This window comes from Mesorhizobium sp. M0751 (assembly GCF_040320265.1).
Taxonomy (GTDB): domain Bacteria; phylum Pseudomonadota; class Alphaproteobacteria; order Rhizobiales; family Rhizobiaceae; genus Mesorhizobium.
Map to the genome: position 1 here is coordinate 167,880 of NZ_JAMYPH010000007.1, position 54,766 is coordinate 222,645.

Sequence of the window (54,766 nt, forward strand, 5' to 3'; positions counted from 1 at the left end):
CGCACCATAGGCGCCCACGCGATCCTTCTGACCTACACGGCGATCGCGCTGTTTCCGGTGATCCTCGTGATAATGAATTCGTTCAAATCACGCGCCGGTATCTTCGGCGCGCCGCTGACGCCGCCGACGCCAGGGACCTTCGACCTGATCGGCTACACCACGGTAATCGGCCAAGGCGATTTCATCCACTATTTCCAGAACAGCCTCGTCGTCACCGTCGCCTCGCTGTTCTTCGTGCTTTTGTTCGGCGCCATGGCTGCCTTTGCGCTGTCGGAATACCGCTTCCGAGGCAATTCGCTGATGGGGCTTTACCTCGCGCTCGGCATCATGATCCCGATCCGCCTCGGCACCGTCGCCATCCTGCAGCTGATGGTGGCGAGCGGACTGGTCAACACACTGACGGCGCTGATCCTGGTCTACACGGCGCAAGGTCTGCCGCTCGCCGTCTTCATCCTGTCGGAATTCATGAAGCAGGTCTCCGACGATCTGAAGAATGCGGGCAGGATCGATGGCCTGTCCGAATACACCATCTTTTTCCGGCTGGTGCTGCCGCTTGTGCGCCCATCGATGGCGACAGTCGCGGTCTTCACCATGATCCCGATCTGGAACGATCTGTGGTTCCCGCTGATCCTGGCGCCGTCGGAGGAGACCAAGACGGTGACGCTCGGCGCGCAACTGTTCCTCGGCCAGTTCGTCACCAACTGGAACGCCATTCTGGCCGCACTTTCGCTGGCGATCATGCCGGTGCTGATCCTCTACGTCATCTTCTCGCGGCAGCTGATCCGCGGCATCACTTCGGGAGCGGTCAAGTGAGTTCGCAACAACCCCTTCGCGTTGTCGTCGCCGGGCTCGGCAATATGGGGCGCAGCCATGCGCTGGCCTATCACACCAATCCGGGGTTTCAGATCGCCGCGCTGGTCAACCGCTCGGATGTGCCGCTGCCGGAAGGGCTTTCGACCTATGCCATCCGGCGTTCCTTCGACGAGGCGCTGCGCGACGAAAAGCCCGACGTCGCCTGCATCGCCACCTATTCCGACAGCCATGCCGATTACGCGGTCAAGGCATTCGAGGCCGGCTGCCATGTCTTCGTCGAAAAGCCGCTGGCAACGACGGTCGCCGATGCGGAACGCGTCGTCGCCGCCGCCAAGGCCAACGGCAAGAAACTGGTGATCGGCTACATCCTGCGCCACCACCCGTCCTGGATCAGGCTGATCGCCGAGGCGCGGAAGCTCGGCGGCCCTTACGTGTTCCGCATGAACCTCAACCAGCAATCCTCCGGCCATACCTGGGAGACGCATAAGCAGCTGATGCAAACGACGTCGCCGATCGTCGATTGCGGCGTGCATTATCTCGATGTGATGCTGCAGATCACCGACGCCAGGCCGGTCGAGGTGCGCGGCATGGGGCTGCGGCTGAGCGACGAGATCGCGCCGTCGATGTACAATTACGGGCACCTGCAGGTGCTGTTCGACGACGGCTCGGTCGGCTGGTACGAGGCCGGCTGGGGGCCGATGATTTCGGAGACGGCTTTCTTCGTGAAAGACGTGATCTCGCCCAAGGGTTGCGTGTCGATCGTCATGAAAGATGGCGCCAGGTCCGACGACATCGACACCCACACCAAGACCTCGACCATCCGCCTGCACAGCGCTGCGACCGGCGCGGACGGTAAGTTCGCCAAGCCGGACGAGATGCTGTCAATGCAAGGCGAGCCCGGCCATCAGGACCTTTGCGACCTGGAACAGGCGTTTGTGCTGAAGGCGGTCCGCGAGGATCTGGACTTGACCCGCCACATGGACGATGCGGTGAAGTCGCTCGCCGTCTGCCTTGCAGCCGACGAGAGCGTGCGCAGCGGAAAGGCGGTGCGATTGTGAGAGGGGGATTTTCGTCAGGGATTGCGCCCTACGGCGCCCCCCTCTGGCCTGCCGGCCATCTCCCCCTCAAGGGGGGAGATTTGCGGACGCGCCTGCTTTCGCCAATAACCAACGTTGCAAGAAGAATGCGTTCGGCAAAGCTGCCAATCTCCCCCCTTGAGGGGGAGATGGCCGGCAGGCCAGAGGGGGGTGCCTTGGCGCCCACTCGTCAATTTGGAGGACTGCCGTGGGCTCGCTGAACATCGAGAACGTGAAAAAGGCCTTCGGGCCGGTCGAGGTGCTGAAGGGCATCAACCTCGAGGTGACGGATGGCGAGTTCGTCGTCTTCGTCGGTCCATCCGGCTGCGGGAAGTCAACGCTGCTCAGGGTCATTGCCGGGCTGGAGGACTCGACTTCGGGCCGCGTGGTCATCGACGGGGCGGACGTCTCCGCCACGCCGCCGGCCAAGCGCGGCATCGCCATGGTGTTCCAGACCTATGCGCTTTACCCGCATCTGACGGTGAAGAACAATATGGGTCTCGGCCTCAAGCAGGCGGGCACGCCGGCGGCGGAGATCGACCGCCGCATCGGCATCGCTTCCTCGATGCTGTCGCTGGAGCCCTATCTCGAAAGGCGGCCGGCCGAATTGTCCGGCGGCCAGCGCCAACGTGTCGCCATCGGCCGCGCCGTGGTGCGTGAGCCCAAGCTTTTTCTGTTCGACGAGCCGTTGTCGAACCTCGATGCCGCGCTGCGCGTCAACACCAGACTGGAGATCGCGCAATTGCATCGCCGGCTGAAGGCCACGATGATCTATGTCACCCACGACCAGGTCGAGGCGATGACGCTGGCCGACAAGATCGTCGTCCTCAATGCGGGCAGGATCGAGCAGATCGGCGGCCCGATGGAGCTATACAATTCGCCGGCTAACGAATTCGTGGCCGGCTTTATCGGCTCACCAAAGATGAATTTCGTCGACGGTGCCAGGCTTGGCGAAACGGCAAAGACCATCGGCGTCCGTCCCGAACATTTGACGGTGGATCCCAAATCCGGCGCCTGGAAAGGCACGGTCGTCCATGCCGAGCATCTCGGCGCGGACACCAATCTCTATCTGGACTGCGAGAAGGCCGGCTTGATCACCGTGCGCATTTTTGGCGTCTATAACGCCGAACCTGGTGCCACGCTCTATGCGACGCCGGATCCGGCGAAGACATACCGGTTTGGAGCCGATGGCAAGGTGATGAAGTAGCTTCGGGCAAAGGTTGGCGCTGCCCCTCACCCTTACCCTCTCCCCGTATAGAGACGGGGAGAGGGGGGCGTCAGCGCTGGAGCTTCGTCCTTCTCCCCGTCTCTATACGGGGAGAAGATGCCGGCAGGCAGATGAGGGGCGGCGCAAACTTGCCAAAGTCAAACGCCTACAAATCCGCCTTGAACGTCTGCTTCTGGATGCCCAGCCCTTCGATACCGAGCTCGACCACATCGCCGGGCTTCAGGAACACCGGCGGCTTCATGCCGAGGCCGACGCCGGGCGGCGTGCCGGTCGAGATAATGTCGCCGGGGTGCAGCGACATGAACTGGCTGAGATAGGAGACGAGATAAGTGACGCCGAAGACCATGGTCTTGGTCGAGCCGTTCTGCATCGTCTTGCCGTTGACCGTCAGCCACATCGGGATGTTCTGCGGGTCCTTGACCTCGTCCTTTGTCACCAGCCACGGACCGATCGGCCCGAACGTGTCGCAGGACTTGCCCTTGGTCCACTGGCCCTGGCGCTCGGCTTGGAAGGCGCGCTCGGAGACGTCATGCGCGACGCAGTAACCGGCGACATAGTCCAGCGCCTCGGCCTCGGTGACATATTTAGCGGTCTTGCCGATGACCACGCCGAGCTCGACTTCCCAATCGGTCTTGACCGAGCCGCGCGGGATCAGCACGTCGTCGTTAGGCCCGACAATAGCCGAGCTTGCCTTCATGAAGATGATCGGCTCCGGCGGCACGGTGGCGCCGGTTTCGGCGGCGTGGTCGGAATAGTTGAGGCCGATGCAGATGAATTTGCCTGTGCCGGCGACGCAGGCGCCAATCCGCGGCTTGCCGGAAACCGCCGGCAGCGATTTCACATCGAGCTTCGATAATGTCTCGAGCGATGCCGGGTCAAGCGCCTTGCCGGCAATGTCGGTGACATGGGCGGAGAGGTCGCGGATCGTTCCATCGGCATCGAGCAGGCCGGGGCGTTCGCTCCCCGCCTCGCCATAGCGCAGCAGTTTCATGCAGTTTTCTCCCAGTTGCGACCAGAGGCCGTTTGCAAACTCGCTCCGCTGCGGCGAATGGCGTGGGTTTCGAGAACCGGAGCGGAGCGTACTTAAAGTACGTGAGCCTAGGCAAGCGCGGACGCCGCGCCAGGCGCCCGGCAGAATTGGATTTTCAGACTCCTAGATCGACCAGCCACCGTCGATATTATAAGCCTGCCCCGACGTATAGGTGGCGCCGGCCAGATAGACGGCGAGATCGGCGATTTCCTCGGGCGTGCCGAGGCGGCCCATCGGCTGGCGGGCGATGAAGGCGGCGCGGGCTGCCTCGTAGTCACCCTGCGCATGCATGCGGTCCTGCAGCGACGGGCTTTCGACCGTGCCCGGACAGATCGCATTGCAGCGTATGCCCTTGCCGACATAGTCGGCGGCGACCGACTTGGTCAGGCCGATGACGGCTGCCTTGGTCAGCCCGTAAACGAAGCGGTTCGGCACGCCCTTGGTCGAACTGGCCAGCGACGCCATGTTGATGATCGAGCCGTCGCCGCGCTCCAGCATGCCGGGCAGCACGGCGCGGATGGTGCGGATCATCGAGCGGACATTGAGATCATAGGCGAAGTCGAGATCGCCGTCCTTCATCTCGAGGATCGAGCCGGAATGGACGAAGCCGGCACAGTTGAACAGCACGTCGACGGCGCCGATCTCGGCAAAAGCAGCGTTCACCGCCTCGTCGTTCAGCACGTCGAGCTTGCGCGTCTTGATGCCGGGCGTCTTGCTGAGGTCGGCGAGCACCACCTCGTTGATGTCGGTGGCATGGACGACGGCGCCTGCCTTGGCGAAGGCCAGCGCGCTCGCCCGGCCGATGCCTTGCGCCGCCGCCGTGACGACAACGATTTTGCCTGTCAGATCCGCCATGCTTTTCTCCTCGCCCGTCTGTGATCGTTCGGCTTTTTACCGGCGCAAGGCCGGGGCGCAATGTGCCAGGGGAGCACTACCATCCCGCCTGTTTCGATACATTCGCCTGCCAGCAAAATGTTTTTTCTCGGTAAAGAACATTTTTTGGCCCGTCAAGCCCGGACGTCCTTCCGGGACACTCAGTCGCCGTAGGGCACCCAGACGTTCTTGACCTCGATCGCACGGCGCAGCAGGGCATCGCCGGCTGCTTCGTTTGACGCCCAGTCGAGGCTGTGGCCGTTGCCGGTCCAGACGCGTTTGAGATTGCCGATGGACTCGACCTCGGCCTTGGCGCAAGTCTCGGCATCGGCGAACACCCAGAGCCCGTCGACATCGTCATGCTTGGCCAATACGCCGGCAAGCTCGGCGCTACGGCCGGTGACGATATTGATGGCACCGGCCGGAACGTCGGAATATTCGATGACCTGGTAGAGGTCGGTGGCAAGCAGCGGGTATTTTTCGGACGGCACGGCGACCACGGTGTTGCCCACGGCGAGCGCCGGCGCCACCAGCGAGATCAGGCCGAGCAAAGGGGCATTGTCCGGCGCGACGATACCGATGACGCCGACCGGTTCGTGCAGTGCCAGCGTGACGGCGCGGGCCGGCGGCTGGTGGACGCGGCCCTCGAATTTGTCGGCCAGGCCGGCATAGAGGAACAGGCGCTCGATCGACAGTTCGACCTCGTCACGCGCCGCCTTGGCGGTCGCGCCGGTGAGCTGGATCAAACGGGCGGCAAACTCGTCGGCGCGGCCGGAAAGGTTTTCGGCCAGGTAGTAGAGCACCTGGCTGCGGTTGTAGGCGGTCGCCTCCGGCCAGGCCTTGCAGGCGCGCGCGGCCGCGACGGCGTCACGGATATCCTTGCGGTTGCCGAGCCCGGCCTCGCCGGCAAGCTTGCCCTTGGCGGTAGCGACGGCAATGGAATAATTTCCGTCCGGCCGGACCTGCTTGCCGCCGATGAACAGCTTTGCCGTGCGGTCGATGGCGTCGCCTTCCGGCTGCTCGACAGGTTGGGCCGAAGACGTTGCCGGTTTGATGATCGGGCCGAGCGGCAGTTTTGCCGAGAGATATTCGAACATGCCCTCGCGCCCGCCTTCGCGGCCAAAGCCGCTCTCGCGATAGCCGCCGAAACCGCAGGCGGCGTCGAACATATTCGTGCCGTTGACCCAGACGACGCCGGCCTTCAATTGCGGTGCAACGTGCAGCGCAAGATTGATGTTCTCGCTCCACACCGAAGCGGCCAGGCCATAGCGTGTGTTGTTGGCGAGTTCGACCGCTTCCTCTGTGTTGCGGAAGGTCATGGTGGCAAGCACCGGCCCGAACACCTCTTCCTGGGCCAGAATGTTAGCCGGCGAAACACCTGTCGCCAGCGTTGGCAGATGGTAATAGCCCGAGGCGGGCAACGCTGAGTCCGGCTGCCAGCAGATCGCGCCCTGCTTGGCGCCTTCTGCGATCAGGCCCTTGACGCGATCGAGCTGGGTCAAGTCGACCAGCGGGCCGATATCGGTGTTCTTGTCGAGCGGGCTGCCGACCCGCAGCCGGCTCATCCGCGTCTTGACCTTGGCGATGAAGGCGTCGGCGATGCCTTCCTGCACCAGAAGGCGCGAGCCGGCACAGCACACTTGGCCCTGGTTGAACCAGATGCCGTCGACCAGACCTTCGACTGCGCTGTCGAGGTCGGCATCCTCGAAAACGATAAAGGCCGACTTGCCGCCAAGCTCCAGCGACAGTTTCTTGCCCGAGCCGGCCGTGGCCTTGCGGATGATCTTGCCGACCTCGGACGAACCGGTGAAGGCGATCTTCTGGACGCCGGGATGGTTGACGATGGCCGCGCCCGCCTCCGGCCCGCCCTGGACGATGTTGACGACGCCTTTCGGCACGCCGGCGCGTCGGCAGATCTCGGCAAAGAGGATCGCGGTGAGCGGCGTGAATTCCGCGGGTTTGAGCACCACGGTGCAGCCCGCGGCGAGCGCCGGCGCGATCTTCCAGGCGAGCATCAAGAGCGGGAAGTTCCACGGGATGATCTGGCCGACGACGCCGACGCCCTTATGGCCGGGAAAATCCCTGTCCAGCGCCTGCGCCCAGCCGGCATGATGGATGAAATGGCGGATGGCCAGCGGCACGTCGATGTCGCGGCTTTCGCGGATCGGCTTGCCATTGTCGATTGTCTCAAGCACGGCGAACAGCCGTTGGTGACGTTGCATGGCGCGGCCGATGGCATAGAGCACTTTGGCTCGGCTGTAGCCGGTGCTGGCGCTCCATTTCGGCAGCGCTTTTGTGGCGGCCGAAACCGCCGCGTCGATATCGGCGGCACCAGCGTCCGACACCTTGGCCAGCAGCTTTCCCGAGGACGGTTCGCTGGTGTCGAAGGTTTTGCCTCCGCTGGCTGCCTTCCAGTCGCCGCCGATGAACAGCGCTTTGCCGAAATCCCGCGCGGCAAGCCACCCATCGGCCTCGTTGCGGGCTTCCGGCGCCGGGCCGTAATCCATGGCGTGATAGCGTTCGAGAATGTTCATGAAGCGCTCCGAATCACGCCATCGCGTGGCGATGATTGGCCGAATAGTGGCCGGTCAGATGATGCTCGAGCTGGCGTTCGATGTCGGTCAAAAGGCTCGATGCTCCGAAGCGGAACAGCTCCGGCTCCAGCCACGGCCGGCCCAGTTCTTCTTTCATCAGCACCAGCCAATCGAGCGAGGCTTTTGCCGTGGAAATGCCACCGGCCGGCTTGAAGCCGATGAGATAGCCGGTTTCCTCGAAATAGGCGCGGATGGCGCGCACCATGGCAAGGCCGACCGGCAGCGTCGCGTTGACGCTTTCCTTGCCGGTCGAGGTCTTGATGAAATCTGCACCCGCCATCATCGCCACCATCGAGGCGAGCATGACGTTGCGCAGCGTCGCGAGGTCGCCGGTGCCGAGGATCACCTTCAGATGCGCCTCGCCGCAAGCAGCGCGCATCGAGACAATCTCGTTATAGAGCTCCTGCCATTTCGCCCCGAATACCAGGCCGCGCGGGATGACGACGTCGATCTCGTCGGCGCCGTCGCGGACCGATGCTTCGATCTCCTGCAGACGTGTCGAAAGCGGGGCAAGGCCATGCGGGAAAGCCGTGGAAACGGCGGCGACATGGACGCCGCTGCCGCGCAGCGCCTCGACGGCAGTGGCGACGAAGGGATGATAGACACAGACCGCCGCCGGGCGGATCTTTTCACCGGTAATGCCGAGCCCCTCGGCAATGTCGCGGCGGAACGGGTTGACCGCCTTGGTACAGAGCCGGCGCACGCGCTCTTCCGTGTCGTTCGAGTTCAGCGTCGTCAGGTCCATGCAGGCGACGGCGCGCAGCAGCCAGGCGGCCTGGTTATCGGCCTTGATCGAGCGTCGTTTGGTCAGGCTGGCGACGCGGCGTTCCAGCGCCGAACGGTTGACGCTGCGCACCGATTCCATGAAGCCGAGATCGAGCCTCATGCCGGGATTGCGGGCAATGCCATGGACCTGCGGCACCGGCGCATTGGCGGCGGCGCGCGCCGGCAGCGGCGTGATCTTGGACGTGCCGAGATCGGTTTCGCGAATTGTGCTGCTCATCTCCTGCCCCTTGTTCAGCGACTTATGCCGAAGATAGACCGTGAAGCAGCACTTCACGAGTCCTTCAAGCGGTCATAGCGGAAAAAGGCAGTCAAGGCAGCCGATTTTTGACCGTATGATCAAAATCAGGGTCGCAAACCAGTGGACGCTGAATTGCCGCGGCTCTAGCCGACGAAGGCGCGCTCGACGACGAAGCTTGCCGGATGATGCAGCGAGCCTTCCTGGAAGCCGTGGCTTTCAGCCAGCTCCTTGACGTCCTTCAGCATATGCATCGAGCCGCAGATCATGATGCGGTCGCTCTCGGGATCGAGCTTGTCGATGCCGAGATCGGTGTAGAATTTGCCCGAGCCGATCAGCGCGGTGATGCGGCCCATGCGCTCGGAGGTCTCACGCGTCGTTGAATTGTAGAGCGTGACGCGGCCACCGGTCAGCTCGCCGATCAGCGGATCGTTCTCCAGCGCGGCAACCAACTCCTGGCCGTAGGTGAGCTCGGCATTGTCGCGGCAGGTATGGGTCAGGACCACCTGCTCGAACTTTTCATAGGTGTCGGGATCGCGCAGCAGGCTGGCGAAGGGCGCAATGCCGGTGCCGGTCGAGATCATGAACAGGCGCTTGGCCGGGGTCAGCGCGTCGACCACCAGCGTGCCGGTCGACTTCTGTCGCATGATCACGGTGTCGCCGATCTGGATCTTCTGCAGCTCCGAAGTGAGCGGGCCGTCCGGCACTTTGATCGAGAAGAATTCGAGTTCGTCGTCCCAGGCAGGACTGGCGATCGAATAGGCGCGGAACACCGGCTTCTCGGCATTTGGCAGGCCGATCATGACGAATTCGCCGGAACGGAAGCGCAGCGATTGCGGCCGGGTGATACGGAACGAAAACAGCCGGTCGGTATAATGCTTCACCGAGACGACGGTTTCGGCATAGACATTGGCCGGTATCGGGAACTGCAACGGCCGGGCGCCGGCGGTGTTGAACGCGGATGTGGTGTTCATCAAACCTAACCTTCCGGGCCAGCTCAGCGCCGGCGCCAAATCTTCACCTGCGCGCCCGAACCGGTCAGGTTCCAGCGTGCCGTTTGCACACTCCGAAGCGGTAAGCTCTTGTGTCCGGAATTTATTAGTATACAAACGATATTTGCGTCAAGACGCCGCCGTAAAACAGCTTTCCAAACTGAGCCATGTAAGCAGTTCGGGCATTTCGGGTTTCGACAATGGAACAGAATTTTTCGGCGCAAGCTCTGGATTCGGCGGGCAGTGTCGTCGCCGGCATCGATGTCGGCGGAACCTTTACCGACCTGCTTCTGATCGACGGCCGTGATGGTGGCGGGGTGCATATCGCCAAGACCCCGACCACGGCCGACAATCAGGCTTACGGCGTCGTTGCTGCGCTTGGTGCCACTGGCTTTCCGATCGACGGCATCGACCTTATCGTGCACGGTACAACCACCACAACCAACGCCGTCCTGGAGCGCCGGCTGGCAAAGACCGGCATGATCACCACGCGCGGCTTTCGCGACGTCATCGAGCTTGGCCGGCGGACACGGCCGCAACCCTATGGCATGACAGGCACCTTCGTGCCGATCATCCCGCGCAATCTGCGGCTCGAAGTGTCGGAGCGGGTCGAAGCCTCAGGCGCGGTGCGCGTCCCGCTCGACGAGGCCGAGATGCGGGCAGCGATTTCACAACTGATCGAAGCCGGCTGCGAATCCCTCGTCATCCATTTCCTGCATTCCTATGCCAATCCGGCGCACGAGCGGCGCGCCGCCGAGATCGCCGCCGAGCTTTGGCCGAACGGCTACATCACGACAGGCCACGCCCTGCTTTCGGAAGCGCGCGAATTCGAGCGCGGGGTGACCGCTTCGGTCAACGCCTCGGTGCAGCCGATCCTCGAACGCTATGTCGAAAGGCTGCGCAAGGAGCTGGCGTCAAAAGGCTACGCCCGCGACTTCCTGATCATGAACGGCAATGGCGGCATGATCTCGGCCCGCTTTGTCACACGTGAGTCGGCCAAGACCGTCATGTCGGGACCCGCCTCCGGCGTCATTGCCGCCGCCTACACCGGCAAGCGCGCCGGCTTCGAAAACCTGGTCACCTACGACATGGGCGGCACCTCGACCGATGTGGCGCTGATCCGCAACGCCGAGCCGGCGGTGTCGAACGAGATCGAGATCGAATATGCGATGCCGATCCATGTGCCGATGGTGGCGGTGCATACGGTCGGCGCCGGCGGCGGCTCGATCGCCCGCGTCGACGCGGCCGGCCTGATCCAGATCGGCCCGGAAAGCGCCGGCGCCAATCCCGGGCCAATCTGCTACGGACGCGGCGGCTTGGAGCCGACCATCACCGACGCCAATCTGGTGCTCGGCAGGCTAGCGCCGAAAAAGCTGCTGGCGGTGGAAAACCCGGTCACCGTCGAACGCGTCACAGGCATATTCGCGGACAGGATCGGCCGCGCCACCGGCCTGTCCGGCGTCGAGGCCGCGGGTGCGGTGCTGCGGCTCGGCAACGTGAAGATGGCCGGCGCCATCCGCATGGTTTCGGTATCACGCGGCCACGACCCGCGCGATTTCGCGCTGTTCGCCTTCGGCGGCGCCGGGCCGCTGCATGCGACGGCATTGGCGCGCGAGCTCGGCCTGCCGAAAGTGCTGGTGCCGGCGCGGCCGGGCATCACCAACGCGCTCGGCTGCGTCGTCGCCGATCTGCGCCATGATTTCGTTAATACGGTCAACCAGCCGGTGGCCGGTCTCGATGAAACCCAACTCCACGAGACATTGGAACGGCACCGAAACGAAGGCGAGGAGCTGATAGGCAAGGAAGCGGTGAAGCCGGAAATGATCCGCGTCACGCATTCCGCCGACATGCAGTTTGTCGGCCAGACGCATATCATCAACGTGCCGCTGCCGTCGTCTGCGGTGACGCGCCAGGTCCTGCAGCAACTGTTCGAGAAGGCCTATTTCGCCCGCTTCAAGGTCCAGCTGCCGGAGATCCGCGCCAATCTGGTCAACCTCAACACCTCGGTCACCGGCGTGCGGCCGGCGATCGATCTGTCCCGGCTGATCGACCCGGCTGGCCGCGCCAAGACGCTCGAAGAGGCGCGGCGCGAAATCCGGCCGGTCTGGTATGGCGGGCGCTGGTACGACACGCCGGTCTACAGTAGGGAAAAACTGCCGCTCGACGCGGTCATCATGGGGCCGGCGATCCTCGAACAGATGGACGCCACCACGGTGCTGGAGCCCGGCGACCGGGCGCGATCGGATGCCGACGGCAACATCATTATCGATATCGGTGAGGCCTGATATGGAAAAGCTCGACGCCATCACCCTTTCGGTCATCCAGGCGGCCCTGCAGCAGGTCTGCGACGAAATGGACCTGACGTTTTCGCGCGCCGCGTTCTCGCCTGTCATCGCCGAGGCCAATGATCGCTCCGACGGCATCTATTCGGCGATTGATGGTTCGCTGATCGCGCAAGGCAGCCAGGGCCTGCCCGTGTTCGTCGGCGTCATGCAGTATTCGACCAAAACCGTGATCGAGATGATTGCCGACGGCCGCTGCCTGCCGCCCGAGCCGGGCGATATCTACATCGTCAACGATCCCTATCTCGGCGGTACCCATCTCATGGATGTGCGCTTCGCCATGCCGGTCTATCGCGGCGGCAAAATATTCTGTTGGCTGTCGAACACCGGCCACTGGCCCGACATCGGCGGTTCGGTGCCGGGCGGCTTCTCCGCCTCGGCAACGGCGGTCGAGCAGGAAGGCTTGCGGCTGCCGCCGGTGAAACTGTTCAAGAAGGGCGTGCTCGATCGCGAAATCTACGCCGTCATCTGCTCGAACATCCGTGTCGCCGACCAGCGCATCGGCGACATCCGCGCGCAGGCGGCAGCACTGCTGATCGGCCAGGACCGGCTCAACGGCATTCTGGATCGCTACGGAGATGAAACGGTTGTCGATGCGATCGCCGAATTGCGGCGCCGCGCCGCTGAACAGATGCGCGCCAACATATCGGCCATTCCCGATGGCATTTACAGCTCCGAAGCCTTCGTCGATTCCGACGGGGTGGTGAACGAGCCGCTGACCATCGCGCTTGCTGTGGAGAAACAGGGCGACACGCTCAGCTTCGATTTCTCAGGCTCGTCAAAACCTTGCGCGGGGCCGATGAACAGCGTGCTGGCGACGACCTTGTCCTCGGTCTATCTCGCCATGCGCCACATTTTCCCGGACGTGCCGATCAGCGCCGGTGCCTTCGAGCCGCTGATCGTCAAGCGGCCGGAAGGCACCTTCCTCGACGCCAAATATCCGCGCCCTGTGTCGGGCTGCGCGGCTGAAGTCTCGCAGCGCATTGCCGAGGCGGTGTTCGCGGCGATGGTGCAGGCGTTGCCGGACAAGGTGACGGCGGCTCCGGCCGGCTCCAGCGGCAATTTCGCGCTCGGCGGCAACGATCCGGCCCGCGGCCGCGATTATGTCATGTACCAGATCTCGGGCGGCGGCTATGGCGGCAATGCCGGTCACGACGGCCTGACCAATGGCTGCTCGACCATCGGCATCTCCAAGTCGCCGCCGGTCGAAATCATGGAGCAGGCCTTCCCGGTGCTCTACCGCCACTACGCCCTGCGCGAAGGCTCGGGCGGCGCCGGCAAGCATCGCGGCGGTTTCGGGCTTGCCTATGAGGTCGAGATCCTGCGCGGCGACGCCCGCGCCTCCTTCGTCATGGACCATGGCCGCTTCGGCCCGCAAGGCGCGCTCGGCGGCAAGGACGGTGCGGTCAACACGGTGACCGTGTTCCGCGACGGCGAGGCGCATGTGCCTGCGCATCTCTCCAAAGAGCAGGACATCGCGCTCAAGGCAGGCGACCGCGTGCGCGTCGGAACGCCGGGCGGCGGCGGCTATGGCGACCCGTTGCAGCGCGATCCGGAACTGGTCGCTCGGGATGTCAGGCTGGGGTACTATACAGCCGAGCAAGCCAGGGACATGTTTGGTGAACGCACTTGATACAAAAGACAAATTCAAATGCCGTGTCTGCGGCCTCGATCAGTCTCCCGATATGCCGTGGGGCGAGAACGGCAGAGAGCCCAGTCACGACATATGTTCCTGCTGTGGAGTAGAGTTCGGCTACGAAGACGACGGCCTCGAAAACTGTTTGTCAGTTCGCCGGAATTGGGTGGAAGTTCGGCGTTGCGAGTGGTTCTCACCAAAAGACCGACCGGTCGACTGGAATATGCCGGCTCAGATCAGAGGCATTCCGCTGGCCTATAAGGGCGCAGAGGATGAGCAACTGATCCAGCTATGTTTGCAGACCGGAAAGCCGCCTCTACAAGGCTTGGCGGCGCTGAGCGCGGTGGAGAAGCCGGACCGGCAGTGAGGGTCTCACCGGGTGCCGGCATATCGCCCAGACCGCTGCGCACCCGCTATGCCCTGTGATCCAGCCTTGCGACCAGCCGGTCGCCGGCCCACTGGATGCCGCAGACCAGGACGATCAGCACGATGACCACGGCGATCATGACTGACGTCTCGAAGCGCTGGTAACCGTAGCGGATGGCGAGGTCGCCCAGCCCGCCGGCGCCGATGGCGCCGGCCATCGCCGAGGCGCCGATCAGCGTCACCAGCGTCACCGTGAAGCCGGCGACGATGCCGGGCAACGCTTCCGGCACCAGCACCTCACGGATGATCGTCCAGCGGTTGCCGCCCATGGCGCGTGCCGCTTCGACCAGCCCGTGGTCGACCTCGCGCAGCGACACTTCGGCGATCCGCGCATAGTAGGGCGTCGCCGCGATCGACAGCGGCACGATCGCAGCCCAGGTGCCGATCGAGGTGCCGACGATCAGCCGCGTCACCGGGATCAGCGCAACCAGCAGGATGATGAAGGGCACCGAGCGGAAGCCGTTGATGACGGCGCCGAGGACGCGATTCACCCACAGGTTTTCGGCGATGCCGCCGCGATCGGTGGCGACCAGCGCCAGGCCGAGCGGCAGCCCGAACACCAGCGAGATGAGGCCGGAGGCGGCCGTCATCAGGATCGTTTCCCAGATAGATCGAAGCAGGAGTTCAAATAGAACCGGCGACATGGCCAAGCACCTCCACCCGCGCGTTGCGGGCTTTCAAGAACGCGATCACCTGTGCCAGATGATCTTCATCGCTGCCCGCGACCGCGACGAACAGCGTCCCGACAGGCTGCTGCTGGACGTGATCGATGCCGCCATGCACGAGACGGAACGAGCCGGGAACTGCCGCGGCAAGATCGGACAAAAGCGGGCTTCGCGCTGCCTCACCCGCCACATCGATCCTGAGGATCGCCTCCACGCCGGCGTTCTGCGTTAGCCGGCTTGCAATCTCCGCCGGCAATTGTGGCCTGATGCCGCCGAGCAGGCTCTGCGTGGTCGCCGATTTGGGGTCGGCAAAAACGGACCACACCGGCCCTTGCTCGACGATCCGTCCGGCGTCTATCACCGCGACCCGGTCGGCGATCGAACGGATCACCTCCATCTCATGGGTGACGAGCAGGATGGTCAGGCCGAGCTGCCGGTTGATGTCTCTGAGCAAGGCGAGAATGGAGCGCGTCGTCTCCGGATCCAGCGCCGAGGTCGCTTCGTCCGACAGCAGCAGCGCCGGGCGCGCCGCAAGCGCCCGGGCAATGCCGACGCGCTGCTTCTGCCCGCCCGAAAGCGACGCCGGATAGGCTTTCGCCTTCTCCGACAGGCCGACGAGCTCCAGCAGCTCGGCAGCGCGCGCCAGGCGTTCGGCCCTGGGCCGGCCTTCGATCTTGAGCGGCAGCGCTACATTGTCTTCGACCGTCTTGGCGGACAGCAGGTTGAAATGCTGGAAGATCATGCCGATGCGCCGGCGCAGCGGCTGCAATTCGCGCTCGCCGAGCCGGCTGATGTCGCGGCCTTCGATGAAGACCTGTCCTGTATCCGGCCGCTCCAGGCCGTTCAGGCAGCGTATCAGCGTCGACTTGCCGGCGCCGCTGCGGCCGATGATGCCGAGGATCTCGCCCTGGCGCACGCTGAGCGATACGCCGTCCAGCGCCGCTGTTGCGCCAAAGCGGCGCTTCAGCTCGATGAGGCGTACGACATCGTCCGGTCCCGCGGAACGGTTGCCGACGGGATGCATGACTTCGGTGACCGAGGCGAAATGCTGGTTCATGAAAATTCCTGTTTTGGTGTCCCGCAAACGCGATCACGGTCCGCGTTGCAGCGCCGACCGCGTGATCATGCCGGGCTTCAGCGCCCAGTCGGGCTCGGCATCAATAGGCGCTGATGCCGGTTCCCTTGTAGACCCGGTCGAATTCGGCCTTCACCCTTTCGTTCTGATAGGAGGCGACCAATGTCTTTACCCAGGGCTGGTTTTCGTTGCCGGCCTTGACCGCGATGAAGTTGCGGTAGGGATTGTCGGCCACCGCCTCCTGGGCGATGCGGTTCTCCGGTGTGAGGCCGCTCTTAAGCGCCCAATCCGTGTTGACCACGGCCCCGTCGAGATCTTCCACCGAGCGCCCGACAATGCCGGCGTCAAGCTCCTTGACGACCAATTTCTTCGGGTTTTCGGCAATGTCGGTCGTCGTCGCCAGAATGCCGGTGCCTTCCCTGAGCTTGATTAGACCCTCGCTCTGCAGGACGCGCAGTGCGCGGCCCTCATTGGACGGGTCGTTCGGCACGCCAATGACCGCGCCTTCGGGCAGGTCGGCAATCTTCGTGTACTTCTTGGAATAAAGGCCGATCGGCCAGACCCCGGTATAGCCGACCGGGACGATGTGATAGCCCTGCGTCTTGATCTGGTTGTCGAGATAGGGCTTGTGCTGGAAGGCGTTGGCGTCGATTTCGCCACGCTCGAGTGCTTCATTCGGCTGGGTGTAGTCGTTGAACACCACGGTCTCGATCGTCAGCCCCCTCTCCGCCGCCTGGGCGGTGACGACGCGCCATACATCCTCGTCCTCGCCGCTCATGATGCCGACCTTGACCGCCGTCTTGTCTTCGGCGAACGACGGCGCAGCAAGGCCGACTATCGCAACCGCCGATGCGAAAAGTACAGCCAGACCGGCGCGCCGGTTTATACTTGCGGAGAGAAATGAGAGCAAAGTGTTGGTGTTCCCAGACATGATCTATCCCGTCGGTTCTGAAGTCGTTGCGGCCAGGCGGAGTGCCAAGCCTTGCCGGCATCATCGGGAATGCTGACCATCGGATCAAAGCACCGTATTTCCCGCCAAATGCAAAGCCGGGAATATTCTCTCAAAGTTTCTGGTCTGGCGAGCATAGGCCGCTGCGGCCGGGCGTGCTGGCTCGGTTATGAGGCCCGCCGTGTGTCGGAACGGCGGGCCTTTCTGCGGCTGAATTGCCCAGCACGGGCAGCAGTTTGGGATGTCGACAATGCCGGACGCGCCGCATGTCCCTTCAAAAAACGACGCGCATTGTTCACTGGATGACCTTCACGATCCTGCGTGTGCCCGGATCGACCAGGACGGTCTGGTTGTCGACGACGACGTAGCGGTATTTGACGTTGGGAACTTCATGAAGCTCGACGGTATCGGGCAGGGTCGAGCCGACATTGAGTTCCACGCCGGGAAGCTGGACGGACGCCAGGGGCTGCTTTTTCACATACTCGCGTACGATCGTCTCCTGCTGCGGTTCGATGATCACGTCCTGGGCGGCAGCGGCGCCAACACCCGCAAGCAGCAAGAACCCAGCCGCGGCTGCCGAAAGATGCATTCTCATGATCGTCTCCTTTCGTCGTGAGCCACCTCTGCGCTGCGCCGCGTCATGCTGTTCGCAGCGGGGTCGCTATAGGCCGGTAACGTCATCAGGTGGAGCTTGTTCCGCCACTCGGATCGCTTGCCGCTTCGCTCCATAAATTTGGAACAAAGTTTTTTAGCCGCAGTTTTACGCGGTGAAGGGACGCATTTTCCAAGGAGATCTCTCATGAAAGGCGTTCTGATCACCAGCATGCTAGCAATCAGCGTCAGCTGCGGGGCTGCACTTGCCCAGACGCAGCAGTCGACCGACGACCAGTCCGGCGCCAATTGCGCAGCCGGGACCGCCAATTGCCAGAACGGCGCCAAAATGGGCGAGCAGGCTCAAGGCAAGGCCGGCGCCACGACTGATCAACAAGCGCAGGGCAAACCGAAGCTGAAGACCGGCGAGCAAGCCCAAGGCAAGGCTGGCGCCACGACTGAACAGCAGGCCACGGGCAACACCAAAATGAAGACCGACGAGCAAGCCCAAGGCAAGGCCGGCGCCACGACTGACCAGCAGGCCACGGGCAACACCAAGATGAAGACCGACGAGCAAGCCCAAGGCAAGGCCGGAACCACCACTACCGAGCAGGCCCAAGGCAACACGAAAATGAAGACCGAGGAGCAGGCTCAGGGCAAGACTGGGACCACGACCACCGAGCAGACTCAGGGCAATGCCTCGACGCAGACGCAAGACCAGAGTTCGACCGCTTCCATCAGCAATGTGACCGTTGAACAGAAAACCCAGATCACGCAGGTCATCAAGGAAACGAACGTCCAACCCGTTTCCAGCGTCGATTTCGACATCTCCGTCGGTGTCGAGGTTCCGCGAAAGAAGGTCCGGCTGCATCGCCTGCCGGCGCGCATCGTCAAGATCGTTCCGGCCTACGAAGGCTATGAGTATTTCGTGCTCGCCGACGGCCGGATCGTCATCGTCGACCCGAATACCTACAAGATCGTGGTTATCCTGACCTAGTTGTGGCCAAAAGGTCTACAGTGGGTTGATTGCACCAAAAGCCCGCCGCGCAGCTCGGGCGGCGGGCTTTTCCTTAACCCGGCTCCGCGTCTGGCAAATCGCAAATCACGGTCCGTCCTGAGGGCGAGCAGTGAGCATGATCCGATCGACGGTATCGGGCAGGCACGGAGTGGACGAGCAGCTTGTTCGGACTGACGCGGTGGTCATGGCATCGATATCCGTAACCAGCACCATTCGAGCGTAGTGCCGCGGCCACAGCGGTTCTCCAAACAGGACGAAGACGCCGCCAATCATCAAGGCCAGCAACATAAGTGCCGTCACATTTGCAAATATCTCGCCGTAGCGCATGGAGGCAGCCTGTCCCGTTCGGAAAGCGATTTCAGCCTGTGATAGCGCCAACCAGGACGGCGCCGAAAGCCGGCGCTACTATCCTTGAGGCCTCGCGAATGCCGCCTTCCATTGGATATTCCGCGGAATAAGGGTGAATAACGGCACTCCCGGTGCTTTGTTCCCCGCCCGACGACAGCCGCTTCATTCATGCCGGGGCGTTTCCGTCGGCGAAAAACTGCAGGCGGTCTTCGCCCTCATTGATGCGCGGCAGCGAGATCCTTCACGTGACGTTCGTGCATTTGCAGCACCGGCAGCGTCTTCTTGGCAAACTCCTTCATCGCCGGATCGTCGCCGGAATTTGCGTAGGCGGAAAACAGCGCCACCGCTTCCTTATGTGCCTGGGTCTGCATGTCGATATATTTCGATTGGAAGCTGTCCCCGCTGGTCTCCTTGAGTTGGTCGAGCAGCGCCTGGTGCTTGGTGTCCAGCGACGGGCCGGCTGGCGCGGTGGCCGAAGTCGTCTGACCCCTGCTGAGCGCCGCCTTGAAGTCCTCGCCGGCCTTGGTGTGGTCCGTGACCATTTGCGCCGCGAAGGCCTTTACGTCGTCGGCCGTCGCCTGCGTCTGCGCAAGCCGGCTCGTTTCGATTTCGAATGTGTTGGCGATGGGCACGGTCTTGACGAACGTCGCGGTATCAACCTTGGTCATGGTTTCGGTCGTTAGAGGCGTCAGCGTCGCCGATTGGGCAAAAGCAGCCAAAGGCGCGCCGGCCATCAGGGCTGCCGCAGTGATGGATAGAAGTGGTTTCATTGGGGGTTCTCCGAGACTGACGTCGTCCCTCCGATGGCTCAACGCGGAAGCTGCGGCGAGGTTGCCTGGTCGTTGCGGCCACAGCCGCCGCGACGCCAAACAGTGGTTTGGAATAGATGCAAAAAGACAACCGGCCGGGTCCTGGAAAGTGCATCGCAACCCGCCAGACCGTACGGAATCGTACAAGCTCTTTCGCTTTGCCGCAGTCTTGCTATCGTTGGCCGGGAGAGATGGGTGGAGGCTTCCGTGGGGCAGATCAAGTCGCCGCTAGGAATCGGTATTGATACCGACGCTGCCGTTCATGCCGTCATGGCCGACTACCATTCGGGCGATATTCTCTCGACCACCGTCGTCATAGCCGATTTGCGCAGACGCTTTCCCTGCTTCCGGCAAACCGACGAGGAGCTGGTTGGCTTCATCGTTCGGGCGCTGGACGGTCGGGATATCGCGGTCAGCTTCGACCACCGCGGCGGTTAGAGCGGTTCATCGTTTCACGGAAACGCTGAAACGCTCTATGGCTTTGTTTTGACGCAATTCCGGACGGAAAACCGTTTCACTCTTTTCCTGGAATTGCTCTAGGCGGCTGATTTTGCGGTAAACTGACGAGGCCGCGGAGCCTATGCTCCACGGCCTCGTGAGGCTGTGATCACCGGGCGCTTACTTGCCGCAGTGGTTGTCGTTCACCGTCGGCGCCATCGTGCCCGGAGCCTTGCCGGTCGCATCGGGCATAGCCCCCTGCGGGCCCGGCGGGCAATTCCGGTCGGCATTCGAATTCGTCGTTGAGAAATCGCGAATGCTGTTGGTGATGGTCGAATCCGTGCCGGTGTCAGGGCCGCCATTGTCCGGGACTACGACCGTCCGCCCGCTCCCGTCGGCAGCGGCTCCGGAGGGGTCGCCGACGTTCTGGGCCATCGCTGACGTGGCCAGACCGATCGTAAGCGCCGAAGCTGCGAGAATTTTCGTGAGCATGATGCTTCTCCATTTTACGAGGGTCGTCGCGTTGCGACTACGAAAACAACCATTCGCGCGGGCGAAGGTTCCGACAAATTCCCCATGAATTCAGCATGTTCTCAGGTGTTCAAGGTGGCCGCCATGCCCTTCTCCGCGGGCACGCTTCTGTGGCCTTTTCTAACGGCACAGCCCCGCATTTTGGTCACCGCATGAGCGTACGCCTCACCGTCCCGCCGGAACAGGAATGCTCCTCGCGAGTTCATACCTTTGTACGTTCATACCTTTGTACAATGCGACGCGCTGATGCGAATGGCGGCAGCGCAAACAAGGAGAGCAGACATCATGGGCCTTGGAACCATTCTCATCATTATCTTGGTCCTTGCCTTGCTTGGCGGCTTCAGCGGCTTGGGCGGCGGACCGTTCTATGGCACCGGCTATTACGGTGGTGGCGGCCTCGGCCTGGTGCTGCTTATCGTCATTATCCTGGTCCTGCTTGGGCGCATTTGATGCATGTCGCGCAAAAGCATGCCCTCGGGCTTGACCCGAGGGTGTGCGGCGGTTTTGTGATAGCGACGTGCATAAAAAAGCACATCGCATGAGGCCAGTCGAACGCGACGGGCCTTAGTGTCACGCTCGCGACAAAAACGCCTGCCGCTTGGCAACAAGCGCCGGGCGTTTTGTCGTGAAAAGACAAGATTTCCACGATCCTTGGCCAACCGGGACCTTGGCTAAAAAGGGTGACCCGGTGCCGAACCTTCGGCACCGAGGACTCCACCATAGCAGCAGCTTAGTGTTGGCGATCGGCGGCCAGCGCTTCTTTCAGATCGGCACTGAGCACACCCTCGTTGAACAGCGACATGATACGTGCGGCCAACCGCTCGCGGACAGGACTGTCATCCGCAACACCCAACTCGCGGCAGCAGTCGTCGAGCGCTTTTTTCAGCACGGTCAGTTCGGCTGGAGTTGCTGCACCTTGCATCGACATGCCATCCTCCCTTGAAAAAGGGCGAAAGCGCGAAAGCGTCTTTCAAGCGTCCACTCGCCATGTCTTGTGGACGACTCCAATTCAATTAGCGCCGCTCTCGTCCAAACTCAATGTACGGAAATTACCAAGCAGACAGTTTGGGAACGACTGCCTTGCATCTGCATTGTTGCTGCGATCCAACCCACCCCTCATTTGGATCACTGGGCGTAGCCCACGACGCCCGAATGGAGCCCGTTGCATCCCTCGCGACGGGCTCTTTCGCGCCCGATGGTCTCAATTGTCGTTTTCGTACCAAACCGTCTTTGGTACGTTTCCAACTCTAACTTTCAGTCGGATGTTTTCGTAGGCAAGCGGCAGGAGAAACTGCCGTGCATCGATTCATTTTTTTATTTAGTAGGCTCCATACCTTCGAGTGCTTATATAAGCGTTATCGTCCGCAGGTTATACCGGGCGCGGACGGCTGGGAGATAAAAAAGCTCTTGCCCTGTTTTGGGCCCAGCTATGTCTGATCCAGCAATTTCCGATAGAACTCTATACAGAAACAAGCTGTTGCGCCGGATGAGCGCCGACGATTTCGCATCTCTCGAGCCGCACATCGAGCGCTGTTCGCTGGAGTTACGGCAATCGCTCGAAGTGTCCGGATCGCCGATCGAGGCCATTTATTTCCTCGAGGACGGCATCGGTTCGGTGGTTGCGAAAATGCCGAACGGCAGCGATGCGGAAGTTGGCCTTGTCGGCTTGGAAGGTATGACCGGCTCGGCCCTGATAATGGGCGACGACCGTACGGTCCATGATTGTTATGTGCAGCTGGCCGGAGAAGCCGCCAGGATCGACGCCGAGCCGTTCAAGGCGGCGCTGACGCAAAGCCCGACGCTGCGGCTCTTCTTGCTGCGCTACGTGCAATATCTGCATGTCCAGACTGGCTACACCGCGCTGGTCAACGCGCGATCGAAACTTGAAGACCGGCTGGCGCGCTGGCTGCTCATGTGTGACGATCGGGTGGACGGCGGCCGGCTGACGATCACTCACGAATTCCTGTCGATCATGCTTGGCGTAAGGCGCCCGGGCGTTACGGTCGCGCTCCAGCTGCTTGAGGGGCGAGGGCTCATCCGGTCCCGCCGCGGCGAAATTATCATCCGCGATCGCGATGGTCTCGTCGCACTGGCCGATGGCGGCTACGGCCTGGCCGAGGCCGAGTATACCCGCCTGGTCGAGCATATCGGCGAGCGCTGACGGCGCTTTCCTCGCCGCTTGCTGCGGCAGGTCGAGGCCCGTTGCGGCACTACACAGCGGGTCCGAAAAAATTTTCAAAGCTCCCGGACCGTCAGGGAACTTGTTTCCCGTCGGTGGGTTATCGGACGCCTCCACTTTGCGAGGCGGCACCAACCATTCGGGAGAGGATCATGGCGACCACGAAAAAGGCCGCGAAGGCGGCAAGCAAGGGCCTTGAGGATCTGTTCCTCGACGGGCTCAAAGACCTCTACTACGCCGAGAAGAAGATACTGAAAACGCTGCCCAAAATGGCCAAGGGCGCGGAGTCGGAAGAAGTGACCGCCGCCTTTGAGAAACACCGCATGGAAACCGAAGGACATGTCGACCGCCTCGAGGAGGTGTTCGAGAAATTCGGCAAGCCGGCCCGCGGCAAGACCTGTCCGGCGATCGACGGCATCATCGAAGAGGGCTCGGAAGTGCTCGAGGAGTATAACGGTGCTCCCGCGCTCGACGCCGGGCTTGTCGGTGCAGCGCAAGCTGTCGAGCATTACGAGATCGCTCGCTACGGCACTTTGATCGCGTGGGCGGAAGAACTCGGCAAGAGCGACGTTGTCGAGCTGCTCAGGGCAACCCTCAAGGAAGAGGTCGCGACCGACGAAGCGCTTTCCAAGCTCGGCGAAAGCGGTGTCAACGAACGCGCAATGCAAGAAGCCGCTTGATCTACCAGATCGCCTCCGAGCCTCGGCAATGGATTTCCGAGGCTCGGCTAGTGCGGCGAACCAGCGAATTCTGCATTGGTTCCGTCGTCGTCGGCAGGACGGGGCAGCAAGAGCTTGAAGCGGAGCCTCGGACGGACTTACTCGATCTGCTCGAACGTACATTGCCGGGGTTCCTTGTCCGGCCGCCAGCGCAACAGCTTGGTTCCGTGCCGGAACCGGTCGCCTGTCACATGGTCGAAACGAACCTCGACCACCAGTTCGGGTTTTACGGGCTCCCATTGCCCGCTGCGCTCCGTGCTCCAGCGGCTTGGTCCGCCCGGCGCCTTGCCGGTGAAACCCGGTTTGGCCCGCAGTTTTTCCAGCCGCCTGGTCAGCGCCGCCCGGTCGTCCTTGCCGATGGTCGAGGTGAAGCCGACATGGTCCAGCCTGCCTTCATTGTTGTAGAGCCCGAGCAGCAGGGATCCGACTTCGTTGCTGCCGGCGAGATAGCGAAAGCCGCCGACCACGCAATCCGCAGTGCGTAGCCGCTTGACCTTGACCATGGCGCGCTCGCCGGGCCGGTATGGCTCGGCGATCAGTTTTGCAACGACACCGTCGGTCGAGCCGTGGCCGGCGCCCTGCAGCCAGCGCTCGGCGGTGGCGGCGTCGTGCGTATATCTGGACAGGTGCAGTTCGGGCCGTGCCGCCGAAGCCACAAAGGCCTCAATCGCCTGCCTCCTGGTGGTGAGAGGCTTTTCGATGATGATCCTGCCGCCGGGTTGGGCCAGCATGTCGAACAGGACCAGCATGGCAGGCGTCTCCAGGCTCAACTTGCGGATCCTGCTTTCGGCTGGATGAAGGCGCATTTGCAGGGCCTCGAACGAGGACGATCCGTCGACCTCGATGACAATCTCGCCGTCGGCAACAAACCGTCGCGAGCTCACATCGCGCAGCACCGCGACCAGTTCGGGAAAATAGCGGCCAAGCGGCTTGCCCGATTTTGCGCGCAGATCGACGGCATCGTCGCCCTTGAACGCGAGGCAGCGAAACCCGTCCCATTTCGGTTCGTACTGCCAAAGGCCGTCGCCGCCAGGAATTGCATCGGCGGCTTTGGCTTCCATCGGACGAAGGTCGAGCGGCAACGGAAATGCGGTCATGGCTGGTCCGCGCTCCGCTGAGGCATTCGCTATCGCCGTCGGCCATTCCCCTGTGCCCCGCTTTGCCGCCTCGGCCCCTTGCGGCCGGTTTGGTCGGGTGAAGGCGACCGCGGATAGACCTCGCCGAACCCACCGATCTCCTTGGTGATGCGATAGGCCAGATAAGCGACGGCTCCGGCAAGCAGCAAGCGGACCATGACTGCAAATCCTTCGTTGGCGTGAACCCACCAACCCACAGGCCGAACGTTTTGTTCCGCCGCTGCCCATCGCGGAGGCGAATCGTCGGCGGCGCAACCAAAATCCAGGCGCATCGTTTGTTGCTTATCGACGAAAAGAATTTGCGATGAAGACGCTCTTGCCCTTGTTCGCTTTGACCATGGCGCTATTCCTGGCCAGCCGCGCTTGGCCTGACGGGTGACCGCGATGGTCCTCGTTGTTCCGGTTTGGCAGGACATCGCGGCACGACTGCTTCTGACCGCGCTCGCCGGCCTGTTGATAGGCCTCAACCGGGAGGCGCGCGGGCACGCGGCGGGGCTACGCACCACCGTGCTGGTCGGGTTGGCCGCCGCCATCGCAATGATCCAGGCCAGCATTCTGCTGGGGACCGTAGGCAAGCATCCGGATTCGTTTGCATCGATGGACGTCTTGCGCTTTCCGCTGGGCGTGCTGACCGGCGTCGGCTTTATCGGCGGTGGCGCCATTCTTCGCCGCGGCAATCTTGTCAGCGGCGTCACCACGGCGGCGACGTTGTGGGTGATGACGGCAATCGGATTGGCTTTCGGTGGTGGCCAATACGGCTTGGGCGCGGCCGGCACGGCGCTGACGCTGGCCACCTTGCTGGTCCTGAAATGGGTGGACCTTCGAATGTCGCGCGAACACCACGCCCAGTTGGCGGTGACGTGGAAGGCCGCAGCCCGACAGGAACTCGATACGATGATCGGGCCGCTTGGCTACCGGGCACGCCTCGTCGCGATAGAGAGGCGCCCGGATATCAAGGACCCCGTATTCTCGTTCGAGATCAGTTGGAGGCGGCCAGACACTGGCGCACCTCCAACGGATCTGCTGGAATCGGTGGGCGAGCATTGCGAGATCCAGAAGTTTGATCTCCTCAGCGAACCTGCCCGCTAGAGCGATTCATCGTTTCACGGAAACGCCGAACCGCTCTGTCTCTTTGTTTTGACGCAATTCCGGACGGAAAACCGTTTCACACTTTTCCTGGAATTGCTCTAGCGGCTCGCAACGATCGCGGCCTGAATTCAGGCCATCGCTTCTTCGCGGCGCTTTCGATACCTATCTGTCGAGGCAGGACTCAAGGAGCAAGCAAAAGAGCGTGGCACAGCGATCGGGAAGTGCTGATCTTCCACTTCACGGCGGGCGCGTACCGAAATGGCTCGGCGACCGCATGACGCGGCTTGGCGCGGTCATGTGCGAGGCGATCATCCACCATTACGGCCGCGATGAATTGCTGCGCCGGCTGGCGCATCCGTTCTGGTTCCAGTCCTTTGGCGCCGTGATGGGGATGGACTGGCACTCTTCCGGCATCACCACCAGCGTCGTCGGAGCGTTGAAGCGCGGCCTGTCGCCGCTTTCCGGCGAGCTCGGCATCCACGTTTGCGGCGGCCGCGGCGCGCATTCGCGCAAGACCCCGCATGAGCTTGCCCTGATCGGCGAGCGTGTCGGCCTCGACGGGCAAGGCCTCGCGACTGCCAGCCGGCTTGTCGCCAAGGTGGACAGCGCCGCGGTCCAGGACGGTTTCGATCTCTATCTGCACGGCTTTATCGTCACCGACGACGGCAAGTGGGTGGTGGTGCAGCAAGGCATGAACGGCGACAGCAAGGTGGCGCGCCGCTATCACTGGCTGTCCGAGGGCCTGAAGAGCTTTGTCGACCAGCCGCATGCTGCCATCGAGGGCGCCAACCAGGGCGAGATCGTCAACCTGACCGACCGCCGCGCCGAAGCGTCGCGCCAGGGACAACTGGAGCTTCTGCACGACCTTGGACCGGATCGCATCGTGAGGGAGCTTGCCGCTTTGGAGCGGGGTTCGGCGCCAGCGCCGGAGCCGGCACAAAAGCTGCTGCCGCATCTGGTGATGCCGGCGCACCACGATGTACGCGAAAGCGATGTCGTCATGCGCCGCCTGCACGGCAACATCGCGGCGGCGGCCGAGCGCGGCCCGACAGATTTCGCCGGGCTTCTCCTGGTGCCCAATGTCGGCGCACGCACGGTGCGGGCGCTGGCGCTGGTCGCCGAAGTCGTGCATGGCGCGCCGTGCCGGTTTTCCGATCCAGGGCGTTTCTCGCTGGCGCATGGCGGCAAGGACAGGCACCCGTTCCCCGTGCCGCTGAAGGTCTATGACGAGACCATCGGCGTACTGAAGTCGGCTGTCCAGAAGGCCAGGCTCGGCCGTGAGGAAGAGATCGGTGCGTTGCGGCGGCTGGACGACCAGTCGCGGCAGGTCGAGCGCTATGTCACCGGCCCAAGCCTGAAGGAAATCGTCGCCGGGGAGTTCGAGCAATCGCATCTGCTCGGCGGCCGCAGCGTCTTCGGTTGGGAAGGCGCACCCGAGACAGGCGCAGTCAAATCAACGAAGTGATCGGCTCAGGCCTCCAAATCAATCAAGGCGACGCCGAGTTCGGGACGGTGCCTGCGGCGCAGATGGCCAGGCGTCTCCACCAATGTGACCTCGAGCGTCGGCTGCACGATGCCGTCCAGCAGATGACCGCCCCTGGTGCTGCCGTCACTCAATCCAAGGACAGCGTGGATATGCAGGCTGGGCCTGCCGTCGTCGCCGATGGCAACATCGCCGATCGCGCTCAGCACTTCGCACTGTTCCCGGATGGGGATTTTCCGGTAGGCCTTTTCTCCAGGGTCGAACCAGCCGACGGTTGCCCTTTCGAAAGCGCCGAGCGCGGTCAGCGACGCACTGCCGACGCCATGGTCGACCGCAAATGACGTCAGCTGCGCAAACGCCTCTTCGCAGGGATCAAGCACAACGACGAACGTTCTCTGTCCGGCGCTTTCGGCAACAAGCTGTGATTTCATGATTTCGCTCCAGCCGTCAGGAATTCAAATCCACCACACCAGCCATGCCAGCAAGACGAGACCCACCAGGCCGGCGATGAAAATGATCCGGCGCGCCCGCGTCCGCAGGATGATCTCGCCCTGCCGCGCCTGCTCCGCCGAAAAGACGGGACCATGCTTGTCCCGGTCGTCGCTCACCATCGTTTCCTTCCGGGCTATTATTCGGCATTGAATGAATCTGGCGCCCGATAGGACACAATCTCGTTTGGCGGAGGAGGTTCCACGGCTGGGCACCGTCTGCATCTATTCCTTCGGCGCGGTGGCGGGCGCGGTATAGCGGCGGCGCACCGCGTCGAGGACGTGGTTGCGGCTCTCCTGCGCCGAAAGTGTGCCGTCTTTCTCCGCTTCGGCGGTTTCGCGCGCCAGTTCCTTGTCCCTGATCTGGTGGCGAAACCATTCGGAATAGTCGCCGGCGCGCAGATGGTGTTCCCAGGTCCTGTCGTCGATGCCCTCGGCGATCTGGGCGAAAATCATTAGATTGTGGGCGCGGAGGTTCATCGCATTGTCTGGGCCGCGGAAATAGAAGCTGCCCTTCTCGTCGAGCTGACCCTCGGCATATTTGCGGCTGTGGCGCTTGAGCGACTGCCGCGGTTCGATCGGCTCGACCATGCAAGGTTTCTTGCGCGCCTGCGGCCGCCAGAACAGCACGCGCTCGTCTTTTGGAGAGTTCAGGTCCTTGTCCTTTGGCGGTTCGGTGCCGGTCTCGCGACAGAACGTCTTGATGACCTTTTTCGCCTTGGGGCCGAGTGCGATGACGGCGGTGACCAGCCGTAATGCTTCGGTTGAGATCGCATCCGGATGAACCGTGATCAGGATCGTGCCTGGCAATTCCATGGCCAGCACCATTGGTGTGTCGTCGCGCCGCTTTGGCAGGAGGTGATGCGCCTCGTCGATGATCAGCCAGTGTGGTCGTGCCGTGCGGAAGCGAACACCGCCAAGGCCCGGCAGCAGGTCGGCAAAGAAGTCCGGCCGCTCGTTGACGCGCAGCGCCAGGCCGTTGACGACAAGATTGTTGTCCGGCTTCTCCAGGAGATCGAGCAGTTGCGTCTTCGTCGGCGCGTTGGAGCCGTCGCCAAGCCGGACGGCACCTTCGAGGCCGTCATAGTCGCCTTCCGGATCGAAGATGCAGAACTGGAACTTTCTCTCGACGAAGCGCTCCGTCAGTGCGGTCGCCAGGGTCGATTTGCCGATGCCGGAGCTGCCGGCGATCAGCACGGTGTCGGTTGGCGACAGATACACGTCCTTGCCGTCCTCCGAGCCAAGCGCAATGCCGTCGCGGCTCGGCACAAGCTCGCGATCGCGCTCGACCACCTTGGCGATCAGTTCCTCGACGCCTTTTCCGCGCGCGCCGCGTGTCACGAGATCCGCCGTATCCTTGACTGCCGGCAGTGCGTTGTCGACGGCGACGCTGAAGCCGCAGGCGCGCAGGAAGGCGTGGTCGTTTTCGGCGTCGCCGACACCGACGACGTTGTGCGGCGACAATCTGAGGTCCTGAAGCGCGGCTGTCAGCCCCGTCGCCTTGTTGACGCCGCTGGGCAGGATCATCACCGCGCCCTTGTTGAAGATGATTTCCAGCTCCAGCCCCAATTTCTTGATGACCTCGAGCGCGGTAGCCTGATGCGGTTCCCAGGTTGCGACGATCGAGCGTCCGACCGAAAGCGGTTTGACACCGCGTTTCCTGAGTTTGGCGATGAACTCGGGGGCGGGCGGCGGAGATATCGTCCGCTCCTCCTCGCTGGCCGGCGTGTAGATCAGCGCCCCGTTTTCCGCGACCACCTTGTCGAAGATCGCGACTTCGGGAAAGACGCGTTTGAGGTCGGGCAGCTCGCGCCCGGTGACGAGAATGAGTTTGCGGCCGCTCTTCTTGAAGCGTTCAAGCGCCGCAAGCGTCTTCTCGGCAACGACCCCTTCATGCGCCAGCGTGCCGTCGTAGTCAGTGGCCAGGGCAATGAAATACATGCCGTCAGTAGCCGCCCACGATCGGCAATATCTCGCCGGTGATGTAGCTCGAGCAGTGCGGCGAGGCGAGGAACACGTAGGCCGGCGCGATCTCTTCCGGCTGCGCCGGCCGCTTCATCGGCGTATCAGCGCCAAATTTCGAAACATCGCCGGCTTCCTTGTCCGAGGGGTTGAGCGGCGTCCAAACCGGGCCTGGCGCCACGGCGTTGACCCTTATGCCCTTCTCGACAAGATTGCCCGAGAGCGCGCGGGTGAAGGCATGAATGCCGCCCTTGGTCATGGAGTAATCGACCAGTTGCTTCGAGCCCTCGATGCCGGTCACTGAACCGGTGTTGATGATCGCCGAACCGGGTTTCATGTGCGGCACGGCCTCCTGCGCCATGTGGAAATAGCCGTAGAGGTTGGTCTTCAGCGTCGTGTCGAAATGCTCCTCGGTCAGCTCGCTGAAATCGCTGGAATGAATCTGGAAAGCGGCGTTGTTGACCAGCACGTCGATCCGCCCAAACTCCTGCACGATCTCAGCCACCGCGTTGTGGCAGTGGTCGCGTTCGCTGACGTCGGCCTTGATCAGGATGCAGCGCCGGCCTTCGGCTTCGACGGCCCTTTTGGTCTCTTCGGCGTCCTTGTCCTCCGAGAGGTAGACGATCGCCACATCGGCGCCTTCACGCGCATAGAGCACGGCAACCGCACGGCCGATGCCTGAATCGCCGCCGGTAATGACGGCCACTTTGCCATCGAGCTTTTTCGATCCGATATAGTACGGCGCATCGTAAAGCGGCGCCGGCTCGATCGCCCATTCATGCCCCGGCTTCGGCTGGTGCTGCTCGGGGAAGGGCGGCTCGGGATATTTGCGGGCACCGGCCTGCATGGCACCTTTTTGCTTGCCATTGGACTTGGACTTGTCCCTCTCGTCGATGCGGCGCTGGATGTGCCGCTGCTTGGCGGCCTCGCCGGCGATTTCCGATTTCATCTGCATGGTCATCTCCCTGGCTTGAAACCCAACAACGCGTGTCCGGCGAAAAGGTTTATGCGACCACGTCATTCCTTCAGCCCGGGCGGATCGTGCGGAGTCTAACTCACGGCACCGGCTGCAGTACCGACTCGCTGAAAAGCCTGGGAGATTGCGGCTCCCTCAGCGGCGCATTCGTTCGGCCCGCCCTGAGTCACAGATTGTTCTGCAGGCTCGCCGGCCCGTTGGCTACATCCGTCCCATTCATGTCGCGCCCCTTACCATTGAGTTGCCTGGCCTCGTCCTCAGCTGCGTCTTCAAGCTTGGCAACGAGCAGATCCTTGAGGTCGCCAACCTCTTCCTCGATGTCTTCGATGGGTACGCCGGCGTCTGCAGCCTCTTCCTTGCATTCCTTGGCGAGGATTTCCGCCTCCTTTTCAAGCTTGATCGGAGGCGGCGGCACATGAACGTTTTCGTGGATCCAGTCCTGCAAGAATTCTATCGCACTAGCACTCATGGCGCTCACCTATAGCGACAATCTGTAGTGCACATTAACGTACGTGCTGCAAATTGGATGCTTGGCAATGCCGGATTTCGAATAGCGGTACTTGACGATAGCGTGATCGCTAGGAGCTATAGTGTCTGCAGCCAAATGGGATCACTTGGCGTCGCAGAAATGCGGCTAGCCAGACAGTTGGAGCGGGATCTAATTTGAAGGCATCCCGCCCTTAGGACGTGTTGCGCCGTCGCGCCGGTGTTGCTCGATTAGGATCGCCTGACGGCCGACCATCGTCATCCGCAGCAGCCGCTCGCGTCGGCCACTCAGCGGCGCGGTCAGCGCGCATTTTGCGTTTATGCGCCATCCAGAACGGCAAGAGCTCAGCAAGAAAACTGTAGATCGTGGTCTTCATAGGCATGCTCCGGACCCAGGTTACAACTCGTGATCCCAGGCTTCCGTTCCGATAAAGAGTTCCGTTCCGACAAAGCGTTCCGTTCCGACAAATCCGTTGCCTCTACAATTGCGATTCGATCGGCAGGCATCCAACCAGCGCTGCGACGATGCGCCGATAGAGACTGGCCTCCGGTTCACGCGAATATTGCCGCATCTCGCCATCCGCCATGCGGAGCCACCGCAAGCCGCCTTTGTCCAGGACCAGCTGATAGCTCGTCTGCGGCGACTTTTCGTGCTCGAACAGCCGGCGCAACTCCATCACCAGATTGGTATCGTGGAAAAGCACGCCCATTTCCGCATTCAACGACACCGAACGCGGATCGAAATTGAAGGAGCCGACAAACCCGAGCGTATCATCGACCGTGAAGGCCTTGGTGTGGAGGCTGGCTCCCTTTGAACCGAAAACGGAGATGTTGGCCTGGCGGTCGAAGGGCTGCAATTCGAAAAGCTGGATACCTTTTTTAAGCAGCTTGCGGCGGTATTTGGCATAGGCGCCGTGCACGGCGGCGACGTCCGTCGCGGCGAGCGAGTTGGTCAGGATTGCAACCTCGGCGCCACGGTCCACCAGCTTCGACAGGATGGCCAACCCGGTGCGGCTGGGGATGAAATAGGGCGAGACAATTTCGAGGCGCTGCCTGGTCGCCGCGATAGCAGGAAGCAGCTCCTTGGTCAGCCAGTTCCTGCGCCTCTTGCCGCGCACCTTTTCCGGCGGATCGGAAATGACGCGAACGCCTTTCGTCCAGCAGACGTCGCCGTGCGCTGCAATGAACTCCGCGATCGTGCGCCAGGCACTGAGGCTGTTTAAAAGCTGGCCGTCCGCGGTCGCATCGAGATTGTCGAGGAAATCGGCGCGCGAGCCCGCCGCAGCCGGATTGAGCAGCTGGATCGGCGTTGCCGCCTCGCAATTCCAGAACGCCTCGAAGATCTGCATCGTCTGCCCTACGGCAGGACCGAGAAGCAACAGGTCGAGATCGCGGAAATTCGTCTCCGCAGCGTCGAAATAGGCATCGCCGACATTTCTTCCGCCGACGATGGCCAAGCCCTCATCGGCGATCCAGGCCTTGTTGTGCATGCGGCGGGTCATCGCAAACAGCCGGGCGACCATCTCCAGCGAGCGAAAGATGCTGCCGTTCCTCATGCCGCTCGGGTTGAACAGCCTCAGCTCGATGTTCTTGTAGCTGTTGAGCGCCAGGTAAGCAGCGTCGCTGTTGCGCGGATTGATATCGTCCAGCAGCATGCGGACGCGGACACCGCGCTCCGCCGCCTTGACGACCTCCTGCATCAGCAGCCGGCCGCTATGGTCGTCGTGCCAGAGATAGTACATCAGGTCGAGGCTGCTTGTGGCACTGCGCGCAGCAAGGATTCGCGCGGCAAACGCGTCATAATTGTCGGCGATCAGCAGCAGCCCGCTATTGCCGGCAGCGATCTTGTCCCGGGCAAACCGCGAAATGGCTGTATCCATGAAGTGCACCGACAAACATCAGCGAAGCAAACCGTCTGAAATCTGACTAACAACCCTTCAGGTTCATTCTGGTTGCAGTCGCGGCAGGCGTATCGCGTCCAGGTTCAGCCGGGCCTTGATCGGCAGATGATCGGAAGCCCGTTGCGCCAGCGGCGTCTTGTGCACCTCGATGCTGGAAATCAGGTGCGGCGGCCTGGCCAGGATGCGGTCGAGCGCAAACAGCGGAAAGCGCGACGGAAAGCTGGGCAGAACCGCATCGATCGGACCGAAATGCGGAAGCAGGGCCAGCAGCGAAGACCTGTTGCGGACGCGCCATTCGTTGAGGTCGCCAAGCAGGATTGTTGGCCGCAGAACCGGGTGCGTGGCTTCGACCAGCGCGTTGGCCTGCTGCGAGCGCGACCGCCGCAGCAAGCCAAAATGTGCGGCTATGATCCTGAGCGAAACGCCCTTCAGTTCCAAGTCCACGATGACCGCACCGCGCGGCTCGAGGCCGGGCAGCCGGAGCTGGTTCACGCTTTCGACCACACCACGACGTGCCAGGATCAGATTTCCGTGCCAGCCATGGCTGCGGCGGTTTTCCGGGACATGGGTGGGGACGAGATCGCTGTCCCGCTCGAGCGCTGCGAGATCCAGCAATCCCTGCCTGCTTCCGGTTCTTTCGTCGGCCTCCTGCAAAGCAATGATATCGGCATCGAGTTCCCTAACCACGGCTGCGACCCGCTCCGGATCGAACCTGCCGTCGGTGCCGACGCATTTATGCACATTGTAGGATGCGACCGTGGTGCACGAAATTTCATTGCCGGGCGCGGCAAACCGCGGCACTTCCCTTCGCAGCGCAGCGCCAAGCGACCTTGGAAGGGTAGGCGATCGATCCAGCATGTGATCCATTTGCTGTTGAGTCGGTGAGTAGCGGCCATTGCGATTATGGCGCGTGCGGAGGTCTGAAACAACGGCGACCTTGCAAAACCGTTCCAGCACCGGCCTCGGCGCGCCCGCCGTCTGGAACCCTGACGGGCAACAACACGTTTCGGGAGGGCAGCGCAGTCAACGGAGAAGTCGAATGCAGCCCTTAGCCGCAAATTCCGCCCCCCGGCCAGGCCCGCTCAGGATTGTCCCGTTCGATGGAGCCGTAACCGTTCGGTTCTCCGACGCCATTATTGCATCGAGCGAGCGGGCAAAGCTGCTCTACGAAGACGGTCATGATCCTGTCTTCTACATACCTTTCGAGGACATCTATTTCGACCTTCTGGAGAAGACCAACACAACGAGCCACAGCCCGCTGAAGGGCACGGCAAGCTATTGGCGTGTTCATGCGGTCGGTTCGTCGGCAGAAGACTTCATGTGGGCCTACGAGACGCCGGACACCCCGGCATTGGCGATCGCCCGCCACGGCGCGTTCGATCCCGGCAGGGCGCGGATCGAGGCCGATCCCGCGGAGGACAAGCAGCATACGCCGCACGTCACCGAATAGATCCAAATCGACGACAGGCGCGCCAGCCTTCCGTCAGCTCGAGAACTCTTCTCTGAGAATGCGCAAGCCGTCTTCGTATTTCGCTGTCGACGCCCCGATCTGCCGTGCCTGCCATAGATTGTCGGCAAGATCGGCGCGCTTGACAGGCAACGCCAACGGATTGGCAGCGGCCCTGCGAACGAAAGCGGCATCGCCCTCGTTCGGCAGCCGCGTCATGGCGTCGACGGCAGACACGATGGACGGCCCGAACCCGGCCGCCTCAAGCCGGTCGCGGTTCCAGCCGTCGCCTTTTTCGATAACGTCGTGAAGATAGGCGATGGCTTTCTGGTCGAGCGTTTCGACGGCATCGACGACCCGGCGGCAATGTTCGATATAAGGCCGCCCTGTCTTGTCCGTCTGCCCGGCATGAGCCTGTTCGGCGATTTTCGCTGCGCGATAAAGCACGCTCATTGGGTCGACCCCGTAACGAACAGCGCATGTCCTGGCGCACCAACGCGCCATCGTCAGCGCGAGTTCCGATGACCCGCTGCCTCACGCGCGAGCTGAATGCCCGCGACAGTCAGGAGACGCGTTCAAAACTGTCGAGGCTGGTTCCAAAAGCGCGCCAGGCGGGGAGTTTCCGGGCACGGGCCGGGGCACCTTCCTTTTCCGCCGACAAAGCGGCATCCGCACGGTGTGCCACAGCATCTCCAGCTTCCCGTTCCTGAGAATGCCGGTGTAGCTCACCGCCGCGGCTCCGACCCGCCCTTCGGCCGCGCAGGTGAATCCGATGACGTCTCCATGGCAGGCTCCGAACAGCGGCACGGTCATGCCGAAGAAGGCGCTGTCCTCCAGCGCCGTCCTGAAGGTTCCGCTGATCCGTCCGCCCTCTTCGCTGGTCAGTTCGACGACCGACCCGTACTGGTTCCGCCAGGTGCCCAGCCAACTCATCGCTGCTCCTCCTGATTTGCCACCATAGGGATCGCGCTGCCAGACGGCCGCCAAGCCGCGGCCGGGGTAGCGGCCTTTAATCAGCCGCGATGCCGGCCGTCGACATCTGAACGAAGCGCAGCGGCGCTTCCAGCGTCCAGGTGATGCCGTGCCTGGCGAATTCCAGGCGGCCGGTGCCGCTGAGCGCCTGCGGCGTGACCCGTTTGAGCACAACCGTTCCGAAACCGCGTCGCGCGTTTTCATCGACCAATGGTCCGTCCAGTTCCCGCCAGACAAGGCGGAAGCCATCGCTGCCGTCGGCGGCTGGCGTCACGGTCCATTCGACCTCGACCCGTCCGTCATAGTGCGACAGCGCTCCGTGCTTTACCGAATTGGTGGCCAGCTCGTGAAAGGCAATGCCGAGATATTGCACCGCGTTCGGCTGCAGCATGATCATCGGCCCGCTCATCGACAGACGGGCCTGTGTCGCGAAGGCCTTGGTCTGGGCATGGATCAATTCGCCGATAGTCGCGCCACGCCATTCGGCATCGACCAGCAGATCGTGCGATTCCGACAGTGCCATGATGCGTTCCCGGACCCGGGAAAGGAAAGCCTCCGGCGTACCCGCCAGCTTGCTGGTCTCGCGGATCATCGAGACGATCACCGAATACTGGTTTTTAACGCGATGGTTGACTTCGCGCATGAGGGTGCGGATGCGCCGTTCGCTCTCCTTGTGCGGGCTGATGTCGCGCGCGATCTTGGAGGCGCCGATGATACGCCCGATGCCGTCGCGTATCGGCGAGATGGTGAGCGAAACCGGTACCAGGGTGCCGTCCTTGCGCTGCCGGATCGTTTCGTATGAAGGAATCCGTTCGCCGGCGCGAATCCGGCTGATGATCATGGCTTCCTCATCCAGGTGGTCGGGCGGGATGAGGATCGTCACCGGGCGCCCGATCGCCTCGGCGGGCGTGTAACCGAACAGGCGTTGTGCCGCGTCGTTCCAACTGGTGATAATGCCGTTCAGGTCTTTCGACACGATCGCGTCCATCGAGGATTCGACGATGGCAGCGAGCCTTATGCCGGCGTCGTCAGCCAGCGCCTGGGTGCGCAGGTCGAGCAAGGTGTTGATGGCGCCGACGACCTCGCCGCGCACATTGCGAAGCAGGACCGGGTGCGCGCTGAACGGGATGAACTGGCCGTCCGGCCGCTCGGCGATCGCCCGGCCCCCACGAACGTCCCGCTCCTCCAGCAAGGCAACGGCCATCGGACATTCGTCGTGCGCCATCGGTCGCCCATCAAGGTGGCGAAGCTTCCATGAACCGCACCAGCGGTCCTGGCCAAGCATCGGACGATGTCCCCAGAGATCGGCAGCGGCTTCGTTGAAGAAGGTGATGTAGCCTTGTCTGTCGGTGGTGTAGACAGCCACAGGCAACGCCTGCATCAGATCGGCGGAAGAAACTTGCGGGATTCCGCCAGTCCTTAGTTCAACGACGTCCACCAGTCCCCCGCTCCGCTTGGCTTGCCGACGGATTGCTACGTCATCTAAATGCGCGCGAGTGTTTTCGGTTCCGTTCGATCTGCTTTCGGACATTCAGGCCGATTTGCGTTTCGCCGCCGCTCTCGGACTTTTGTTCGGAGCCTTGCCGCCCTCCTGCGCCAGGCTCTTGCGCAGAACATCGGCGAGATTGACGACGTTCGTCCTCGGCTCGGGTGCCGGCTTGGGCGGTTTCTTGCCCTTGCGCTTGGCTTCGATCATCGCAACCAGCGCCTGTTCATAAGTGTCTTCGAACTTCGACGGGTCGAATTTGGCCGGCTTCTTGCCGATCAGCAATTGCGCGATTTCCAGCATCTCGGGATCGACCTTGCGAGCCTTCAGCCCTTCGAACACCGCGTCCGCCGCGACCACTTCATTGTGGTTGCGCAATTCCGTCATCACCATGCCCTTGCCGAGCGGCTGGATCAGCACCTCTCGGCCTCGCTGGTACAGCACGACGCAGGAGCGGGCTGCCACTTTCTTCCTGGCCATGGCGTCCCGGATCACCGCGAAAGCCTCCGTGGAGGGCGCATCGGCCGGGACCAGATAATAGGGCTTTTCGAGGTAGCGCGCGTCGATTTCGGCGGTGGGCACGAACTCGCCGATCTCGAGCGTGTGCTGCGACACCATCTTCAGTTTCTTGATTTCGTCCGGCTCTATGCGGATGAATTCGCCCTTCTCGACCTCATAGCCCTTTACCTGGTCGGCAGCCTCGACCGTATCGCCGGTCTCCTCGTCGATATAAGCGCTCTTGACCGGGAGACCGTCCTTGCGGTTCAGGATCCTGAAATGCACTTTCTCGGCCTCGCTGACGGCGCCGATGATCTTGACGCCACAGGAAACCGATCCGACTTTCATAAAGCCCTTCCAGGCAGCTCGCGGCGTCGCCATGTCAATCACTCATTTGCCGAACGGACGGAACGGCTGCGAGCGGAAATCGTTCCGCCGTGGCAGGCTGCTCCATGGGCCGGCCCGGACGAGAACGTTCGTTTTATTTTCGTCAGGGGAATAGCGGAATGGCCAAACGCAGCGCAGGGTTGCTCATTTATCGCAAAAGCAGAGGTTCACTTCAGGTGTTGCTGGTGCATCCGGGCGGCCCATTCTGGGCGAAGAAGGATGACGGCGCATGGTCGATCCCGAAGGGCTTGGTCGACGAGAACGAGGACGAGCTGGCGGCGGCAAAACGCGAGGCCGAAGAGGAGCTCGGCGTCGCCGTCGATGGAGTTTTCGAACACCTTGGCAGCTACCGGCAGCCGGGCGGCAAGCTCGTCGTCGCCTGGTGCGTCGAGGCGGATTTCGACAGCGACGCCATAAGCAGCAACACCTTCGTCATGGAATGGCCGCCAAGGTCCGGCTCGATGAAGGAATTTGCCGAAGTCGACAGAGCGGGCTGGTTCTCCCTGCCGGAAGCCAACCTCAAGATCCTGAAAGGCCAGCGCGCCATGCTGGCGGATTTTGCCGATCGGCATGGCGATCGATGAACCGTATCGGCTCGGTACTTCAGGGCTGCGCCTAGCTTGCCTTATCGCGCTGTCCCAAGCGAATTTTGAGCGCGCAGCGTACGCAACGTGATCGAATAGCGGTGCTCGGCGACCGGCGGAATGCTGTGCTCCCATTCGTTGCGCGCAGCACCCATCATCAGATAGGCCGATCTTGGCTCGACGGTGACCGTCTTGCGATCCCATCGCGTGCCGTTTTTCCGGCGCAGGCGAAAGCTGCAGGCGGCCAGCAGCGAAACGCCGGCGACCGCCTCGAAATGAGGCTTGTCGCGATGCCAGCCGATACCGGCGCCCGGCCGGTACTCGTTGATCAAAACCTGCACGAAGGTTTCGGCGGGCAGGCGGGCAAAGGCTGCAACCTTTTCCCTGAGCGGCAGCAGAAAGCCGGGTATCGGCGGTGCCTCGACGACTTCGCGCCGGTCGTAGTCGTAACGCAGCCCGAAGCCGACCACCCGCCGGTTTGCCAGATGGCCATGAAAGTCGAAGGCCTGGAAAGGCAGCGTTGGGAGCTGGCTCGCCAACGTCGCTTCCTCGTCCGGCGTGATCAGTTCGGGCCGGTAGCGGAATCCTTCCGGCAGGTCGTCGGTGGCGGCAAAGAGATCGCCCTGGCGGGCTGCAGCCGATGTCTTGAGCGATGGCATCAGCCGTATTTGGTGAAGCCGGCCCGTAGCGGCAAGGCTGCTTCGGCAGCAAGGAACCTCGCTCTCCGTGCAGGGTTATTCACACTATGGCGTGGATTGGAGCACTGCCGAGCATTGGACCTGTCGAGATGCCTTCAACTGCGATCAGGAACATCGACTATCAACCGGCGACGAGGGTACTCTCCGTATGGTTCGTCCCGAGCGGAAACCGCTATGACTATGAGGACGTGCCGCCGCAGGTCCATGCCGCGTTCCGCAAAGCTTCGTCGAAGGGCCGGTTCTTCAACGAACATATTCGCGACCGGTACAAATACCATCTGGTCGAGCAGAGCCATTCGAGCTGAGCCTTCAGACGCTTCGCAACCATGATCTCGGCTGCTGCCATTCGTAGCCGCGCGGCGATGAGCGGACTTCGCAGTTGGCCAGTGACCTGATATTGATCATGGTCCTACCCGAAGATATCGAAAGCCTGGAATGTCCGCCGAAGCCGAAAAAACCGAGCAGATCCAGCAATTGCTCGACACACTCGATTTGGCGGGCGCGCTGGACAGCGAGAGCTACAAGAGGTTCCTCGACCAGCTGCCGATTGCGATCGCAATTTCCGATTTGGGCGGCGATGAACGTGTTGTCTATGTCAATTCCGAGTTCCAGAAATTGTCAGGCGTTTCTGTTGCAGAGCTGGAGCGCCGCAACTGGGCTGCACTGAGCGGAGAAGGCTTGGGCGAAAACAAGGACCGGCCGCTGGCCCGGGCCATCGTCGAGGACATCGACCGGGCGGGAACGTTCAGCATGCGACGTGACGGTACAGCGCCGGCCATCGTCGATGTCTATTCGAACCTTATCGAGGACGAGCGCGGGCGACCATCCTTTCGACTGGTCGCCCTTGTCGATGTTACCGCGCACAAGCAAAGCGACAGCGAAGCCTTCGACCAACGCATCCGGGAAAAGGACATGCTGCTGCGCGAGTTGCAGCATCGGATGAAGAACAATCTCCAGATGATCACGGCTCTCATCAGGTTGGAGGCCCGCAGCGCGGCGTCACCCGATCGGAAACGTTTCGAGCGCCTCGCCGGCCGGGTCGATGCGCTCGCAATTCTCTACCAGACGCTGGCGGTCGACGAACAGAAGGCCGAAGTGGACCTCGGCGTCTATCTCAGCCAGATCGCTTCCGCCGTGATGACGTCGCACGCCGTGCAAGGCATCCGGCTGGATATGAAGGTCGACACTTATCCCGTGTCCATCAACGTGGCGATGCCAACGGGCCTGGTGGTCAATGAGCTTTTGACGAACGCGCTGAAACACGCCTTTCCGGGCCGCGAAGGCGGGACGATCACGCTGCGCAGTGTTGTCGACGGCGACGGTTTTCGCATCGTAGTCGCCGATGACGGCATTGGCCTGCCCGAAGGCGAGACCTGGCCGAGACCCGGCAAGCTCGGAGCATTGATCGCTCAATCACTGATCGAAAATGCCAAAGCCCGGTTCGAGGTGGATGCTGCCCCCGGCAAAGGAACGCGGGTGACCATCGTCTTCAACAGATCGGCCGCGCTCGCGACGTAGCCGATCGAACATTCCCGTCGTAGGCGCCGCTATTCAAGGCCATCCGTATCAGCCAGGCTCCTCCGTCAGCTTGCGGGTGTGGCGGGCGATGACACCTTCTTCGTCGGTTGCAATGACGCGGACTTCGACCTTGCTGTCCGCCTGGCTTATGAGCGCTTCATGGGATTTGTTGGCGGCCTCGTCTATCGCCACGCCGAGCCAGCCAAGCCGCTCGCAAATCGCTTTGCGGGCCGGGGCAGAGTGCTCGCCGATGCCGCCGGTGAACACCAGGCATTCCAGCCCGCCCAGCGTGTTGGCGAGGGCGGCAACTTCCCTGGCGGCGCGGAAGGCGAAAAGCTCCACCGCTTCGCGAGCCCGGCGGTCGTCGCTGGCCTCCAGCGTGCGCATGTCGCCGGAAATGCCGGACACGCCGAGCAGGCCGGATTCCTCGTAAAGCATGTCTTGCAGCGCCTCTCCCGAAATGCCTCTTTCCAGCAGCAGGTACAAAAGCACGCCCGGATCGATGGCGCCGCAGCGCGTGCCCATGACCAGGCCGTCAAGCGCCGAAAAGCCCATCGTCGTATCGACGCTTCGCCCGTCGCGCATGGCGCACAGGCTCGCCCCGTTGCCGAGATGGGCGACGATGGTTCTTTTCGCCGCCAGATCGGGCGATATCTGCTTGAGCCGGCCGGCGACATATTCGTAGGAAAGCCCGTGAAAGCCGTAGCGGTGGATGCCGTCTGCCTCATAGCGGCGCGGCAGCGCGAAACGGCTGACCAGAGGCTCGATGGTCCGATGGAAGGCCGTGTCGAAACATCCGACCTGCGGCAGGTCGGGCCGCAGCGCGGCAAGCGCCCGGATTGGTGCGAGGCTGCGTGGCTGGTGCAATGGCGCAAGCGGGGTCAGCCTGTCGAGAGCCTCGATAACTGTCGGCGTCAGGCGGGCAGGTTCGACGAACTCGCGTCCGCCATGCACGATGCGATGGCCGGCGGCGATCAATTTCCGTCCGCCAAGTTCGTTCTCGATCCATTGCAGCATCTGGCCGATGCCTATATCGGGGCCCATGTCGCGTGAGGCGTCTGCGGCAAGTAGCCGATCGCACTGCAGCTCCCCATCGGCGGCTTTCGCGTTCAGCCTTGGCGCATCGCCCAGATCCAGCGAACCGCGCGAGGCAAGATCCAGCTCGGCGGATGCCGCAAGGTCGTAAAGTCGGAACTTGATGCTCGACGAGCCGGCATTGAACGCAAGGATAGATCGTCGCATCAATCGCCGGCCCTCGTCGCGCTGTCCTGTGGCCAGGACCATTTCTGGATCTCGGGCATGTCCTCGCCATGTTCGCGGACATAGGCCTTGTGCTCAGCCAATTTCCCATGCAGCGCCGCGGCAAGCTCCTTCGCCCGCTCGGCCAGCCCCGGCACGCGCGCGATCGCGGCGAGCGCCAGATGATAGCGGTCGAGCTGGTTGAGCACGACCATGTCGAACGGCGTCGTCGTCGTGCCTTCCTCGCGAAAGCCATGCACATGCATGTTGTCATGGTTGGCGCGTCGGTAAGTCAGACGGTGAATAAGATAGGGGTAACCGTGATAGGCGAAGATGACCGGCTTGGCCCTGGTGAACAGCGCGTCGAATCTGTCGTCGGCAAAGCCATGCGGATGCTCGGAATTCGACTGCAAGATCATCAGGTCGACGACATTGACGACGCGGATCTTCAGGTCCGGAATGCCCGAGCGCAGGATGTCGGCTGCGGCAAGCGTCTCCAGTGTCGGCACGTCGCCGGCGCAGGCCAGGACCACATCCGGATCTTCGCCTCGGGCAACCGTCCCGGCCCATTCCCAGATGCCCGCGCCGGCCCTGCAGTGCGCTTCCGCGTCTTCGGCGGACAGCCATTGCGGCGCCGGCTGCTTGCCGGCGACGATGACGTTGATGCGGTTGTAGGTCTTCAGGCAATGGTCGGTGATCCACAGCAGCGTGTTGGCATCCGGCGGGAAATAGAGCCTGACCGTGTCGGCCTTCTTGTTGGCGACGAAATCGGCAAAGCCCGGATCCTGATGGCTGAAGCCGTTGTGATCCTGCCGCCAGACATGCGAGGTCAGCAGGTAGTTGAGCGAGGCGATCGGCTTGCGCCAGGCAAGTTCGCCGGAGGTCTTCAGCCATTTGGCATGCTGGTTGACCATGGAGTCGACGATGTGGACGAACGCCTCGTAGCACGAGAACAGGCCGTGGCGGCCGGTCAGCAGATAGCCCTCCAGCCAGCCTTGGCAAAGGTGCTCGCTGAGCACTTCCATGACGCGGCCGTCGCGGGAAAGATGGACGTCGTAAGGCTCGATCCGCTCCATCCAGACGCGATCCGTAACCTCGAACACGTCGTCGAGGCGGTTGGAGGATGTCTCGTCCGGTCCCATCAGCCGGAAATTCCTGGCCTCGGCGTTCAATCGGATCACATCGCGAAGATAGCTTCCGACGGTCCGCGTCGCCTCTCCGACGGTACCGCCCGGACGCGGTACGTCGAGCGCGAGGCCCTTCCAATCGGGAAGCACGAGGTCCTGTTTCAGCAGGCCGCCATTGGCGTAGGGGATTGCGCCCATGCGCCTTGGCCCCGTCGGCGCGAGTGCTGCGAGCTCCGGCAGGAGATGCCCGCCTTCGTCGAATAGCGTCTTCGGTTCGTAGCTGCGCATCCAGTCTTCGAGGATCTGGCGGTGCGCCGCGTCGCCGCGGGCGTTCGACACCGGTACCTGGTGCGAACGCCAGAAATCCTCGACTCGTCTGCCGTCGACTTCTTTCGGCCCGGTCCAGCCCTTTGGGCTGCGCAGCACGATCATCGGCCACAGCGGCCGCTCTCCCTTCCAGCCCGCGGCTCTTGCAGGCTCCTGGATGGAGTGGATCCGGTCGAGCACGGTATCGAGCGTGCGGGCCATCTCGCGATGCATCGCGGCAGGTTCATGACCTTCCACGAAGAAGGTTTCGTAGCCATAGCCGAGGAACAGGCTGCGCAACGCCTCGTCTTCCATGCGGCCGAGGATCGTCGGGCTGGCAATCTTGTAGCCGTTGAGATGCAGGATCGGCAGGACGGCACCGTCGGATGCCGGGTTCAGGAATTTGTTGGAATGCCAGGCCGCGGCGAGCGGGCCGGTCTCGGCTTCGCCGTCGCCGACGACGCAGGCAACGACAAGGTTTGGATTGTCGAAGGCGGCGCCGAAGGCATGGACCAGAGCATAGCCGAGTTCTCCGCCTTCGTGGATCGAGCCGGGCGTCTCCGGAGCCGCGTGGCTCGGCACTCCGCCGGGAAACGAGAACTGCCGGAACAGCTTTCGCAGGCCGTCTTCGCCCCTGCCGACCTCGGGATAGATCTCGCTGTAGGTGCCCTCGAGCCAGGTGTTCGCGACCATTGCCGGGCCGCCATGACCCGGACCGCAGATGAACAGAACATCGAGACCACGTTCACGGATGCTCCGGTTCAGATGCACATAGATGAAATTGAGGCCAGGCGTTGTGCCCCAATGGCCGAGCAGCCGCGGCTTGATGTGCTCCGGCCGCAAGGGCTCGCGCAAGAGCGGATTGTCGAGCAGATAGATCTGGCCAACCGAAATGTAGTTCGCGGCGCGCCAGTAGCGGTCCATCAGATCGACCTGGTCAAGGCCGGTTGTTTGCGCAGTGGTGCGAGCCTCGTCGTTCATGGAAATGCCTCCGGAATACCCTCGTCCGTCGTTATCTGGGGTGGCGTCGCGTCGGAGAAAGGATTTACCTTGAAATAAGTTCGAGCGGGCGCTGCCGTCGCTGGTAAAAGCCGATCGCTGTCCCTTGGGAACCTCGAGCCTCGCCAACGGTTAGAAAGGCGTGCGCGATCCAGGAATTCAAGGGACCGCAATTCCAGGGACGTACGGGGACATGAACCGAGCTGCCTTCAAGGAAGCTTCGTTCATTGGGCAGAGGGGTCTGCAAAAAGGAGCAGAAAGATGCTCGATCTCTCCCATGCCCGCAACCAAATGGTCGATATCCACCTGAGCCGCCGTGGCATTCGCGACCGCAATGTCCTTCTAGCGATGCGCGAGGTCCCGCGCGAGGCCTTCGTAGAGCCTGGTTTCGAAGAATTCGCCTATGAGGACGGGCCGCTGCCGATCGCCGAAGGTCAGACGATATCGCAGCCCTATATCGTTGCGTTCATGATCGAAATGGCGGAGGTCGGAGCCGGTGACCACGTCCTCGAGGTCGGCACCGGATCAGGCTATGCGGCTGCCGTAATGAGCCGGATTGTCGAACGCGTCTACACAATCGAGCGCCACGCCGCGTTGGCTGAAACGGCGAGGCAGCGGTTCAAAAAGCTCGGCTACGATAATATCGAAGTCCGCACCGGCGACGGCACCAAGGGCTGGCCCGAGGCGGCACCCTTCGATGCGATCCTGGTTGCGGCCGCTGGCCCCGGCGCACCGCTCGCTCTGCAGGAACAGCTCGACGTCGCCGGCCGGCTTGTCATCCCGGTCGGCGACGAATTCGACTCGCAGCGCCTGCTCAAGGTCACCCGCACCGGCGCCGCAACCTACACGGAGGAGGATTTCGGCGGCGTGCGGTTTGTTCCGCTGATCGGCGAGCAAGGCTGGGGCGAGCCAGGCAGCGACAGCCAGATAGCGGCCGAGCTTCCGCACCGGCATCAGCGCAGGAGCAGCCTGCCGCAGATGATCGCGGCCGCCGCCGAACCGCTTCCGGATTTCGACGATCCGGCCTTCGGTGCGCTGTTCGACCGGTTTGCCGACCGCCGCGTCGTCTTGCTCGGCGAAGCCAGCCACGGCACGTCGGAGTTCTATCGTGCGCGCGCCGCGATCACTCGCAGGCTGATCGAGAAGCATGGCTTCACCATCGTCGCGGTCGAGGCCGACTGGCCCGATGCCGCGGCGATCGACCGCTACGTCCGCCATCGGCCGCCGCGGCCGGGCGCCGCGCCGCCGTTCCAGCGCTTTCCCACCTGGATGTGGCGCAACACCGACGTCGCGGCGTTCGTCGACTGGATGCGAGAGCATAATGAGCGGATCAGCATATCCTCCCGGCGGGCCGGATTCTATGGCCTCGACATCTACAATATGGGCGGATCGATTGCGGCGGTCCTGCAATATCTCGACCGCGTCGATCCGCAGGCGGCAAGGATCGCGCGCGAACGCTACGGCTGCCTGACTCCGTGGCAGAACGACCCGGCCACCTATGGCCGTGTCGCACTCACCTCCGGCTATCAGAAATGCGAGAAGGCCGTGCTCGAGCAATGCCGCGAACTGCTCGCTAGAGAGCTCGACTATGCGCAGCAGGACGGGATCGATTTCCTCGACGCCACCCAGAACGCCCGCCTGGTCGCCTCCGCCGAGCGCTATTACCGCACCATGTATTACGGCGGCGCGCAGTCCTGGAACCTGCGCGACACCCACATGTTCGAAACGCTGGAGCACCTGCTGCAGGCCCGCGGCCCGAACGCCAAGGCGGTGGTGTGGGCACATAATTCCCACATCGGCGATGCCCGCTATACCGAGATGGGGATCGTCAGGGACGAACTGAACATCGGCCAGCTCTGCCGCCAGCGTTTTGGCGACGAGGTTGCCTTGATTGGGCTCAGTACGCATTCCGGGACGGTGGCCGCCGCCACCGACTGGGACGGCGACATGGAAGTGAAACCGGTGCGGCCTTCCCACAACGACAGCTATGAGCGCCTTTGCCACGACAGCGGCGTCTCGCCTTTCCTGCTCGATTTCGAGCGCGACGACACGCTGCGCGAACGGCTTCTGGAGCGCCGGCTGGAACGCTTTATCGGCGTCATCTACCGGCCCGAGACCGAGCTCCACAGCCACTATGCGGACGCCTCGCTGGCCCGCCAGTTCGATGCTTTCGTCTGGTTCGATGAAACCAGTGCCGTGACGCCGCTTGGGCCGGAACATGCGGGGACAGGCCTTCCCGAGACCTATCCTTTCGGGCTGTAGCGAATTTGGACCCTGGGAAGCGGAAAATAGAAAGAAGGAGGTCACCGATGGCCGGAAAAAAGACTCATGAGCAGCAATTGCGCATCATCGAAGAGCGCGAGAACACGAAAAACGCCGGCAAGGATTTCGACGCCGAAGCGGATTTGAAAAAGACCAGGCAAGAGCGCGAGGCGTTCCGGCGCGGTGCCGAGCTCAGATCGGACCCGAAGGATATTGCCGATCCCGACGATCGCAACATCATCCGCGGCGAGCACCAGGAAAGCGCTCACAACAAGCATCGCGCCGACCGCTGAGCGGCCGGATCGCTTGACGTTAAGACAATACGGCGCCGGGTTCGTTCTCTAATCTGACGGATGCAGCCTCCGTGGCCGCAAATTGGCGGACAAGGGCGCCGTCTTGATCCCTGGGCCTATCCGGCAAAAAATGTCGCGGCGACAGCAATTGAGACGAGGCTCAGCATCGCCAGGCCTGCCCTGGCGACATGCGAAGCCTCCCAGACGTTGCGCAAATCTCTCCAGTCGCCGGCCTGCTTTCGAGAGAACATTGAAAAAAACGTTGCGGCTGATTTCGGCATGGCAGTGTCTTGCACCCAGAAATTGTTGACGGGATGCGTGACCAACCAATAGGTCGCATGCTCCGCCAGCAAGAAGACAAGCGCCGCCAAGGTCCACCAGAATCGGGCGCTTGGATAGGGCGTCAGGTAAAGCAGGACGGCGAGTGCAATGATGCCGCCGATCTCGGCGAACCCGCCGATCGTGAAGCCGGGATAGTAGATTGCCTGCACTGATCTGTAGGTGGCCTCCTTGAGGCGCAATTTGCCGGGCAATTCCAAAGCGTGCGCGAGCGAGAGCGCCATCGAGACGGCGACCAGAAGAAGGGCGGCGATCATCAATGCGCGCATGTTCCTGCTCCCGACCATGTCAAGATGCGCCCGTAGATAGGGTCGTTGGTGATGCGGTAAAGGCGATGACACCCGACGTCGCCGGCAAGCCGGTAGGGTCATTCCCCGATCTGGCTGGTAGACCGTTCGTGGAGCGTGGCGCCGGTCTGCGCGTCGACCGCGACCATGCTGACCTCGTAGCCCCAGAGCTTGCGGATGTGGCGCAGCGTGGCGTCGCGGCTGCCGCCTTCCAGCACGATGCCGTCCTTGACCTTGTGCTGCAGGCGCAGATGCCGGTCGCCGAGCAGGTCCACATCCACCACCTGTATGTCGGGCCGGCTGGCGCCGATATCGTAGCTGTGGGCGAGTGCGCCGCGGATGCTCTCGTAGCCGCGCTCATTGTGTATCGAGGCGACTTCGTAATGGGGGTCGTTGGCAGCATCGGCAAGCACGAAGAACCGCCATTTCCGTATCAGGGTCGGGCTCAGGTATTGGCGGATGAAGGACTCGTCGCGATGGTTGGCCCAGGCGTCCAGCAAGGTCTGGCGCCAGTCGCCGTTGCCGGCGATGTCGGGGAACCAGTCGCGGTCCTCGGCCGTCGGCGCGGTCGAGATGCGCTGGATGTCCTGCATCATGTCGAGGCCCAGCGCGTAAGGGTTGATACCGGAAAAGCGCGGATCGTCGAAGCCCGGCTGGAAGATCACATTTGAATGGTTGCGCAGGATCTCCAGCATGGCACCTTCGCCGATCAGGCCGCGATCGAACAAAAGGTTCATCAGCGTGTAATGCACGAAGGTGGCGCAGCCCTCGTTCATCACCTGCGTTTGCCGCTGGGGATAGAAATACTGCGCGATGACGCGGACGATCCGGATGACCTCACGCTGCCATGGTTCCAGGATCAGGCTGTTCTTCTCCAGGAAATAAAGCAGGTTCTCCTCGGGCAGCTTGAGCGATTTCTTGCGCTCCGTCATGGTATCCGTCTCGCGGACCTTGGTGCTGTCCTTGGAAGGCGGCAGCGTGCGCCACAGATCGTTGTAGGAACGCTCCTCGTACTCCAGGCGCTCGCGTAGGCCCTCGCGCTGCTTTTCCGACGACAGCTTCGGCGGCCGGTGGTATCGGAACACGCCCTGTTCCATCAGCGCATGTGCGGCATCGAGGATCTCTTCCACCGCATCGACGCCGTGCCGCTCTTCGCAGCGGGCAATATAGCCCTTGGCGAAGTCGAGATAGCTGAGGATGGCGCCGGCGTCCGTCCACTGCCGGAAAAGATAATTGTTCTTGAAGAAATGGTTATGGCCGAGTGCCGCGTGCGCCGTCACCAGGGCCTGCAGGGCCATGGTGTTTTCCTCCATCAGATAGACGATGCAGGGATTGGAATTGATGACGAGTTCATAGGCCAGCCCCCGTCCGCCTTTGCGATAGAGCAGTTCCTGGTAGAGGTAGTGCTTGCCGAAAGACCAGTGCCGGTACATCAGCGGCATGCCGACAGAGGAGTAGGCGTCGAGCATCTGTTCGGACGAGATGATCTCCATCTGTACCGGATAGATGTCGAGGTGGAGCTCTTCGGTGGCGATCGCCTCGATGGTCTCGTAGGCGCGCGACAGCGTCCTGAAATCCCAGTCGGAACCGGAAAACAGCAGCCCGGATCTGCTCGCCATCAGCCCCCTCTTTCACCGCTCTTTTGATAACCCGGCTGTCTGGCGAAGAGCTGGCGGAAAACCGGGTAGATGTCGGCCGCCGTGGCGATGCGGCTCATCTGGAAGTTTGACCATCTCAGCTTGACCGCACTGTAGGCACGCCACAGCGACGTGCCGTTGTCGGTAGCGCCGAAGATGTGGCTCTCGCGCTCGTCGAGGATCTCGACATAGGCGAAATACTGGCAGAGCCGCATGATCTGTTGATCGAGCAGGGCGATGCAGCGCTCGGAATCGGTGACGAAATTATCGCCGTCCGAGGCCTGGGCGACATAGATGTTCCATTCGCGGCTGGGATAGCGTTGTTCGACGATGCGGTGCATCTCCTCGAGCGCCGTGGAAACCACCGTGCCGCCGCTCTGGGTGTTGTAGAAGAAGGTTTCCTCGTCGACCTCCTGCGCCTCGTGCGTGTGGCGGATGAAGACCACCTCGGTCCGGTCATAGCGCCGTTTCAGGAACAGGTGCAGCAGCACGAAGAAGCGCTTGGCCAGATCCTTCTCGCGTTCGCCCATCGAACCGGACACGTCCATCAGGCAGAACATCACCGCATTGGCGTTCGGCACCGGCTGGGCGTCGAAGCGGTTGAAGCGGATATCGACCGGATCGACAAAGGCGATCCGCTTGCGGCGGCGCTCCAGCCGCTCAAGCTCTTCCTGCAGCGCCACGATGCGCTGGCGCAGCTCGGCGTTTTGCGGCTTCGCCTCCAGCGACGCGATCTCCTGGGCGATTGCGTCGAGTTCCTCCTGCTTGGGGCGCCTGAGCGCTATGCGGCGGCCATGGCTGTTGCGCATCGTGCGCCCGACATTGATGTTGGTCGGCGAGCCGGTCGCGGCAAAGCCGGCCCGGCGCGGCTTGAAGGCGAGGATCTCCTTGAGGTTGAGCTTGACCATGTCAGGCAGTTCTAGGTCTTCGAAAAAGAGGTCGAGCACCTCTTCGCGCGACAGCACGAAACGGAAATCGTCCTCCGATTCGGTTCTCCCCGGGGCGGACCCCATGCCTCCGCCCTGGCCGGGCTTGGGCAGCCGGTCGCCTGGGGTGAAATGCTTGTTGCCGGGCAGGACGTGCTGGCGGCTGCCGCTGTTCCTGGCATCGTTGAAGCTCGGCTCGCCGGTACCCCGCGCCGGCATCGAAACGGCATGCTCGGCGTCCACGTCGGCGATCTTGCCGGCGCGGATCTGATCGCGGATGGTGCGCTTCAACTCTTCGCGCGCCCGCCGCAGGAAACGCTGCCGATTGCCGAGGCTTTTGTCCTTCGGGTTCAGTCGGCGATCGATGAAGATCGGCATATGTTACCCCGGGCTGGCTTCAACCCGCCTTGTTCACCCGCATGTACCAGTCCACCAGCCGGCGGACCTGGCGCTCGGTGTAGCCGCGCTGGATCATCCGCTGCACGAATTCTGTATGCCGCTTCTCCGTCACGCTGTCCTGCTTGGAGCCGAAGCTGATCACCGGCAGCAGGTCCTCGACCTGCCCGAACATCCGCTTCTCAATGACTTCGCGCAGCTTCTCATAGCTTGTCCATGACGGGTTACGGCCATGGTTTCTGGCCCGCGCGCGCAGCGTGAACTTCACCACTTCGTTGCGGAAGTCCTTGGGATTGGCGATGCCGGCCGGCTTTTCGACCTGCGACAGTTCGTTGTCCAAGACCTCGCGATTGAGGATCTGGCCGGTATCGGTATCCTTGTAGTCCTGATCCTCGATCCAGGCATCGGCGTAGGCGATATAGCGGTCGAACAGGTTCTGGCCGTATTCGCTGTAGGATTCCAGATAGGCCTTCTGGATCTCGTGGCCGATGAACTCGGCATAACGGGTGGCCAGCTCCGACTTGATGAAATCGAGATAGTCCGCCTCGGTCTCCTTCGGGAACTGCTCGCGCTTGATCGCCTCTTCCAGGATGTACATCAGATGCACCGGATCGGCGGCCACCTCTTCGGTGTCGTAATTGAAGGTCTGCGACAGGATCTTGAAGGCGAAGCGGGTGCTGACGCCGGTCATGCCTTCATCGACACCGGCGGCGTTTCGGTATTCCTGGACCGACTTCGCCTTGGGATCGGTTTCCTTGAGGTTCTCGCCGTCATAGACGCGCATCTTGGTGTAGAGCGGCGAATTGTCGTGTTCGGCCAGGCGGGTCGAGACGGTGAACCGGCTGAGGATATCGAGCACTTCCGGAGCGCAGGGGCTGTTAGCCAATTCGCTCTCGCGCAACAGCTTCTCGTAGATCTGCCGCTCTTCGGTGACGCGCAGGCAATACGGCACCTTGACCACCAGGATGCGGTCGAGGAACGCCTCGTTGTTCTTGTTGTTCTTGAACTGCAGCCATTCCGACTCGTTGGAATGGGCAACGATGATGCCCTGATAGGGGAAAGCGCCGAAATTCTCGGTGCCGTTGTAGCTGCCTTCCTGGGTCGCGGTCAGCAGCGGATGCAGCACCTTGATCGGCGCCTTGAACATCTCGACGAATTCGAGCAGCCCTTGCGTCGTCCGGTTCAGCCCGCCGCTATAAGAGTAGGCGTCAGGATCGGACTGGCTGAAGTTTTCCAGCTGCCTGATGTCGACCTTGCCGACCAGGGCCGAAACGTCCTGGTTGTTCTCGTCGCCCGGCTCGGTCTTGGCGATGCCGATCTGGCGCAGCCGGGACGGCATCAGCTTGACGACGCTGAATTTGGAGATGTCGCCGGACAATTCGTCGAGGCGCTTTGCCGCCCAGGGCGAGATCAGGCCGTTCAGCCGCCGCCGGGCGATGCCGTATTTGTCCTCCAAAAGGTCGCCCATGCGGTCGGGATCGAACAGCCCGAGCGGCGATTCGAAGACCGGGCTGACCTGGCCGCCGACCTTCAGCGTATAGATCGGACGCTGCTCCATCAGCCTTTTCAGCTGCTCCGCAAGCGAGGACTTGCCGCCGCCGACCGGGCCGAGCAGATAGAGGATCTGCTTGCGTTCCTCGAGCCCTTGCGAGGCATAGCGGAAATAACCGGCGATACGCTCGATCGTATCCTCCATGCCGTAAAAGTCGGCGAAGGTTGGATAGATCTTGATCGTCCGGTTCGAAAAAATACGGCCGAGCCGCTCGTCCTTGCTGGTATCGACAAAGGTCGGTTCGCCGATCGCCTCGACCATCCGTTCGGGTGCCGAGGCGTACATCGACTTGTCCTCGCGGCAGGCAAGCAGATATTGCTGGAGGCTTATCTCCTCCTGAGCCGCATTCTTGTAAACCTCGGAAAACAGATCGAAGACGTCGGATTGATTCTCACGCATGGTATTCCTAGCCCCGGAGCCGGTGTGGCTGCACGTTTGTCTCTTGAACAACCAAATGTCAGAAAGCGCTTGTGGTTCCCTTCACTTCGCAGAGAGTGCATGTGATCGAAGGATAAGAGTCTAGATAAGGACATCCTGAGTGCAGACAAGGCGTGCAACGTCCTGACCGAGGCATAAAATCCTGAATTGCACCACGCCCCGCTGACGACCCCCAACGAGACGGAGGAACGGTTCGGGTCCTTCCCGGTTGTGAGGGAAAGGAGACGGTCGATGTCTGGGAATAGTTTGTGGTTGCTCGTCGTTGCAGGCGGTCCACTGCTGCTGGCAATTCTGATCGCCTACGCCCTGCTCACGCAGCGCCGTCGCGGCCCGGCGGAGCGCAGGGAAAGCGAGCGCGCAACCGAGCGCCTGTATCGGGAAAAGAAGGACTGACCGACAGGATCGCAGCTCAGCTGCCGGCAACCGCCAGCCCGGTCGCTTTTTCGGCCCGCAGCAGCATGCCGAACAGGTCGCGCGGCTCATCGGGATCGGCCAGAAGGTCTAGTTCCTCGTAAAGACCGGTCCGCTGAAGCTGATCGCGGACGTAGCGCAACGCGGAAAAATCCTCGATCGCAAAGCCGACGGAATCAAACAATGTGATCTGTCTTGCATCCGTCCGGCCTGCTGCCTTTCCTGTCATCACCTGCCACAATTCGGTGACCGGATGATCCGCATCGAGCTGCTGGCTCTCGCCTTCGATGCGCGTCTGCGGTGGATATTCGACGAAAATGTCCGAGCGCAGCAGAATGTCGCGATGCAGCTCGGTCTTGCCCGGGCAGTCGCCGCCCACGGCATTGATGTGCACGCCGGATCCGACCATGTTGTCGGTCAGGATTGTTGCCGACCGCTTGTCGGCGGTAACCGTGGTGATGATCTCTGCACCTTCAACGGCTTCCTGCGCCGACGCGCAGAGCTTGATGTCGAAACCCATGCCGGCAAGGTTCTTCATGCATTTCGCCGAGGCCGCCGGGTCGATATCGTAGAGCCGCAGCCTGTCGACGCCAAGCAGCGCCTTGAACGCAATCGCCTGGAATTCCGATTGCGCGCCATTGCCGATGATCGCCATGCACCTGGCGGCCTCAGGAGCGAGGTATTTCGCCGCGACCGCCGAGCTTGCGGCGGTTCTGAGCGCGGTCAGGATGGTCATTTCCGAAAGCAGCATCGGATAGCCGTTGCCGACATCGGCAAGCACGCCGAAAGCGGTCACGGTCTGGCGGCCGTCACGCGTGTTCTTCGGATGCCCGTTGACGTATTTGAACCCGTAAAGCTGCCCATCGCTGGTCGGCATCAGCTCGATGACGCCGTCAACGCTGTGCGAGGCGACGCGCGGCGTCTTGTCGAACAGCTCCCAGCGCCTGAAATCCTCTTCGATATAGGCGGCAAGCTCGAGCAGGAAGCGCTCGATGCCGATGGCAAGCACCAGCTTCATCATGCGGTCGACGCTGACGAACGGGACGATGTTCAAATTGACGGTCATGGCTCAGAACCCCCTCGTCGGGCGATCCATGATCCGCCGGCCCATCAGGCTCGCGGTCAGGTCGACCAACAGCGTGGCGGTGCGGCCGCGTTCGTCGAGAAAAGGGTTGAGCTCGACGAGGTCGAGACTGGTGACGAGGCCGCTGTCATGCAGCATTTCCATCGCCAGATGCGCCTCGCGGAAGGTAGCGCCGCCGGGAACGGTGGTGCCCACCGCCGGGGCGATCGACGGGTCGAGAAAATCGACGTCGAGGCTGACGTGCAGCATCCCGTTGGCTGCGCTCACCCGTTCGAGAAAGGCGCGAAGCAGTTGCGCAATGCCGTGCTCGTCGATCGAACGCATGTCATGGACCGTCACGCCGGCTCTGCGCAACGCTTCCCTTTCCGCCAGGTCCACGCTGCGGATCCCCAGCGCGCATATGCGAGCCGGGTCCACCTGCGCTGCAAGGCGGGGGAAATAGCCCTCGAAGCCGGGCTGCCCGCTGGCGTAGGCCAGCGGCACACCATGCAAATTGCCGCTGGTGGTCGTGTCGAGCGTATGAAAATCGGGGTGGGCGTCGAGCCACAGCACGAAGAGCGGCCGGCCGGCATTCGCCGCCCGGCGGGCAATGCCGGCGAGCGTGCCGGCCGAAATGCTGTGGTCGCCGCCGAGAAAGATCGGCATCGCGTCGGCGCTCGCGGCATAGGCCGTTTCGCTGATTGCCGCTGTCCACGCGGCAATTTCCGGCAACGCCTTCACCGCCGCGTTGCCGTGTACGACAGGACGCATGTCGGCAGGGACGATGGTTCCGAGGTCGGTCAGCGTATGGCCGAGCTCGGTCAGTGCGCCGGCCAGGCCGGCCGTGCGCAGCGCACTCGGCCCCATCTCGCAGCCCATGCGGCCTGAGCCGGCCTGGATCGGCGCCCCAACGATCGTGCAATGCATGCTCATACCCCACCAATTACGATGCCTTTATTGAAGCCGGCATCGCTGGCAGAATGAACATGTCAAATTGGAAAATTTGTCGAAGTGCCTTACCATTGTG

55 protein-coding genes (1 of these 55 running past the window's edge) are annotated in these 54,766 nt (G+C 62.4%); 20 read left to right on the forward strand and 35 right to left on the reverse strand.

Annotated elements, in window-relative coordinates:
• From NKI19_RS14040 to NKI19_RS14050, 3 genes are all read left to right on the forward strand, one after another.
• Positions 1-813, forward strand: partial view of a carbohydrate ABC transporter permease gene (locus NKI19_RS14040; protein ID WP_023718923.1) — the 3' portion only. The gene continues 27 nt to the left of window position 1, outside the view; 813 of the gene's 840 nt are visible here — the last part of the coding sequence; its start codon lies beyond the left edge, outside the window; it ends in the stop codon at positions 811-813.
• Entirely contained in the window at positions 810-1,871 is a 1,062-nt protein-coding gene (locus NKI19_RS14045; protein WP_352565469.1) for a Gfo/Idh/MocA family protein, read from the forward strand. The genes NKI19_RS14040 and NKI19_RS14045 overlap by 4 nt, the downstream gene beginning before the upstream one ends.
• A 226-nt stretch (positions 1,872-2,097) precedes the next feature.
• Positions 2,098-3,096 carry an ABC transporter ATP-binding protein gene (locus NKI19_RS14050; RefSeq protein ID WP_352492112.1) on the forward strand — a complete coding sequence of 333 codons (999 nt, stop codon included), beginning with the start codon at positions 2,098-2,100 and terminating at the stop codon, positions 3,094-3,096.
• 166 nt (positions 3,097-3,262) lie between these two features.
• On the opposite strand, the gene NKI19_RS14055 is transcribed toward NKI19_RS14050, so the two are convergent.
• The 5 genes from NKI19_RS14055 to NKI19_RS14075 form a co-directional block, all read right to left on the reverse strand.
• Positions 3,263-4,108, reverse strand: a complete 846-nt coding sequence (locus NKI19_RS14055) for a fumarylacetoacetate hydrolase family protein (protein ID WP_352492113.1) — start codon at positions 4,106-4,108, stop codon at positions 3,263-3,265.
• Between the two features lie 162 nt (positions 4,109-4,270).
• On the reverse strand, positions 4,271-5,002 hold the full coding sequence (locus tag NKI19_RS14060) for an SDR family oxidoreductase (protein WP_352565467.1): 732 nt from the start codon (positions 5,000-5,002) through the stop codon (positions 4,271-4,273).
• A gap of 179 nt (positions 5,003-5,181) precedes the next feature.
• A complete protein-coding gene (locus tag NKI19_RS14065; protein WP_352492114.1) occupies positions 5,182-7,554 on the reverse strand; it encodes an aldehyde dehydrogenase family protein in 2,373 nt (790 codons plus the stop codon).
• Positions 7,555-7,567: 13 nt separating this feature from the next.
• Complete coding sequence (gene deoC, locus NKI19_RS14070) at positions 7,568-8,617, reverse strand: deoxyribose-phosphate aldolase (protein ID WP_352492115.1); 1,050 nt, start codon at positions 8,615-8,617, stop codon at positions 7,568-7,570.
• Positions 8,618-8,781: 164 nt separating this feature from the next.
• Positions 8,782-9,609, reverse strand: coding sequence for a ferredoxin--NADP reductase (locus tag NKI19_RS14075; RefSeq protein WP_352492116.1), 828 nt, complete (start codon positions 9,607-9,609; stop codon positions 8,782-8,784).
• Positions 9,610-9,827: 218 nt separating this feature from the next.
• On the opposite strand from NKI19_RS14075, the gene NKI19_RS14080 reads away from it, so the two are divergent.
• From NKI19_RS14080 to NKI19_RS14090, 3 genes are read left to right on the forward strand one after another with little or no spacing between them, the layout of a single operon-like run.
• Positions 9,828-11,912 carry a hydantoinase/oxoprolinase family protein gene (locus NKI19_RS14080; protein WP_352565465.1) on the forward strand — a complete coding sequence of 695 codons (2,085 nt, stop codon included), beginning with the start codon at positions 9,828-9,830 and terminating at the stop codon, positions 11,910-11,912.
• 1 nt (position 11,913) lies between these two features.
• Complete coding sequence (locus tag NKI19_RS14085; RefSeq protein ID WP_352492118.1) at positions 11,914-13,602, forward strand: hydantoinase B/oxoprolinase family protein; 1,689 nt, start codon at positions 11,914-11,916, stop codon at positions 13,600-13,602.
• The gene (locus tag NKI19_RS14090; protein WP_352492119.1) at positions 13,589-13,972 is read left to right on the forward strand and encodes a hypothetical protein; all 384 of its coding nucleotides are present in this window, start codon (positions 13,589-13,591) and stop codon (positions 13,970-13,972) included. Before NKI19_RS14085 ends, NKI19_RS14090 begins: the two co-directional genes overlap by 14 nt.
• Positions 13,973-14,018: 46 nt before the next feature.
• Here the strand turns inward: NKI19_RS14090 and NKI19_RS14095 are convergent, their stop codons facing one another.
• The 4 genes from NKI19_RS14095 to NKI19_RS14110 form a co-directional block, all read right to left on the reverse strand.
• Positions 14,019-14,675, reverse strand: a complete 657-nt coding sequence (locus NKI19_RS14095) for a methionine ABC transporter permease (RefSeq protein WP_352492120.1) — start codon at positions 14,673-14,675, stop codon at positions 14,019-14,021.
• On the reverse strand, positions 14,656-15,720 hold the full coding sequence (locus NKI19_RS14100; RefSeq protein WP_352492199.1) for a methionine ABC transporter ATP-binding protein: 1,065 nt from the start codon (positions 15,718-15,720) through the stop codon (positions 14,656-14,658). The genes NKI19_RS14095 and NKI19_RS14100 overlap by 20 nt, the downstream gene beginning before the upstream one ends.
• Positions 15,721-15,853: 133 nt before the next feature.
• Complete coding sequence (locus NKI19_RS14105; RefSeq protein ID WP_352492121.1) at positions 15,854-16,702, reverse strand: MetQ/NlpA family lipoprotein; 849 nt, start codon at positions 16,700-16,702, stop codon at positions 15,854-15,856.
• Positions 16,703-17,015: 313 nt separating this feature from the next.
• Positions 17,016-17,315 carry a DUF1236 domain-containing protein gene (locus NKI19_RS14110; protein ID WP_352492122.1) on the reverse strand — a complete coding sequence of 100 codons (300 nt, stop codon included), beginning with the start codon at positions 17,313-17,315 and terminating at the stop codon, positions 17,016-17,018.
• A gap of 204 nt (positions 17,316-17,519) precedes the next feature.
• Between NKI19_RS14110 and NKI19_RS14115 the strand changes: the two genes are divergently transcribed.
• Positions 17,520-18,308, forward strand: coding sequence for a DUF1236 domain-containing protein (locus NKI19_RS14115; protein ID WP_352492200.1), 789 nt, complete (start codon positions 17,520-17,522; stop codon positions 18,306-18,308).
• A 105-nt stretch (positions 18,309-18,413) separates the two neighbouring features.
• Here the strand turns inward: NKI19_RS14115 and NKI19_RS14120 are convergent, their stop codons facing one another.
• Together NKI19_RS14120 and NKI19_RS14125 are read right to left on the reverse strand one after the other, a co-directional pair.
• The gene (locus NKI19_RS14120; protein WP_352492123.1) at positions 18,414-18,656 is read right to left on the reverse strand and encodes a polymerase; all 243 of its coding nucleotides are present in this window, start codon (positions 18,654-18,656) and stop codon (positions 18,414-18,416) included.
• 236 nt (positions 18,657-18,892) lie between these two features.
• The gene (locus tag NKI19_RS14125) at positions 18,893-19,447 is read right to left on the reverse strand and encodes a DUF4142 domain-containing protein (protein WP_352492124.1); all 555 of its coding nucleotides are present in this window, start codon (positions 19,445-19,447) and stop codon (positions 18,893-18,895) included.
• A gap of 246 nt (positions 19,448-19,693) precedes the next feature.
• Between NKI19_RS14125 and NKI19_RS14130 the strand changes: the two genes are divergently transcribed.
• Positions 19,694-19,924, forward strand: a complete 231-nt coding sequence (locus NKI19_RS14130; protein WP_352492125.1) for a hypothetical protein — start codon at positions 19,694-19,696, stop codon at positions 19,922-19,924.
• 180 nt (positions 19,925-20,104) lie between these two features.
• Here NKI19_RS14130 and NKI19_RS14135 read toward each other — a convergent pair whose 3' ends face one another.
• Positions 20,105-20,416: a hypothetical protein gene (locus tag NKI19_RS14135; protein WP_352457800.1), complete on the reverse strand. Its 312-nt coding sequence runs from the start codon at positions 20,414-20,416 to the stop codon at positions 20,105-20,107.
• Between the two features lie 324 nt (positions 20,417-20,740).
• On the opposite strand from NKI19_RS14135, the gene NKI19_RS14140 reads away from it, so the two are divergent.
• Positions 20,741-20,905, forward strand: coding sequence for a DUF3309 family protein (locus tag NKI19_RS14140; protein WP_023677107.1), 165 nt, complete (start codon positions 20,741-20,743; stop codon positions 20,903-20,905).
• Between the two features lie 280 nt (positions 20,906-21,185).
• Here the strand turns inward: NKI19_RS14140 and NKI19_RS14145 are convergent, their stop codons facing one another.
• Positions 21,186-21,383 (reverse strand): hypothetical protein, encoded by a 198-nt coding sequence (locus NKI19_RS14145; RefSeq protein WP_352492126.1) that lies wholly within the window; start codon positions 21,381-21,383, stop codon positions 21,186-21,188.
• A gap of 558 nt (positions 21,384-21,941) precedes the next feature.
• Between NKI19_RS14145 and NKI19_RS14150 the strand changes: the two genes are divergently transcribed.
• Complete coding sequence (locus NKI19_RS14150) at positions 21,942-22,616, forward strand: Crp/Fnr family transcriptional regulator (RefSeq protein ID WP_352492201.1); 675 nt, start codon at positions 21,942-21,944, stop codon at positions 22,614-22,616.
• Positions 22,617-22,786: 170 nt separating this feature from the next.
• Positions 22,787-23,314: a YciE/YciF ferroxidase family protein gene (locus NKI19_RS14155; RefSeq protein WP_292655403.1), complete on the forward strand. Its 528-nt coding sequence runs from the start codon at positions 22,787-22,789 to the stop codon at positions 23,312-23,314.
• 137 nt (positions 23,315-23,451) lie between these two features.
• Here the strand turns inward: NKI19_RS14155 and NKI19_RS14160 are convergent, their stop codons facing one another.
• Positions 23,452-24,450: an ATP-dependent DNA ligase gene (locus tag NKI19_RS14160; RefSeq protein ID WP_352492128.1), complete on the reverse strand. Its 999-nt coding sequence runs from the start codon at positions 24,448-24,450 to the stop codon at positions 23,452-23,454.
• Between the two features lie 423 nt (positions 24,451-24,873).
• On the opposite strand from NKI19_RS14160, the gene NKI19_RS14165 reads away from it, so the two are divergent.
• Both NKI19_RS14165 and NKI19_RS14170 read left to right on the forward strand, forming a co-directional pair.
• On the forward strand, positions 24,874-25,578 hold the full coding sequence (locus NKI19_RS14165) for an MgtC/SapB family protein (RefSeq protein WP_352492130.1): 705 nt from the start codon (positions 24,874-24,876) through the stop codon (positions 25,576-25,578).
• Positions 25,579-25,780: 202 nt separating this feature from the next.
• Positions 25,781-27,043, forward strand: coding sequence for a DUF763 domain-containing protein (locus NKI19_RS14170; RefSeq protein ID WP_352492131.1), 1,263 nt, complete (start codon positions 25,781-25,783; stop codon positions 27,041-27,043).
• A 5-nt stretch (positions 27,044-27,048) separates the two neighbouring features.
• Here NKI19_RS14170 and NKI19_RS14175 read toward each other — a convergent pair whose 3' ends face one another.
• The 8 genes from NKI19_RS14175 to NKI19_RS14210 form a co-directional block, all read right to left on the reverse strand.
• On the reverse strand, positions 27,049-27,492 hold the full coding sequence (locus NKI19_RS14175; RefSeq protein WP_352492132.1) for a PPC domain-containing DNA-binding protein: 444 nt from the start codon (positions 27,490-27,492) through the stop codon (positions 27,049-27,051).
• 24 nt (positions 27,493-27,516) lie between these two features.
• Positions 27,517-27,672, reverse strand: coding sequence for a peptide ABC transporter permease (locus NKI19_RS14180; protein ID WP_352492133.1), 156 nt, complete (start codon positions 27,670-27,672; stop codon positions 27,517-27,519).
• A gap of 102 nt (positions 27,673-27,774) precedes the next feature.
• Entirely contained in the window at positions 27,775-29,490 is a 1,716-nt protein-coding gene (locus NKI19_RS14185) for an HAD family hydrolase (protein WP_352566959.1), read from the reverse strand.
• Between the two features lie 4 nt (positions 29,491-29,494).
• Entirely contained in the window at positions 29,495-30,466 is a 972-nt protein-coding gene (locus NKI19_RS14190) for an SDR family oxidoreductase (RefSeq protein ID WP_352492135.1), read from the reverse strand.
• Between the two features lie 187 nt (positions 30,467-30,653).
• The gene (locus NKI19_RS14195) at positions 30,654-30,956 is read right to left on the reverse strand and encodes a hypothetical protein (protein ID WP_352492136.1); all 303 of its coding nucleotides are present in this window, start codon (positions 30,954-30,956) and stop codon (positions 30,654-30,656) included.
• 211 nt (positions 30,957-31,167) lie between these two features.
• On the reverse strand, positions 31,168-31,350 hold the full coding sequence (locus NKI19_RS14200) for a hypothetical protein (RefSeq protein WP_352492137.1): 183 nt from the start codon (positions 31,348-31,350) through the stop codon (positions 31,168-31,170).
• 102 nt (positions 31,351-31,452) lie between these two features.
• Positions 31,453-32,853: a phospholipase D family protein gene (locus NKI19_RS14205; protein WP_352492138.1), complete on the reverse strand. Its 1,401-nt coding sequence runs from the start codon at positions 32,851-32,853 to the stop codon at positions 31,453-31,455.
• Between the two features lie 63 nt (positions 32,854-32,916).
• Positions 32,917-33,732: an endonuclease/exonuclease/phosphatase family protein gene (locus NKI19_RS14210; protein ID WP_352709141.1), complete on the reverse strand. Its 816-nt coding sequence runs from the start codon at positions 33,730-33,732 to the stop codon at positions 32,917-32,919.
• A gap of 181 nt (positions 33,733-33,913) precedes the next feature.
• On the opposite strand from NKI19_RS14210, the gene NKI19_RS14215 reads away from it, so the two are divergent.
• Positions 33,914-34,324: a DUF427 domain-containing protein gene (locus NKI19_RS14215; protein ID WP_352492140.1), complete on the forward strand. Its 411-nt coding sequence runs from the start codon at positions 33,914-33,916 to the stop codon at positions 34,322-34,324.
• A 33-nt stretch (positions 34,325-34,357) separates the two neighbouring features.
• On the opposite strand, the gene NKI19_RS14220 is transcribed toward NKI19_RS14215, so the two are convergent.
• From NKI19_RS14220 to ku, 4 genes are all read right to left on the reverse strand, one after another.
• On the reverse strand, positions 34,358-34,774 hold the full coding sequence (locus NKI19_RS14220) for an HD domain-containing protein (RefSeq protein WP_352492141.1): 417 nt from the start codon (positions 34,772-34,774) through the stop codon (positions 34,358-34,360).
• Positions 34,775-34,855: 81 nt separating this feature from the next.
• The gene (locus NKI19_RS14225) at positions 34,856-35,254 is read right to left on the reverse strand and encodes an avidin/streptavidin family protein (RefSeq protein WP_352492142.1); all 399 of its coding nucleotides are present in this window, start codon (positions 35,252-35,254) and stop codon (positions 34,856-34,858) included.
• Positions 35,255-35,330: 76 nt separating this feature from the next.
• The gene (locus tag NKI19_RS14230; protein WP_352492202.1) at positions 35,331-36,674 is read right to left on the reverse strand and encodes a PAS domain-containing HWE histidine kinase family protein; all 1,344 of its coding nucleotides are present in this window, start codon (positions 36,672-36,674) and stop codon (positions 35,331-35,333) included.
• 150 nt (positions 36,675-36,824) lie between these two features.
• Positions 36,825-37,658 (reverse strand): non-homologous end joining protein Ku, encoded by an 834-nt coding sequence (ku, locus tag NKI19_RS14235; RefSeq protein ID WP_352566957.1) that lies wholly within the window; start codon positions 37,656-37,658, stop codon positions 36,825-36,827.
• 125 nt (positions 37,659-37,783) lie between these two features.
• Between ku and NKI19_RS14240 the strand changes: the two genes are divergently transcribed.
• The gene (locus NKI19_RS14240; protein WP_352492144.1) at positions 37,784-38,248 is read left to right on the forward strand and encodes an NUDIX hydrolase; all 465 of its coding nucleotides are present in this window, start codon (positions 37,784-37,786) and stop codon (positions 38,246-38,248) included.
• 41 nt (positions 38,249-38,289) lie between these two features.
• Here NKI19_RS14240 and NKI19_RS14245 read toward each other — a convergent pair whose 3' ends face one another.
• Positions 38,290-38,907 (reverse strand): alpha-ketoglutarate-dependent dioxygenase AlkB, encoded by a 618-nt coding sequence (locus tag NKI19_RS14245; protein WP_352492145.1) that lies wholly within the window; start codon positions 38,905-38,907, stop codon positions 38,290-38,292.
• A 128-nt stretch (positions 38,908-39,035) separates the two neighbouring features.
• Between NKI19_RS14245 and NKI19_RS14250 the strand changes: the two genes are divergently transcribed.
• Both NKI19_RS14250 and NKI19_RS14255 read left to right on the forward strand, forming a co-directional pair.
• The gene (locus NKI19_RS14250; RefSeq protein ID WP_352476940.1) at positions 39,036-39,251 is read left to right on the forward strand and encodes a KTSC domain-containing protein; all 216 of its coding nucleotides are present in this window, start codon (positions 39,036-39,038) and stop codon (positions 39,249-39,251) included.
• Between the two features lie 130 nt (positions 39,252-39,381).
• Positions 39,382-40,464 carry a sensor histidine kinase gene (locus tag NKI19_RS14255; protein ID WP_352492146.1) on the forward strand — a complete coding sequence of 361 codons (1,083 nt, stop codon included), beginning with the start codon at positions 39,382-39,384 and terminating at the stop codon, positions 40,462-40,464.
• 48 nt (positions 40,465-40,512) lie between these two features.
• Here NKI19_RS14255 and NKI19_RS14260 read toward each other — a convergent pair whose 3' ends face one another.
• Positions 40,513-41,706 carry an acetate/propionate family kinase gene (locus NKI19_RS14260; protein WP_352492147.1) on the reverse strand — a complete coding sequence of 398 codons (1,194 nt, stop codon included), beginning with the start codon at positions 41,704-41,706 and terminating at the stop codon, positions 40,513-40,515.
• Positions 41,706-44,117, reverse strand: a complete 2,412-nt coding sequence (locus tag NKI19_RS14265) for a phosphoketolase family protein (RefSeq protein ID WP_352492148.1) — start codon at positions 44,115-44,117, stop codon at positions 41,706-41,708. The genes NKI19_RS14260 and NKI19_RS14265 overlap by 1 nt, the downstream gene beginning before the upstream one ends.
• Positions 44,118-44,396: 279 nt before the next feature.
• On the opposite strand from NKI19_RS14265, the gene NKI19_RS14270 reads away from it, so the two are divergent.
• Together NKI19_RS14270 and NKI19_RS14275 are read left to right on the forward strand one after the other, a co-directional pair.
• Entirely contained in the window at positions 44,397-46,397 is a 2,001-nt protein-coding gene (locus NKI19_RS14270; RefSeq protein WP_352492149.1) for a protein-L-isoaspartate(D-aspartate) O-methyltransferase, read from the forward strand.
• Positions 46,398-46,444: 47 nt separating this feature from the next.
• Entirely contained in the window at positions 46,445-46,690 is a 246-nt protein-coding gene (locus NKI19_RS14275) for a hypothetical protein (protein ID WP_023720508.1), read from the forward strand.
• Between the two features lie 116 nt (positions 46,691-46,806).
• Here NKI19_RS14275 and NKI19_RS14280 read toward each other — a convergent pair whose 3' ends face one another.
• From NKI19_RS14280 to NKI19_RS14295, 4 genes are all read right to left on the reverse strand, one after another.
• Complete coding sequence (locus NKI19_RS14280) at positions 46,807-47,298, reverse strand: DUF1772 domain-containing protein (RefSeq protein WP_352492150.1); 492 nt, start codon at positions 47,296-47,298, stop codon at positions 46,807-46,809.
• Between the two features lie 98 nt (positions 47,299-47,396).
• Positions 47,397-48,935, reverse strand: a complete 1,539-nt coding sequence (locus NKI19_RS14285) for a SpoVR family protein (protein ID WP_352492151.1) — start codon at positions 48,933-48,935, stop codon at positions 47,397-47,399.
• On the reverse strand, positions 48,935-50,257 hold the full coding sequence (locus NKI19_RS14290; protein WP_352492152.1) for a YeaH/YhbH family protein: 1,323 nt from the start codon (positions 50,255-50,257) through the stop codon (positions 48,935-48,937). Before NKI19_RS14290 ends, NKI19_RS14285 begins: the two co-directional genes overlap by 1 nt.
• A gap of 19 nt (positions 50,258-50,276) precedes the next feature.
• Positions 50,277-52,226 carry a PrkA family serine protein kinase gene (locus NKI19_RS14295; RefSeq protein ID WP_352449545.1) on the reverse strand — a complete coding sequence of 650 codons (1,950 nt, stop codon included), beginning with the start codon at positions 52,224-52,226 and terminating at the stop codon, positions 50,277-50,279.
• A 270-nt stretch (positions 52,227-52,496) separates the two neighbouring features.
• Here NKI19_RS14295 and NKI19_RS14300 point away from each other — a divergent pair, with 270 nt between their 5' ends.
• Positions 52,497-52,658: a hypothetical protein gene (locus tag NKI19_RS14300; RefSeq protein WP_352492153.1), complete on the forward strand. Its 162-nt coding sequence runs from the start codon at positions 52,497-52,499 to the stop codon at positions 52,656-52,658.
• A 16-nt stretch (positions 52,659-52,674) separates the two neighbouring features.
• On the opposite strand, the gene ocd is transcribed toward NKI19_RS14300, so the two are convergent.
• Both ocd and rocF read right to left on the reverse strand, forming a co-directional pair.
• Positions 52,675-53,742: an ornithine cyclodeaminase gene (gene ocd / locus NKI19_RS14305; protein ID WP_352566955.1), complete on the reverse strand. Its 1,068-nt coding sequence runs from the start codon at positions 53,740-53,742 to the stop codon at positions 52,675-52,677.
• Positions 53,743-53,745: 3 nt separating this feature from the next.
• Positions 53,746-54,666 (reverse strand): arginase, encoded by a 921-nt coding sequence (gene rocF / locus NKI19_RS14310; protein ID WP_352492155.1) that lies wholly within the window; start codon positions 54,664-54,666, stop codon positions 53,746-53,748.
• Positions 54,667-54,766: the final 100 nt, after the last annotated feature.

What these genes read in the sequence shown, in the direction of transcription:
- NKI19_RS14055 (WP_352492113.1), bottom strand. Translation starts at nt 4,108, where the DNA reads ATGAAACTGCTGCGCTATGGCGAGGCGGGGAGCGAACGCCCCGGCCTG.
- NKI19_RS14060 (WP_352565467.1), bottom strand. Translation starts at nt 5,002, where the DNA reads ATGGCGGATCTGACAGGCAAAATCGTTGTCGTCACGGCGGCGGCGCAA.
- NKI19_RS14065 (WP_352492114.1), bottom strand. Translation starts at nt 7,554, where the DNA reads ATGAACATTCTCGAACGCTATCACGCCATGGATTACGGCCCGGCGCCG.
- deoC (WP_352492115.1), bottom strand. Translation starts at nt 8,617, where the DNA reads ATGAGCAGCACAATTCGCGAAACCGATCTCGGCACGTCCAAGATCACG.
- NKI19_RS14075 (WP_352492116.1), bottom strand. Translation starts at nt 9,609, where the DNA reads ATGAACACCACATCCGCGTTCAACACCGCCGGCGCCCGGCCGTTGCAG.
- NKI19_RS14080 (WP_352565465.1), top strand. Translation starts at nt 9,828, where the DNA reads ATGGAACAGAATTTTTCGGCGCAAGCTCTGGATTCGGCGGGCAGTGTC.
- NKI19_RS14085 (WP_352492118.1), top strand. Translation starts at nt 11,914, where the DNA reads ATGGAAAAGCTCGACGCCATCACCCTTTCGGTCATCCAGGCGGCCCTG.
- NKI19_RS14095 (WP_352492120.1), bottom strand. Translation starts at nt 14,675, where the DNA reads ATGTCGCCGGTTCTATTTGAACTCCTGCTTCGATCTATCTGGGAAACG.
- NKI19_RS14100 (WP_352492199.1), bottom strand. Translation starts at nt 15,720, where the DNA reads ATGCATCCCGTCGGCAACCGTTCCGCGGGACCGGACGATGTCGTACGC.
- NKI19_RS14105 (WP_352492121.1), bottom strand. Translation starts at nt 16,702, where the DNA reads ATGTCTGGGAACACCAACACTTTGCTCTCATTTCTCTCCGCAAGTATA.
- NKI19_RS14110 (WP_352492122.1), bottom strand. Translation starts at nt 17,315, where the DNA reads ATGAGAATGCATCTTTCGGCAGCCGCGGCTGGGTTCTTGCTGCTTGCG.
- NKI19_RS14115 (WP_352492200.1), top strand. Translation starts at nt 17,520, where the DNA reads ATGAAAGGCGTTCTGATCACCAGCATGCTAGCAATCAGCGTCAGCTGC.
- NKI19_RS14120 (WP_352492123.1), bottom strand. Translation starts at nt 18,656, where the DNA reads ATGCGCTACGGCGAGATATTTGCAAATGTGACGGCACTTATGTTGCTG.
- NKI19_RS14125 (WP_352492124.1), bottom strand. Translation starts at nt 19,447, where the DNA reads ATGAAACCACTTCTATCCATCACTGCGGCAGCCCTGATGGCCGGCGCG.
- NKI19_RS14135 (WP_352457800.1), bottom strand. Translation starts at nt 20,416, where the DNA reads ATGCTCACGAAAATTCTCGCAGCTTCGGCGCTTACGATCGGTCTGGCC.
- NKI19_RS14140 (WP_023677107.1), top strand. Translation starts at nt 20,741, where the DNA reads ATGGGCCTTGGAACCATTCTCATCATTATCTTGGTCCTTGCCTTGCTT.
- NKI19_RS14145 (WP_352492126.1), bottom strand. Translation starts at nt 21,383, where the DNA reads ATGTCGATGCAAGGTGCAGCAACTCCAGCCGAACTGACCGTGCTGAAA.
- NKI19_RS14150 (WP_352492201.1), top strand. Translation starts at nt 21,942, where the DNA reads ATGAGCGCCGACGATTTCGCATCTCTCGAGCCGCACATCGAGCGCTGT.
- NKI19_RS14155 (WP_292655403.1), top strand. Translation starts at nt 22,787, where the DNA reads ATGGCGACCACGAAAAAGGCCGCGAAGGCGGCAAGCAAGGGCCTTGAG.
- NKI19_RS14160 (WP_352492128.1), bottom strand. Translation starts at nt 24,450, where the DNA reads ATGACCGCATTTCCGTTGCCGCTCGACCTTCGTCCGATGGAAGCCAAA.
- NKI19_RS14165 (WP_352492130.1), top strand. Translation starts at nt 24,874, where the DNA reads ATGGTCCTCGTTGTTCCGGTTTGGCAGGACATCGCGGCACGACTGCTT.
- NKI19_RS14175 (WP_352492132.1), bottom strand. Translation starts at nt 27,492, where the DNA reads ATGAAATCACAGCTTGTTGCCGAAAGCGCCGGACAGAGAACGTTCGTC.
- NKI19_RS14180 (WP_352492133.1), bottom strand. Translation starts at nt 27,672, where the DNA reads ATGGTGAGCGACGACCGGGACAAGCATGGTCCCGTCTTTTCGGCGGAG.
- NKI19_RS14185 (WP_352566959.1), bottom strand. Translation starts at nt 29,490, where the DNA reads ATGTATTTCATTGCCCTGGCCACTGACTACGACGGCACGCTGGCGCAT.
- NKI19_RS14190 (WP_352492135.1), bottom strand. Translation starts at nt 30,466, where the DNA reads ATGCAGATGAAATCGGAAATCGCCGGCGAGGCCGCCAAGCAGCGGCAC.
- NKI19_RS14195 (WP_352492136.1), bottom strand. Translation starts at nt 30,956, where the DNA reads ATGAGTGCTAGTGCGATAGAATTCTTGCAGGACTGGATCCACGAAAAC.
- NKI19_RS14200 (WP_352492137.1), bottom strand. Translation starts at nt 31,350, where the DNA reads ATGAAGACCACGATCTACAGTTTTCTTGCTGAGCTCTTGCCGTTCTGG.
- NKI19_RS14205 (WP_352492138.1), bottom strand. Translation starts at nt 32,853, where the DNA reads ATGGATACAGCCATTTCGCGGTTTGCCCGGGACAAGATCGCTGCCGGC.
- NKI19_RS14210 (WP_352709141.1), bottom strand. Translation starts at nt 33,732, where the DNA reads ATGCTGGATCGATCGCCTACCCTTCCAAGGTCGCTTGGCGCTGCGCTG.
- NKI19_RS14215 (WP_352492140.1), top strand. Translation starts at nt 33,914, where the DNA reads ATGCAGCCCTTAGCCGCAAATTCCGCCCCCCGGCCAGGCCCGCTCAGG.
- NKI19_RS14220 (WP_352492141.1), bottom strand. Translation starts at nt 34,774, where the DNA reads ATGAGCGTGCTTTATCGCGCAGCGAAAATCGCCGAACAGGCTCATGCC.
- NKI19_RS14225 (WP_352492142.1), bottom strand. Translation starts at nt 35,254, where the DNA reads ATGAGTTGGCTGGGCACCTGGCGGAACCAGTACGGGTCGGTCGTCGAA.
- NKI19_RS14230 (WP_352492202.1), bottom strand. Translation starts at nt 36,674, where the DNA reads ATGCAGGCGTTGCCTGTGGCTGTCTACACCACCGACAGACAAGGCTAC.
- ku (WP_352566957.1), bottom strand. Translation starts at nt 37,658, where the DNA reads ATGGCGACGCCGCGAGCTGCCTGGAAGGGCTTTATGAAAGTCGGATCG.
- NKI19_RS14240 (WP_352492144.1), top strand. Translation starts at nt 37,784, where the DNA reads ATGGCCAAACGCAGCGCAGGGTTGCTCATTTATCGCAAAAGCAGAGGT.
- NKI19_RS14245 (WP_352492145.1), bottom strand. Translation starts at nt 38,907, where the DNA reads ATGCCATCGCTCAAGACATCGGCTGCAGCCCGCCAGGGCGATCTCTTT.
- NKI19_RS14250 (WP_352476940.1), top strand. Translation starts at nt 39,036, where the DNA reads ATGCCTTCAACTGCGATCAGGAACATCGACTATCAACCGGCGACGAGG.
- NKI19_RS14255 (WP_352492146.1), top strand. Translation starts at nt 39,382, where the DNA reads ATGTCCGCCGAAGCCGAAAAAACCGAGCAGATCCAGCAATTGCTCGAC.
- NKI19_RS14260 (WP_352492147.1), bottom strand. Translation starts at nt 41,706, where the DNA reads ATGCGACGATCTATCCTTGCGTTCAATGCCGGCTCGTCGAGCATCAAG.
- NKI19_RS14265 (WP_352492148.1), bottom strand. Translation starts at nt 44,117, where the DNA reads ATGAACGACGAGGCTCGCACCACTGCGCAAACAACCGGCCTTGACCAG.
- NKI19_RS14270 (WP_352492149.1), top strand. Translation starts at nt 44,397, where the DNA reads ATGCTCGATCTCTCCCATGCCCGCAACCAAATGGTCGATATCCACCTG.
- NKI19_RS14275 (WP_023720508.1), top strand. Translation starts at nt 46,445, where the DNA reads ATGGCCGGAAAAAAGACTCATGAGCAGCAATTGCGCATCATCGAAGAG.
- NKI19_RS14280 (WP_352492150.1), bottom strand. Translation starts at nt 47,298, where the DNA reads ATGCGCGCATTGATGATCGCCGCCCTTCTTCTGGTCGCCGTCTCGATG.
- NKI19_RS14285 (WP_352492151.1), bottom strand. Translation starts at nt 48,935, where the DNA reads ATGGCGAGCAGATCCGGGCTGCTGTTTTCCGGTTCCGACTGGGATTTC.
- NKI19_RS14290 (WP_352492152.1), bottom strand. Translation starts at nt 50,257, where the DNA reads ATGCCGATCTTCATCGATCGCCGACTGAACCCGAAGGACAAAAGCCTC.
- NKI19_RS14295 (WP_352449545.1), bottom strand. Translation starts at nt 52,226, where the DNA reads ATGCGTGAGAATCAATCCGACGTCTTCGATCTGTTTTCCGAGGTTTAC.
- NKI19_RS14300 (WP_352492153.1), top strand. Translation starts at nt 52,497, where the DNA reads ATGTCTGGGAATAGTTTGTGGTTGCTCGTCGTTGCAGGCGGTCCACTG.
- ocd (WP_352566955.1), bottom strand. Translation starts at nt 53,742, where the DNA reads ATGACCGTCAATTTGAACATCGTCCCGTTCGTCAGCGTCGACCGCATG.
- rocF (WP_352492155.1), bottom strand. Translation starts at nt 54,666, where the DNA reads ATGCATTGCACGATCGTTGGGGCGCCGATCCAGGCCGGCTCAGGCCGC.